General features: G+C 71.8%; 48 protein-coding genes and 1 tRNA gene (1 of these 49 only partly in view). 27 read left to right on the top strand and 22 right to left on the bottom strand.

From position 1 onward, the window contains the following. The 3 genes from EV382_RS20325 to EV382_RS20315 form a co-directional block, all read left to right on the top strand. Positions 1-2,107, top strand: the 3' portion of a protein-coding gene (locus EV382_RS20325; protein WP_130404198.1) for an SCO7613 C-terminal domain-containing membrane protein. Its footprint begins 1,322 nt before the window's first position; the window shows 2,107 of its 3,429 coding nt (coding positions 1,323-3,429); its start codon lies beyond the left edge, outside the window; it ends in the stop codon at positions 2,105-2,107. A 137-nt stretch (positions 2,108-2,244) separates the two neighbouring features. Beyond that, a complete protein-coding gene (locus EV382_RS20320) occupies positions 2,245-3,297 on the top strand; it encodes a fatty acid desaturase family protein (RefSeq protein ID WP_130404196.1) in 1,053 nt (350 codons plus the stop codon). A 224-nt stretch (positions 3,298-3,521) separates the two neighbouring features. Next, positions 3,522-4,676, top strand: coding sequence for an FHA domain-containing protein (locus EV382_RS20315; RefSeq protein ID WP_130404194.1), 1,155 nt, complete (start codon positions 3,522-3,524; stop codon positions 4,674-4,676). A 53-nt stretch (positions 4,677-4,729) separates the two neighbouring features. On the opposite strand, the gene rocD is transcribed toward EV382_RS20315, so the two are convergent. The 3 genes from rocD to EV382_RS20300 all read right to left on the bottom strand — a co-directional run bounded on the left by rocD (position 4,730) and on the right by EV382_RS20300 (position 8,323). Further along, a complete protein-coding gene (gene rocD / locus EV382_RS20310; RefSeq protein WP_208758641.1) occupies positions 4,730-5,944 on the bottom strand; it encodes an ornithine--oxo-acid transaminase in 1,215 nt (404 codons plus the stop codon). Continuing rightward, entirely contained in the window at positions 5,944-6,759 is an 816-nt protein-coding gene (gene ddaH / locus EV382_RS20305) for a dimethylargininase (protein WP_208758640.1), read from the bottom strand. Before ddaH ends, rocD begins: the two co-directional genes overlap by 1 nt. A 667-nt stretch (positions 6,760-7,426) precedes the next feature. Next, positions 7,427-8,323 carry a DMT family transporter gene (locus EV382_RS20300; RefSeq protein ID WP_244236769.1) on the bottom strand — a complete coding sequence of 299 codons (897 nt, stop codon included), beginning with the start codon at positions 8,321-8,323 and terminating at the stop codon, positions 7,427-7,429. 382 nt (positions 8,324-8,705) lie between these two features. Here EV382_RS20300 and EV382_RS20295 point away from each other — a divergent pair, with 382 nt between their 5' ends. Then, on the top strand, positions 8,706-9,515 hold the full coding sequence (locus tag EV382_RS20295) for an Fpg/Nei family DNA glycosylase (RefSeq protein ID WP_130404188.1): 810 nt from the start codon (positions 8,706-8,708) through the stop codon (positions 9,513-9,515). A gap of 37 nt (positions 9,516-9,552) precedes the next feature. Here the strand turns inward: EV382_RS20295 and EV382_RS20290 are convergent, their stop codons facing one another. Further along, positions 9,553-10,434, bottom strand: a complete 882-nt coding sequence (locus EV382_RS20290) for an aminoglycoside phosphotransferase family protein (RefSeq protein WP_130404186.1) — start codon at positions 10,432-10,434, stop codon at positions 9,553-9,555. 186 nt (positions 10,435-10,620) lie between these two features. On the opposite strand from EV382_RS20290, the gene EV382_RS20285 reads away from it, so the two are divergent. The 3 genes from EV382_RS20285 to EV382_RS20275 all read left to right on the top strand — a co-directional run bounded on the left by EV382_RS20285 (position 10,621) and on the right by EV382_RS20275 (position 13,495). Beyond that, entirely contained in the window at positions 10,621-11,046 is a 426-nt protein-coding gene (locus tag EV382_RS20285; protein ID WP_130404184.1) for a nucleoside deaminase, read from the top strand. A gap of 233 nt (positions 11,047-11,279) precedes the next feature. Then, on the top strand, positions 11,280-12,545 hold the full coding sequence (locus EV382_RS20280) for an AGE family epimerase/isomerase (protein ID WP_130404182.1): 1,266 nt from the start codon (positions 11,280-11,282) through the stop codon (positions 12,543-12,545). Beyond that, positions 12,542-13,495, top strand: coding sequence for a carbohydrate kinase family protein (locus tag EV382_RS20275; RefSeq protein WP_130404180.1), 954 nt, complete (start codon positions 12,542-12,544; stop codon positions 13,493-13,495). Before EV382_RS20280 ends, EV382_RS20275 begins: the two co-directional genes overlap by 4 nt. A 227-nt stretch (positions 13,496-13,722) precedes the next feature. Here EV382_RS20275 and EV382_RS20270 read toward each other — a convergent pair whose 3' ends face one another. The 3 genes from EV382_RS20270 to EV382_RS20260 are packed head-to-tail and all read right to left on the bottom strand — an operon-like array spanning position 13,723 to position 17,309. Continuing rightward, positions 13,723-14,736, bottom strand: coding sequence for a LacI family DNA-binding transcriptional regulator (locus tag EV382_RS20270; protein ID WP_425271913.1), 1,014 nt, complete (start codon positions 14,734-14,736; stop codon positions 13,723-13,725). A gap of 27 nt (positions 14,737-14,763) precedes the next feature. Further along, a complete protein-coding gene (locus tag EV382_RS20265; RefSeq protein WP_130404178.1) occupies positions 14,764-16,143 on the bottom strand; it encodes an FAD-dependent oxidoreductase in 1,380 nt (459 codons plus the stop codon). 23 nt (positions 16,144-16,166) lie between these two features. Further along, positions 16,167-17,309, bottom strand: a complete 1,143-nt coding sequence (locus tag EV382_RS20260; protein WP_425271912.1) for a carboxylate-amine ligase — start codon at positions 17,307-17,309, stop codon at positions 16,167-16,169. A gap of 153 nt (positions 17,310-17,462) precedes the next feature. Between EV382_RS20260 and EV382_RS20255 the strand changes: the two genes are divergently transcribed. Next, positions 17,463-17,756 carry a DUF6412 domain-containing protein gene (locus EV382_RS20255; RefSeq protein WP_244236768.1) on the top strand — a complete coding sequence of 98 codons (294 nt, stop codon included), beginning with the start codon at positions 17,463-17,465 and terminating at the stop codon, positions 17,754-17,756. 101 nt (positions 17,757-17,857) lie between these two features. Next, a complete protein-coding gene (locus EV382_RS20250) occupies positions 17,858-18,622 on the top strand; it encodes a YidC/Oxa1 family membrane protein insertase (protein WP_130404174.1) in 765 nt (254 codons plus the stop codon). Positions 18,623-18,635: 13 nt separating this feature from the next. On the opposite strand, the gene EV382_RS20245 is transcribed toward EV382_RS20250, so the two are convergent. After that, positions 18,636-19,307: a DedA family protein gene (locus EV382_RS20245; RefSeq protein ID WP_130404172.1), complete on the bottom strand. Its 672-nt coding sequence runs from the start codon at positions 19,305-19,307 to the stop codon at positions 18,636-18,638. A gap of 57 nt (positions 19,308-19,364) precedes the next feature. Beyond that, the gene (locus EV382_RS20240) at positions 19,365-19,979 is read right to left on the bottom strand and encodes a DUF1349 domain-containing protein (RefSeq protein ID WP_130404170.1); all 615 of its coding nucleotides are present in this window, start codon (positions 19,977-19,979) and stop codon (positions 19,365-19,367) included. Between the two features lie 57 nt (positions 19,980-20,036). Here EV382_RS20240 and EV382_RS20235 point away from each other — a divergent pair, with 57 nt between their 5' ends. Then, entirely contained in the window at positions 20,037-21,689 is a 1,653-nt protein-coding gene (locus EV382_RS20235) for an alpha-amylase family protein (RefSeq protein WP_130409029.1), read from the top strand. A gap of 78 nt (positions 21,690-21,767) precedes the next feature. Here EV382_RS20235 and EV382_RS20230 read toward each other — a convergent pair whose 3' ends face one another. Beyond that, positions 21,768-25,487 carry a S8 family serine peptidase gene (locus EV382_RS20230; RefSeq protein ID WP_130404168.1) on the bottom strand — a complete coding sequence of 1,240 codons (3,720 nt, stop codon included), beginning with the start codon at positions 25,485-25,487 and terminating at the stop codon, positions 21,768-21,770. A gap of 166 nt (positions 25,488-25,653) precedes the next feature. Here EV382_RS20230 and fabG point away from each other — a divergent pair, with 166 nt between their 5' ends. Beyond that, complete coding sequence (fabG, locus tag EV382_RS20225) at positions 25,654-26,412, top strand: 3-oxoacyl-ACP reductase FabG (protein ID WP_130404166.1); 759 nt, start codon at positions 25,654-25,656, stop codon at positions 26,410-26,412. A 98-nt stretch (positions 26,413-26,510) separates the two neighbouring features. Here the strand turns inward: fabG and EV382_RS20220 are convergent, their stop codons facing one another. Next, the gene (locus EV382_RS20220) at positions 26,511-26,927 is read right to left on the bottom strand and encodes a hypothetical protein (RefSeq protein WP_130404164.1); all 417 of its coding nucleotides are present in this window, start codon (positions 26,925-26,927) and stop codon (positions 26,511-26,513) included. Continuing rightward, on the bottom strand, positions 26,920-27,321 hold the full coding sequence (locus EV382_RS20215) for a hypothetical protein (protein WP_130404162.1): 402 nt from the start codon (positions 27,319-27,321) through the stop codon (positions 26,920-26,922). Before EV382_RS20215 ends, EV382_RS20220 begins: the two co-directional genes overlap by 8 nt. Positions 27,322-27,582: 261 nt before the next feature. Between EV382_RS20215 and EV382_RS20210 the strand changes: the two genes are divergently transcribed. Continuing rightward, positions 27,583-28,488 (top strand): Gfo/Idh/MocA family protein, encoded by a 906-nt coding sequence (locus EV382_RS20210; RefSeq protein WP_165435834.1) that lies wholly within the window; start codon positions 27,583-27,585, stop codon positions 28,486-28,488. Positions 28,489-28,639: 151 nt separating this feature from the next. Here EV382_RS20210 and EV382_RS20200 read toward each other — a convergent pair whose 3' ends face one another. Next, positions 28,640-28,831, bottom strand: coding sequence for a DUF2795 domain-containing protein (locus EV382_RS20200; RefSeq protein WP_130404160.1), 192 nt, complete (start codon positions 28,829-28,831; stop codon positions 28,640-28,642). A gap of 129 nt (positions 28,832-28,960) precedes the next feature. On the opposite strand from EV382_RS20200, the gene EV382_RS20195 reads away from it, so the two are divergent. Next, positions 28,961-30,217: an erythromycin esterase family protein gene (locus tag EV382_RS20195; RefSeq protein WP_130404158.1), complete on the top strand. Its 1,257-nt coding sequence runs from the start codon at positions 28,961-28,963 to the stop codon at positions 30,215-30,217. Between the two features lie 110 nt (positions 30,218-30,327). On the opposite strand, the gene EV382_RS20190 is transcribed toward EV382_RS20195, so the two are convergent. The 3 genes from EV382_RS20190 to EV382_RS20180 form a co-directional block, all read right to left on the bottom strand. Then, complete coding sequence (locus EV382_RS20190) at positions 30,328-32,544, bottom strand: MMPL family transporter (RefSeq protein WP_130404156.1); 2,217 nt, start codon at positions 32,542-32,544, stop codon at positions 30,328-30,330. Then, complete coding sequence (locus EV382_RS20185; RefSeq protein ID WP_130404154.1) at positions 32,544-33,131, bottom strand: TetR/AcrR family transcriptional regulator; 588 nt, start codon at positions 33,129-33,131, stop codon at positions 32,544-32,546. The genes EV382_RS20190 and EV382_RS20185 overlap by 1 nt, the downstream gene beginning before the upstream one ends. 102 nt (positions 33,132-33,233) lie before the next feature. Beyond that, a complete protein-coding gene (locus EV382_RS20180; RefSeq protein WP_244236767.1) occupies positions 33,234-33,668 on the bottom strand; it encodes a winged helix-turn-helix transcriptional regulator in 435 nt (144 codons plus the stop codon). Between the two features lie 135 nt (positions 33,669-33,803). On the opposite strand from EV382_RS20180, the gene EV382_RS20175 reads away from it, so the two are divergent. The 4 genes from EV382_RS20175 to EV382_RS20160 all read left to right on the top strand — a co-directional run bounded on the left by EV382_RS20175 (position 33,804) and on the right by EV382_RS20160 (position 38,109). Next, a complete protein-coding gene (locus EV382_RS20175; protein WP_130404152.1) occupies positions 33,804-34,763 on the top strand; it encodes a DNA polymerase domain-containing protein in 960 nt (319 codons plus the stop codon). Positions 34,764-34,832: 69 nt separating this feature from the next. Next, the gene (locus EV382_RS20170) at positions 34,833-35,282 is read left to right on the top strand and encodes a helix-turn-helix transcriptional regulator (protein WP_130404150.1); all 450 of its coding nucleotides are present in this window, start codon (positions 34,833-34,835) and stop codon (positions 35,280-35,282) included. A 5-nt stretch (positions 35,283-35,287) separates the two neighbouring features. Next, positions 35,288-35,698 (top strand): VOC family protein, encoded by a 411-nt coding sequence (locus EV382_RS20165; protein ID WP_130404148.1) that lies wholly within the window; start codon positions 35,288-35,290, stop codon positions 35,696-35,698. A 29-nt stretch (positions 35,699-35,727) separates the two neighbouring features. Further along, the gene (locus tag EV382_RS20160) at positions 35,728-38,109 is read left to right on the top strand and encodes an ATP-binding cassette domain-containing protein (RefSeq protein WP_130404146.1); all 2,382 of its coding nucleotides are present in this window, start codon (positions 35,728-35,730) and stop codon (positions 38,107-38,109) included. Between the two features lie 10 nt (positions 38,110-38,119). Here EV382_RS20160 and EV382_RS20155 read toward each other — a convergent pair whose 3' ends face one another. The 5 genes from EV382_RS20155 to EV382_RS20135 all read right to left on the bottom strand — a co-directional run bounded on the left by EV382_RS20155 (position 38,120) and on the right by EV382_RS20135 (position 41,462). Then, positions 38,120-38,575, bottom strand: coding sequence for a hypothetical protein (locus EV382_RS20155; RefSeq protein WP_130404144.1), 456 nt, complete (start codon positions 38,573-38,575; stop codon positions 38,120-38,122). A gap of 114 nt (positions 38,576-38,689) precedes the next feature. Then, positions 38,690-38,764 (bottom strand) — tRNA-Arg (locus tag EV382_RS20150). Between the two features lie 90 nt (positions 38,765-38,854). After that, complete coding sequence (locus EV382_RS20145; protein ID WP_130404142.1) at positions 38,855-39,547, bottom strand: winged helix-turn-helix domain-containing protein; 693 nt, start codon at positions 39,545-39,547, stop codon at positions 38,855-38,857. Positions 39,548-39,984: 437 nt separating this feature from the next. After that, positions 39,985-40,656 (bottom strand): DUF305 domain-containing protein, encoded by a 672-nt coding sequence (locus EV382_RS20140; RefSeq protein WP_130404140.1) that lies wholly within the window; start codon positions 40,654-40,656, stop codon positions 39,985-39,987. An 8-nt stretch (positions 40,657-40,664) separates the two neighbouring features. Further along, complete coding sequence (locus EV382_RS20135) at positions 40,665-41,462, bottom strand: DUF3105 domain-containing protein (RefSeq protein WP_130404138.1); 798 nt, start codon at positions 41,460-41,462, stop codon at positions 40,665-40,667. Between the two features lie 97 nt (positions 41,463-41,559). Here EV382_RS20135 and argS point away from each other — a divergent pair, with 97 nt between their 5' ends. From argS to rho, 9 genes are all read left to right on the top strand, one after another. Beyond that, positions 41,560-43,227, top strand: a complete 1,668-nt coding sequence (gene argS / locus EV382_RS20130; protein ID WP_130404136.1) for an arginine--tRNA ligase — start codon at positions 41,560-41,562, stop codon at positions 43,225-43,227. Between the two features lies 1 nt (position 43,228). Continuing rightward, the gene (gene lysA / locus EV382_RS20125; RefSeq protein WP_130404134.1) at positions 43,229-44,614 is read left to right on the top strand and encodes a diaminopimelate decarboxylase; all 1,386 of its coding nucleotides are present in this window, start codon (positions 43,229-43,231) and stop codon (positions 44,612-44,614) included. Positions 44,615-44,622: 8 nt separating this feature from the next. After that, the gene (locus EV382_RS20120) at positions 44,623-45,933 is read left to right on the top strand and encodes a homoserine dehydrogenase (protein WP_208758639.1); all 1,311 of its coding nucleotides are present in this window, start codon (positions 44,623-44,625) and stop codon (positions 45,931-45,933) included. Between the two features lie 139 nt (positions 45,934-46,072). Beyond that, positions 46,073-47,122: a threonine synthase gene (gene thrC / locus EV382_RS20115; RefSeq protein WP_130404130.1), complete on the top strand. Its 1,050-nt coding sequence runs from the start codon at positions 46,073-46,075 to the stop codon at positions 47,120-47,122. Positions 47,123-47,263: 141 nt separating this feature from the next. Further along, entirely contained in the window at positions 47,264-50,542 is a 3,279-nt protein-coding gene (locus EV382_RS20110) for an efflux RND transporter permease subunit (protein WP_130404128.1), read from the top strand. A gap of 175 nt (positions 50,543-50,717) precedes the next feature. After that, entirely contained in the window at positions 50,718-51,536 is an 819-nt protein-coding gene (locus EV382_RS20105; RefSeq protein ID WP_130404126.1) for a polysaccharide deacetylase family protein, read from the top strand. A gap of 11 nt (positions 51,537-51,547) precedes the next feature. Next, a complete protein-coding gene (locus EV382_RS20100) occupies positions 51,548-52,792 on the top strand; it encodes an MFS transporter (protein WP_130404124.1) in 1,245 nt (414 codons plus the stop codon). Positions 52,793-52,857: 65 nt separating this feature from the next. Continuing rightward, positions 52,858-53,802 carry a homoserine kinase gene (thrB, locus tag EV382_RS20095; RefSeq protein ID WP_130404122.1) on the top strand — a complete coding sequence of 315 codons (945 nt, stop codon included), beginning with the start codon at positions 52,858-52,860 and terminating at the stop codon, positions 53,800-53,802. A gap of 295 nt (positions 53,803-54,097) precedes the next feature. Next, the gene (rho, locus tag EV382_RS20090; protein WP_130404120.1) at positions 54,098-56,197 is read left to right on the top strand and encodes a transcription termination factor Rho; all 2,100 of its coding nucleotides are present in this window, start codon (positions 54,098-54,100) and stop codon (positions 56,195-56,197) included. Between the two features lie 76 nt (positions 56,198-56,273). Here the strand turns inward: rho and EV382_RS20085 are convergent, their stop codons facing one another. Continuing rightward, the gene (locus EV382_RS20085) at positions 56,274-57,170 is read right to left on the bottom strand and encodes a phosphatase domain-containing protein (RefSeq protein WP_130404118.1); all 897 of its coding nucleotides are present in this window, start codon (positions 57,168-57,170) and stop codon (positions 56,274-56,276) included. 275 nt (positions 57,171-57,445) lie between these two features. Between EV382_RS20085 and rpmE the strand changes: the two genes are divergently transcribed. Then, positions 57,446-57,670 (top strand): 50S ribosomal protein L31, encoded by a 225-nt coding sequence (rpmE, locus tag EV382_RS20080; RefSeq protein ID WP_130404116.1) that lies wholly within the window; start codon positions 57,446-57,448, stop codon positions 57,668-57,670. The last annotated feature ends 1 nt before the right edge of the window (position 57,671 follow it).

The following is a 57,671-nucleotide window of genomic DNA, read 5'->3' as shown; positions in this document are numbered from 1 at the left end:
CCGGTCGCTGCCCGCCTGGGACGGGGCCGGGATGGGGCCGGACCTGCGCTGGGGTTGGCAGTTGGCCCCCGCCGTGGCGCTGACGGTCGGCGCGATGGTGCTCCTGCTGCCCCGCACGGTGCGGGATGTGCTCGCCACGATTGGCGCGACGGTGGTGCTGTTCGCCGTGCCCGCCGGCTGGACAGCCTCCTGGCCGCAGGTGGTGGCCGTCGACCTGGTCGGCGGGGTCGCGCTGCTGCTCGCCGTGCTGGCCCGCCCGACGACTCCACCGGTGCCCCTGTTCACCCGTGTGCTCGGTGGTGCCGTCCTGCTCGGGCACGGGTTACTGGTCGCCCTGGCCGCCCCGACCGGTGCCCTGGTGGCGCTCGGCGCTCTCACGGTGGTCGGGCTGGCGCTGGCCGTACGACGGGGGGCCGGAGCGTACCGGGAGGTGGCCGGCGCCGGTCTGCTCGTCGCGCAGCTCGCGCTGCCCGGGGTCGCGGCGGTGGCGCTGTTCGCCACGGGCGCGCCGCCCTGGTGGCAGGCCCGGCTCGCGCTGGCCGCCGCCGGGCTGTCGCTGGGCGCGGCGCTCGCGGCGCGTCGCCACCGGGCCGAGCTGACCGGGTACGCGCTGACCGGTGCCGTCGTCGCGGTGGCCCTGCCCGGCCTCGTGCCGCTGGTCGGGGCGGGTGACGAGCCGCTTGCGCTGTACGCCGCGCTCGCCGCGCTGGGTGTCGCGTTCGTCGCCCTCGACGACCCGCCGACGGCCGACGAGCGCGTACCGGCCCGGTCGGCGCTGACGCTGGCGGCGGGCGCAACGCTGGCGGTGGTGGGCGTCCTGGCGGCCCTGCCGACGGTGCTGGACGCGCTCGTGTCGCCTTCCGGCGGCCGGGACCGGGTGTGGTCCGGGGTGCCCTCGGTCGTCGCCGACCCGACGGTGCTGCCGGTCGGGTTCGCGCTGGTCGTGCTGGCGGTGGCCGCCGCGCTGGCCGGTCGGCGGGTCGGCCTGCCGCTGCCGCCCGTGCTGCCGTTCGTCGCGGCGGCGCTGCCGGTGCTGCTCGTCGCGGTCGGCGCGCCGTGGCCGGTGCTGCCGGCCGCCGTCCTGCTCGTCGGCCTGGCCGCGCTGCTGTTCACCGCGCTGGCCGCGCCCCGCCCGGCGCTCGCACCGATCGCCGTACCGGTGGGCGTGGTGCTGGTGGCCTCCGGTGTGCTCGGTCTGCTGGCCACCCGGGCCGGGACGTTGGCGGCCGAGGGGGTGCTGCTGGTGGCGGCGGTCGCGGTCGCCGTCGGAGCGCGCCAGTTCGAGGTACGGGTCGTCGGCTGTCTCGCCGCCGTGGGCGCGGCGACCGCGCTGGCGGTGACCGCTCCGCTCGCCGGTGGGCTGCCGCTGCGGGCCGCCGCGTACCCACTGCTGGCGGTTGCCGCGTTGGTGCTGGCCGCCGCAGCGCTCACCCCGGCGCGGGTCCGGCTGGGCCGCGTCCTGGACGCCACCGCGCAGGCCGTCGCGCTGGTGGCTGCGGTGCTCACCGTCGAGGTGGCACGGCACCTCGCCACCGTCTGCGTGCTCTGGGGTGTCGCCGTCGCGCTGCGACTGCTGCGCCGGGGTGAACCGGCCGGTCGGCGGTGGACGTTCGCCGGGATCGCCGCCGGCAGCGAGTTGCTCGGGGCCTGGGTGCTGCTGGCCGCCGGTGGGGTGACGGTGCTGGAGGCGTACACCCTGCCGGCCGCGGCGCTCGCCGTCGGCGCGGGTCTGCTGGCGCTGCGCACCCGGCCGGGGCTGACCAGCTGGCCGGCCCTCGGCCCGGGGGTGGTCGCGGCGTTGCTGCCCAGCCTCATGTCGGTGCTGGCCGGGTCGGACCCGCAGCCGTGGCGGCGGCTGCTCCTCGGCGCGGCGGCGCTCGGCGTCGTCCTGGCCGGGGCGACCCGCCGATGGCAGGCGCCGGTGCTGCTCGGCGGTGGGGTGTTGACCCTGCTGGCGCTGCACGAGCTGGCCCGGGGGTGGGATCTGCTGCCCCGCTGGATCTATCTGGGGGTCGGCGGGTTGGTGCTGGTCGGGCTCGCCGCCACCTACGAGCGGCGGCGCCGTGACCTGGCTCGACTGCGCGCCGCCGTGGGCCGACTCGGCTGAACCGGAACCCGTAGGGGTAGGGCCTGCCCTACCCCCCATTCGGGGGCTGTCGGGGTTACTCAGCGCTACCGCGACCGGGAGACTTGACATTAAGCCCGAACCACCCCGGTACGGGCGCAAGCGGAACGGGAGCAGCGATGGCGCTCGGAGCGGTGGCGGAACCGCCGGTACGACGGCGAGGCAGTGACTACGCACAGTTGTCCCGACGGATCAGCCAGGCGGGCCTGCTGGAGCGGCGTCCCGGCTGGTATGTCACCCGCATCGTGTTCACCCTCGGTGCCTTCGTGGCCGGCTGGGTGGCCGTGTTCCTGCTCGGCGACTCGTGGTGGCAGCTTCCACTCGCGGCCCTGATGGCGGTGGCCACCACCCAGGTCGCGTTCCTCGGCCACGACGCCGGGCACCGCCAGATGTTCCGTCGGCGTGGCCCCAGCGAGGTGGTGGGGTTGTTCGCCGGCAACGTGGCGGTGGGGATCAGCTACGGCTGGTGGGTCGACAAGCACAACCGGCACCACGCCAACCCGAACCACGAGGACGAGGACCCGGACGTCGGCGCGGGCGCCCTGGTGTGGACGCGCGAGCAGGCGTTGGAGACCCGTGGGGTCGGTCGCTGGCTGGCGAAGCGGCAGGCGTACCTCTTCTTCCCGATGCTCCTGCTGGAAGGTCTGAACCTGCACGTGGCGAGCATCCGGGCGATCGTCGGTCGGGAGCCGAACGGCGGGTACAGCGTTCCGATGCGGCACCGGACGGTCGAGGCGGCGCTGCTCGTCGCGCACACCATCGGTTACGTGGCACTGCTGTTGGCGGTCATGTCGCCGGTCAAGGCGCTGCTCTTCGCCGTCGTGCACCAGGCGCTGTGGGGCCTCTACATGGGTTGCGCGTTCGCGCCGAACCACAAGGGCATGCCGATGCCGACCGCCGAGGACGAGTTGGACTTCCTGCGTAAGCAGGTGCTGACCTCCCGTAACGTGCGGGGCAGCCGATTGGTGGACACCGCACTCGGCGGTCTCAACTACCAGATCGAGCACCACCTCTTCCCGAACATGCCGCGCGCCAACCTGCGCCGGGCCCAGCCGATCGTCCGTGCCTACTGCGTCGAGCAGGGCATCCCGTACGCCGAGACCGGGCTGGTCGAGTCGTACCGGCAGGCACTCGGTCATCTGCACGAGGTGGGGCGGCCGCTGCGCGGCTGAACACACCAGGGGGAGGGCGGGGACGGTGCCGGACGGCACCGTCCCCGCCTGCGCGTATCGGGCCGATCGACACCCCGCTACCGCTGGTCCGTGCCGGCCGTCGTCCCCGGTAGGGTCGGGCGCATGGCAGACCTGCTCACCGCGGGAGCGGTGCGAGATGAGCTGGGCGGGCTGACGGGCTGGTCCCCGACCCGGCGAATTGGCGACATCGTCCGGAGTGCGGCATGAGATTCGAGATCAGCAAGGTGCTGGACGCCATCGAGGGTCGGGTCTGCACCGACCCGGGGCTGGCCCGAGCCGTGGTCGACCTGGCCGAGGTGATCCGCTACCAGGACATCGACGGTGGTCGGCCGGCCAGCCTGCTGCGCCTCGGCATGGTCATCGACGCGCTCTCCCGGGAGCTGGAGGAAGACAGCGTCCAGGTCTACGCGGTGGTGCACCGGGCGTTGCTCTCCGACGCCGACCTCACCTCGAACGAGCGGATGGTCGTCCGCCGCTGGGCCGACGACGGGCTCGTCGAGGTGCTCGACAACCCGGGTGACCGGATGTTGGAGGTCGCCGACCTGCTCGGGCTGCCGGTGCTCAGCCGGGTCCGCTTCGACGGGCTGCGCGGTCGGTTCCCGTGGCTGGTCGAGCAGCCCGGTCGGGTGGTCGCCCCGGTGCCCGGCGCCGGCGGGCCGGTGTTCATCGCACACGTCGGAGGCGGTCACTCGCCGGTGGCCGGCAAACGGTCACCGACCGGCGTCAAACTGCTGGCCCGCCACTGGCGCTGCCCGGAATCCGGCTGCGCCCTGTTCGGCGGCGGCGGTGGGGGTGGCGCGTTCGCCGACCTGGCCGGGGGTGCCGACCGCAGCCCCGCCGCGCAGCCGCCGCCCGCACTGCGCAACGGGGTGCCGACCTGCCCCCGGCACGGGGCACGGCTCGGTGACGCCGGCCCGCGTCCGCGTACGGAGGTGCTCGCGGTGCGCATCGGCGGTCTGGTCCGGCGGCGGTTCGTGCTCACCGACGAAAAGCCGGTGGTGGCTGGCCGGGCGCCGGAGCAGGACGGCGGGATCATGCTCGGGCAGTGGCTCAACGACGAGGCCCGACGTTGGATCAGCCGTGGTCACGTCCGCTTCGAGCTGCGCGTCGGCGAGGTCATCGTGACCGACGTCAGCACCAACGGCTCCGGCATCCGCCCGGCCGGTTCGATGACCGAGTCGGACCGGATCCCGCTGGCACCGCAGCAGTCCCGGGTGCTGGGCGAGAACGACATGGTGGAGTTGTACCCGGGGGTGCAGATCGGTCGGGCCGAGGAACTGCCCACCGGTGCCCCGTTCACCCCGACCTCGGTGATGGCCGAGGCCCCGACGATGGCCATGCGTCTGCCCCGGCCCTGACGCGGAAGGCGGGCGTCGGAACGCCGACGCCCGCCTTCCACCACATTCCTGGTTCAGCCGGCCAGCACCTCGGCCAGCTGGGTCACCGCCAGGTCGATCTCCTCCTCGGTGATCACCAGCGGCGGGGCGAGCCGGATGGTGGAACCGTGGGTGTCCTTGGCGAGCACACCCCGGGCGGCGAGCCGCTCACACGCCTCCCGACCGGTCATCAGCGCCGGGTCGATGTCCAGACCCGCCCACAGGCCACGGACGCGTACCCCGACGAGACCCTTGCCGACCAGCCCTTCCAGGCCGGCCCGCAGCCGCTCGCCCAGCTGGGCTGAACGGCGCTGGAACTCGCCGGTGGACAGCAGCCGGACCACCTCGATCGCCACCGCGCAGGCGAGCGGGTTACCGCCGAAGGTGGAGCCGTGCTGGCCGGGCTTGAGCACGCCGAGCACGTCGGCGTTCGCGGCCACCGCGGACACCGGCACGATGCCGCCGCCGAGCGCCTTGCCGAGCAGGTACATGTCGGGCACCACGCCCTCGTGGTCACAGGCGAAGGTCGCGCCGGTACGCCCCAGGCCCGACTGGATCTCGTCGGCGATGAACAGCACGTTGCGCTCGGTGCAGACCTGGCGTACGCCCGGCAGGTAGCCCTCCGGCGGCACCACCACACCCTGCTCACCCTGGATCGGCTCCAGCAGCACGGCCACGGTGTTCTCGTTGATCGCGGCGGTCAGCGCGTCCAGGTCGCCGTACGGCACGACCGTGAACCCCGGGGTGTACGGCCCGAAGTCGGCGCGGGCGTCCTCGTCGGTGGAGAAGCTCACGATGGTGGTGGTCCGACCGTGGAAGTTGCCCTCCGCGACCACGATGTTGGCCTGCCCGGCGGGCACACCCTTGACCTGGTAGCCCCACTTGCGGGCCACCTTGATCCCGGTCTCCACCGCCTCCGCGCCGGTGTTCATCGGCAGCACGAGGTCCTTGCCGCACAGCTCGGCCAACTCCCGACAGAAGTCGGCGAACTGGTCGTGGATGAACGCCCGGCTGGTCAGCGTGAGCCGGTCCAGTTGGGCGTGCGCGGCGGCGATCAGCTGCGGGTGCCGGTGACCGAAGTTCAGCGCGGAGTAGCCGGCCAGGCAGTCCAGGTAGCGGCGGCCGTCCACATCGGTGAGCCAGGCACCCTCGGCGGACGAGATCACCACCGGCAGCGGGTGGTAGTTGTGCGCGGTCCAGCGTTCGGCGTCCCGGACCGCTCCCGGCGTACGCAGCTTGTCATCCACGATCACTTGCTTGCCTTTCCCTGACGGAGTCGCAGCGTGCAGCACTTCGGTCCGCCGCCGGCCTTACGTAGCTCGGACAGGTCGACCCCGATGGTTTCGTAGCCCCGGTCGCGCAACGCGGCGGCCAGGTCGGTGGCCTGCGCGGGCAGCACCACGTGCCGCCCGTCGCTGACCGCGTTCAGTCCCAGCACCTCGGCGTCGGCCATGGTGGCGTGCACCGCGTCGGGGAAGAGCCGCCGCAGCACGGCCTGGCTGCCGGGGGAGAACGCCTCCGGCAGGTACGCCACGGTCCGCTCGTCGAGCACGGTCAACGCGGTGTCCAGGTGGTAGAAGCGCGGGTCGACCAACTGCATGGTGATCACCGGGTAGCCGAAGACCTCCTGCAACTGGGCGTGCGCGGCGTGCGCCGTACGGAAGCCGGTGCCGGCCAGCAGGTGGTCACCGGCCAACAGGACGTCGCCCTCGCCCTCGTTGACGTGCTTCGGGTCGTACATCTCGAAGCCGGCGGCCTCGAACCAGGCCCGGTACGCGGGCGCCTCGTCGGCGCGCTGCGGGTCACGGAACTGCACGGCCATCGCCTTGCCGTCGATCACCGTGCCGCCGTTGGCAGCGAAGACCATGTCGGGCAGACCGGGCACCGGAGTGATCTCCTCGACGGTGTGGCCCAGGTCGCGGTACGTCTGGCGCAGCTGCTCCCACTGCCGGATGGCCAGCGCGGCGTCGACCGGCGCGCTCGGGTCCATCCAGGGGTTGATGGCGTAGTCGACGGCGAAGTACGTCGGCCGGCACATCAACAGGCGCTGGCTGGTGGCGTCCATCGTCATTGTCCTGCTCCCAGGGGTCGGGCGCGCCCGGCCACCGTGGCCCACGGGCTGGCGCCGTGGCTCAACGTTATGCGGCGTCAGCGGCAGGATCCACCACTGAGAGTTGCGCAGACCGAAGATTCGTTGCGTCTGGACGGCTTTTGGCTACGAAACGTTGTGCTGCGGGTTGTGCGGGTCGGGCTTCGTGTTTCCGGCCACCTGCCGTGGGGCTTTCGCAGAGCCTTTGCTCTGCTGCCTAATACGCGCCACCCACCTGTCTGTGCGCCCGCGCACCCACCTGTCTGTGCGCCCGCGCACCCGCCTGTCTGTGCGCCCGCGCGCCCACCGCCGTGCCCGCCCGGACGCACGGGTGCCCGCCCGGACGCCCGGGCGCTGGGCGTGTGAGTGGCGCATGGGGGGGGGGGGGGGGGGGGGGGGGGGGGGGGGTGCAGAGCAAAGGGGGCAGGCACCGCGGTTGGGCCGTCGCTGTCCGCAGGGTTTCTGTTCGTTTGTGCCGGCGAGCCATCCCGAGGGGACTGGCGAAGCCCGAAAACACTTCAGGGGCGGCGAACCGCCGCCCCTGAAAGGGTGTCGCCCGGCCGGTGAACCACCGGACTGGTCGGGCTGCCGGCGAACCGCCGGCTGTTCGCCGGTGCATCACCGGCGAGCGGAACAGTGCCCGCTAGAAACGATCGACAAACTGTGAGTCAAGCCACTCGCGGAACCGCTGCACCCAGTCGCCGTCGGTGGTGGGCCAGTCGAACTGGCCGGTCATCGCGAGCACTCCGATCACGACCGCGGCCAGCCCGATGAGCACCCCGAAGAGCGCGTCGGTCTTGCCGGCGACGTGCCGACGGCGGGTGGCCATCAGGCCGAGCACCGCGAGCACCGCACCGAACGCGCCGAGCCCGATGCCGTACCCGGCCAGGGTCCCGGTCAGCACGAAGAGCGCACCGGCCACGGACACGATCAGGCCGAGCGTGGCGAGCAGGCTGGCCCGCGGCTTCGGGTCACGCGTCACCGGCGGCTCGGGCGCGGTCACGCCCGGGGTCCGGTCGACGGAGCGGCCCGTGCCGACCCGGTCGGTGGCGTCGGGCCGCCGGGTGGAAGTGCTGTCGAGGTCGGCGTCGCGCTCGGCGGTGCGCGCCGTGGTCGGGGCGACGGCGGGCCGGGCGTCGGTCTGGGCGGTGCGCGGCTCGGGCGCGACCGGGCGGGTCGTGCCGGTCACGGGCTCGGGTGCGACGGGGCGGGTGGTGCCGTTCGACGGCTCGGGCGCGACCGGGCGGGCGGTGCCGGTCCGCGGCTCGGCCTCCGCCGGTCGCTTGGTGGCGGCCCGCGCCACCGCCGCCCGCTCGTTGGCCCGCCGCTCGGCCTCGCTGGGCTGGCCGTCGGTCGCGCCGGCGCTGGCGTACGTCGTCTGGTCGCCATCGCGGTCGGTGACCACCGGGCGGCCGCCGTTGTCGCCGGTCGGGCCAGTCCCGGTGACCGGGGTGTCGCGGCCGTCCACGCGGCCGTCGAGGTTCTCGTCCCGCGGCGGTGCCGGCTCGGACCGGCGGGACAGCGAAGGAATCCTGACCACTACACACCTCCTGATGAATGCGTGGTGGCCGACGAAAAGGGTGGCACCCACGCGGTGTCGTCTCTTGAGTACCCACCTGGGTGTTTCCTGACACCAATCCTGGGTACGGCCGCCGAGAGTCGCCTTGGTGGGGCCTGCCCCGCCCTGTCATGCCGTGGGCTTGATCGACTCGGGTTCCTGCAAAACGCGGTGTCCCGCCCACGTGGACACCCCGGTTTCCTGAAACCCGAGTCGATCAACGCGCGGTGAGGGCCTGCGGCGTTCGGCGGGGCGAGGTCCGAGTCGATCAACGCGCGGTGAGGGCCTGCGGTGATCGGCGCGGCGGGACCCATGTTGGTCCGTGCGGGGCTTGGCGGGGGAGGGCTGGCTATCCTTGGCACCCGTGCCAGAGGGACACACGATCCATCGCCTGGCGGCCCGGCACGCCGAGCTGTTCGCCGGGGACAAGCTGCACGCCGCGAGCCCGCAGGGTCGTTTCGCCGAGGGGTCCGCCCGGCTGTCCGGGACCGTGCTGGAGGGCACCGAGGCGTACGGGAAGCACCTGCTGCACCACCACGCCGGCGAGCTGACGCTGCACGTTCACCTTGGGTTGTACGGCAAGTTCACCGACGGGGCGGGGGAGCCACCGGAGCCGGTCGGTCAGGTGCGGCTGCGGCTGGCCAGCGACCGGCACTGGCTCGACCTGCGCGGGCCAACGGCCTGTGAGCTGCTCACCCCGCCCGAGGTGGCTGCGCTGCGGGGTCGCCTCGGGCCGGATCCGTTGCGCGCTGACGCCGACCCGGAGCGGGCGTACGCCCGGATTTCGCGCAGTTCCACGCCCCTCGCCGCGTTGCTGCTGGACCAGTCGGTGGTGGCCGGCACGGGGTTGATCTTCGTGACTGAGGCGCTGTTCCGGGCCGGCCTGCCGCCGACCATGCCGGGTCGACAGGTGACCAGAGCCATCTGGGACGTGCTCTGGGCTGATCTCGTCGGGTTGATGCGACTCGCGGTCGAGCACGGGCGGATCGACACGGTCCGCGACGCGCACCTGCCGGAGGCGATGGGCCGACCGGCGCGGGTGGACCGGCACGGTGGCGAGGTGTACGTCTACCGTCGTCCGGGGGCACCCTGCCACGTCTGTGGCACCGAGGTCAGCCGGGGCGAGTTGGCCGGCCGCAACCTGTACTGGTGTCGTACCTGCCAGGGCGGTTGAGCCGGTCGTCGCCCCGGCGCCCACCGCGCCTTGTGCCTCAGTCGCCGTTGAGCAACCAGCGGACCACTTCGACCTTCTGCGGAAAGACAGTGCCGTCGGCGACGCTCCAGGCCAGCGTGTGTCCGATCGTCCAACCTCGGACCCGTTCCCGGTCCAGTCCCAGCTCGGTGCTGAGCCGGTCCAGCCGGTGTCGGACGGCGGCCGGTGAGTGGCCCAACTCGGCGCCGCGCACCATCGGCACGACGGAGAACTCGCGCTCCCCGGTCAGCGGCTTCGGGTCGATCGCCAGCCACGGCCCCCGATCGGCGGCGAGCGAATCGGCGGCGAGCACGTTGCCGGCGTGCAGGTCCTGGTTGACCAGCACCTGCTCGCCCTGACTCGACGCCAGCTCGCCGAGCAGGGTCAGTGCCGCGTCCAGCAACCGCCGCTCGTACGGCTGGTCGGCCCGTTGCCAGGCACGGGGCATCCGGTCGATCCAGCCGGCGGCCTCGTCGGCCAGCGGGGTGAACGGCGCGCCGGCCGGTCGCCAGAGCCGGGGGAGGAGCCCGATCATCGCGTCCAGTGCCTGCTCCGGTGGGAGTTCGTGCAGTGCGGTGCCGGGCTGGCAGCGTTCGAGCAGCAGGGCACGCCGCTCGGGGTCGTGGGCGAGCAGTCGGACCGCCCCGTCGCCGTCCCAGTGGGCCAACGCGTCGGCCTCGTGCCGGCTCTCCTCGTCGGGGTACTGGAGCTTCAACACCGCCGCCGTGCCGTCGGGCAGGTCGGCGGGGAGCGCCAGTGAGGCGTACGCGTACGGGAAGGGCGGGCCGAGCCGCAGCGACCACCGTTCGGCGCACTCCGTCAGCCAGGTGGGGAGCACGGCCAGCCAGGCCCGGCCGGCGGGTGTTCCGCGTACCCAGTCGAGCCCAACGGGTAGATCCATCTGGCCCTCCTGAGCCGTGCGGTCGTGCGCGTCGGTGGGTGAGGGGCGTTCCCACGCTGGTCCACAGTGGCTAGCGTGGACGGGTGCGGATGGGCGTGAACGTACCGAACGTCGCTTCGGGCGCCGAGCCCGACGTGCGGCGGTGACCCCGGACGTGGCCGAGCATCACAAGTCCCAGGAGGATCGATGACCCCGGACGACGAGAAGTTTCTCCGGCACGCCGTGGAGATCGCCAGGCGGGCCGGGGCCTCCGGTGAACGGCCGTTCGGGTCGTTGCTGGTCAATGCGGAGGGTGTCGTCCTGATCGAGGACCACAACACTGTGGTGTCCGACGCGGACATCACCGCCCATCCGGAGTTGAAGTTGGCCCGCTGGGCGGCGCGGGAGCTTTCTCTGGAGGTGGCCGCCGGCACCACGATGTTCACCAGCTGCCAGCCCTGCGCGATGTGCGCGACCGCGATCGACCGTTCCGGCCTGGGTCGGGTGGTGTACGCCCTGTCCACGGAGCAGTTCGAGCAGGTCAAGCCGGCCACCCCGGCGCTGCCTCCGGTTCGGTACGAGGGGCCGGCGTTGTTCGACGAGGCGCGCCAGCCGATCGACGACTACTACTGAGCGGAGCTGCGGCGCGATGGTGTGACGCAGACGGAATTGACAGTCGGCCGACTGTCGGAGCAGGGTTGGGTGGTGACAACGATGTCAACGGACAAAAAGGAAGGGATCGTACGATGGTCCACTTCCGGCCGCACCCCGTGCGCGGTGTCCTGTTGACGTTCTCCGGCGCGGACCCGGTCCGTCCGCCGATCCTGGCCGTATGTCCCATTCCTACCCGACGGTGACCAGCTGAGATGACCGACGTGCCCCGATCCGACGCCGAAACGACACCCGCTCCGCCGGGGTCACCAGACCTGCCCGATCTGGACGAGTTCCTCGTCGACCAGACCCGGACGCTGCTCGACACCGCCCGCCGCTCGGTCCGGTCCGAGGGCGGCTTCTGGTGGTTGACCGACGACCGCACCCCGGATCGTGGCGAACCGATCCACGCCTGGATCACCTGTCGGATGACCCACGTGGCCGCCCTCGCCCATCGCAACGGCGACCCGGACGCCGCCGCCCTGGTCGACCACGGGATCGCCGCGCTCAGCACGCTGCTGCGCGACGACCGCTACGGCGGCTGGTTCAGCGCGGTGGACCAGCAGGGGGTGCCCGTCAACGATCGCAAGGCCGGCTACGACCACGCGTTCGTCCTGCTCGCCGCCTCCAGCGCCGCGCGCGCCGGACGTCCCGGCGCGGAGCAGCTGCTCGCCGACGTGCTGGCGGTCGTCCGGGACCGATTCTGGGACGACGACGCCGGCGCGGTCCGCGAATCGTGGAACCGGGACTGGACCGTCACCGAGGACTACCGGGGCGCCAACAGCAGCATGCACATGGTCGAGGCGTTCCTCGCCGCTGCCGCCGCCACCGGCGACGCGAGCTGGGCCGACCGGGCCCTGCGGATCGCCACCCACCTCGTGCACGGTGAGGCGGCCCGGCACGACTGGCGGCTGCCCGAGCACTTCACCACCGACTGGACGCCGCTGCCCGACTACAACCGGGACCAGCCCGCCGACCCGTTCCGGCCGTACGGCTCGACCATCGGGCACTGGCTGGAGTGGGCCCGGCTGCTGCTGGAGTTGGAGGCGGTGCTGCCGCAGCCACCCCGTTGGCTGCTCGCCGACGCCCGTGCCCTGTTCGCCGCCGCCGTGCGTCGTGGCTGGGCGGTCGACGGCGCGGACGGCTTCGTCTACACCATCGACTGGGACGACCGGCCGGTGGTGCGCTCCCGGATGCACTGGGTTCTCGCCGAGGCCATCGGAGCGGCGATCACCCTGCACCGCCGCACCGGCGACGCGGTCTACCGCGACTGGTACCAGGTCTTCTGGGCGTACGCCCGCCGTAACCTCATCGATCAGACCGGATGGCGGCACGAGTTGGACGTACAGAACCTGCCCGCCGACACGGTCTGGCACGGCCGGCCGGACGTCTACCACGCGTACCAGGCGGTACTGCTGTCCCGCGCGGCCGACGGGCTCGGTGGCCCCGGCCCGCGCGCACCGGCGGAGGTGACCGCGTGATCGTCGTCGCGGGTGAAGCGCTGATCGATCTGGTCGTCACCGCCGAGGGGCAGCGGGCCGTGCCCGGCGGCTCCCCGGCCAACGTGGCGGTCACCCTGGCCCGGCTCGATCAGCCGGTACGGCTGCTGGCCCGGCTCGCCAGCGACGAATACGGTCGGCAACTCGTCGCGCATCTGAGCGCCAACGGTGTGGACCTGGACTGGGCGGTTCGCGCCGCGGAGCCCACCTCGGTGGCGGTGGCCACCCTGAACGCCGCCGGGCAGGCCAGCTACGAGTTCCGGTTGGCCGGTGCGGCCGACTGGCAGTGGACGCCGCAGGAGCTGCCCGAACTGGCCGGGTCGCCGGCGATCGCGCTGCACACCGGATCGCTCGCGCTCGCGTTGGCCCCCGGCGCAGAGGCGCTGGAGGGCCTGCTCGCCCGGGAACGTCAGCGGGACGGACTGACCGTCTCCATCGACCTCAACCTGCGGCCGAGCATCGTCACCGACCGGGCGGCGGAGCAGGCGCGGGTACGCCGGCAGATTCGCCTCGCGCACCTGGTCAAGGCCAGCGACGAGGACCTGGCCTGGCTCTACCCGGAGCGTTCGGTGGCCGAGGTGATGACCGGATGGCGTGCGGCCGGCGTGTCGTGTGCCGTGGTGACCCGCGGCGGGGAGGGCGCCTGGCTGCTCGCCCCGGACGGCTCGCTGCACGAGGAGCCGGCGGTCCGCACCACCGTGGTCGACACGGTCGGTGCCGGCGACTCGTTCACCGGCGGTCTGCTGGCGGCGCTGGCCGACCTCGACGCGCTCGGTGACCGGCCAGCCGACCGGCTCGCCGCGGTGACCGGGTCGCAGTGGGGTGTGGTGCTCCGGCAGGCGGCCACGGTGGCCGCGTTGACCTGCGCCCGCCGAGGCGCCAACCCCCCGACCCGCACCGAGGTCGAAGCCCTGCTGACCACCGCGACCTGAACCCACACCGGCACGGGTCGATCATGGACTTGTGCTCCGTCGCGGGTCGATCATGGACTTGTGGTGGGCGGTTAACCCCTCTTTGCGGCATACGCGAGGCACCACAAGTCCATGATCGACGCGTGCGGGCGCGGGCGGGCGTGCGCGGGCGTGCGGGCGCGGGCGTGCGCGGGCGTGCGCGGGCGTGCGTGGGGCTCGCGCGGGCGCGGGCGGGCGTGCCGGGCGCGTCAGGTCAGGCCGCGTTCGACGAGCCTGGTGGGGAGGATCGTTGTGGACGGCGGGGTGTCGTCGCCGGCGACGCGTTGGAACAGTCGCTCGGTGGCCACCCTCGCCAACTCCCGGGTGTCGTACGCGACGACGGTCAGCGGTCGGGGCATCAGGTGGGACAGTTCGAAGTCGTCGAAGCCGACCAGCGCGGCGTCGCTGCCCCGCCGGTGCAGCTCCTGGAGGGCGCCGACGGTGAGCCGGTTGTTGGCGCAGAAGAACGCGGTGGGCGGCTCCGGAAGGTCGAGCAGCGCGGCGACCGCCCGCCCGGCCTCCTCGGGGGCGATGAGCCGCTCACGGACCAGCGACCCGTCCGGCTCGACCCCGGCGGCGTCCAGTGCCGCCCGCGCTCCGGCCAGCCGCTCCCGCATGGTGGGCACGCTCGGCGCGCCGAGCAGCAGCCCCACCCGTCGGTGCCCCTGGTCGAGCAGCGCGCTCACCGCGGCATGGCTGCCGCCCCGGTTGTCCAGCAGCACGGCGTCGGCTTGCAGCCCCTGCGGCGGCCGGTCCAGGAACACCACCGGCATGCCCAGCTCGACCTCACGACGGAGGAACGAGTGGTCGAGGCCGGCCGGCACCACCAGCAGGCCGTCGACCCGGCGCTGGGTGAAATCCTGGAGCAGGGCGCGTTCCCGCTCCGGGTCCTCCTCGGACGACGCGGTGATCAGCATGGTGCCGTGGGCGGCGGCGATCTCGGCGGCGACGCTGGCGATGGTCGCGTAGAACGGGTTGGCGATCTCCTCGATCAGCAGCCCGACGGTGGCGTTGAGCTGCCGGGAGCGCAGGTTCCGGGCGATGTCGTTGCGCCGGAAGCCCAGCTCGGCGATTGCGGCCAGCACCCGGCCGACCAACTCCTGCCCCACCGGCTCGTCGTTGACGACCCGGGAGACCGTCTTCAAACTGACGTCGGCCCGTCGGGCCACGTCGACCATCGTGGGACGCCGACGCGCGGTCGGCCGGGTCGGGGTCTGGGTCACGGGGTGGTCCTCCACGGCGGGCGCGGGTCAATGGTTGAGCGCGGCGAGCGCGTCGACCGCTTTTCGGGCGGCGATCAGCACCGGATCCCACACCGGCGCGTATGGCGGAGCGTAACCCAGGTCCAGCTGTGTCATATCGTCCACCGTCATGCCGTTCCACAACGCGACGGCCAGTGTGTCGATCCGTTTGGCCGCCTCGGACCAACCGACGATCTGTGCGCCGAGCAACCGGCCGCTGGGACGCTCGGCGATCAGCTTGACCGTCATCGGCCGGGAGCCGGGGTAGTAGCCGGCCCGGTTGGTCGACTCGGCGATCACCGAGACGAACTCGAACCCGGCGGCGGCGGCCTCCCGCTCGCGCAGGCCGGTCCGGCCCACCTCCAGGTCGCAGACCTTGGTCACGGCCGTGCCGATCACGCCCGTGAAGGTGGCGTACCCGCCGCCGATGTTGGTCCCGGCGACCCGCCCATGTTTGTTGGCGTGCGTGCCGAGCGGCACGTGCACCGGCAACCCGCTGACCCGGTGCAGGGACTCCACGCAGTCGCCGGCCGCCCAGACTCCGGGGAGCCCGGGCACCCGCATCCGGCGGTCGACCCGGATCGCCCCGGTCGGCCCGAGGGGCAGCCCGGCCGCCTTGGCGAGCGCGGTGTTGGGGCGTACGCCGAGGCCCAGGACCACGACGTCGGTCGGGATCGGCCCCTCGGCGGTGACCACGGCGGAGACCCGGCCGTCGCGCTGTTCCAGGCCACTGACGGGCAGGCTGGTGCGGATGGTGATGCCGAGGCTGCGCATGGCTTCGGTGACCAACTCGGCCATGTCGGGGTCGACGGTCGCCATGGGCTGCTCGCCCGCCTCCACCAGGGTCACCGAGAGGCCGCGTTGGATCAGGGCCTCGGCCATCTCGACGCCGATGTACCCACCGCCGACCACCACGGCCCGGCGCGGCTGTGGCTCGGCGTCCAGCCAGTCGCGGAGCGCGGCACCGTCGTCGAGGGTCTGCACGCCGAACACGCCGTCCACGTCGGTGACGGCCCACGGCGGCTTCACCGGCACCGCGCCGGTGGCGTACACCAGGTCGTCGAAGCGTTCGCGGACCTCGCCGCCGCCGTTCAGGTCCTGGGCGACGACCTCGCGGCGTTCCAGGTCGATTGTCGTGACCTCGTGACGCAGACGTACGTCCATGGCGTACTCCGTGCGGAACGTCTCCGGGGTGCGGGCGATCAACGTCTCGGGACCGGGCACCAGGCCGCTGATCCAGTAGGGGATGCCGCACGCCGCGTAGGAGGTGAAGTGGCCCCGCTCGAAGACCACGATCTCCAGGTCGCCACGGTCGCGGCGGCGTCGGGCCTGGGACGCCGCCGACATGCCGGCGGCGTCCCCGCCGATGACGATCAGCCGTTGCGCCACGGGTTCATCCTGTCACGCACTGATCAGCCGCGGGTCTGTCGCGCGACGTCCCGCACCACGTCGGTGAGTCGGCCGGTGCGCTCGAACACCGCCCGCTGCCGTGCCGCGCCGCTGCCGTGCCGACGCAGACCACCCAGCAGGTCGGTCACCTCGGCCCAGTCGCCGTGCTGCTCCAACGCCGGCCGCATCCGTTCCACGAACCGGTCCAACAACTCCCAGGCCGGGCGCAGCTCACCGGTGGTGACGTCCACGGCCTCGCCTTCGAGGCCGTCATGGGCGGCCCGCCAGTGCGCGCCGACCAGCAGGTGGTGGTCGGTGCGCAACGCCGGCCGGTCGGCCTCGACGTCCGCCATGGCGGTGGCCACCAGCGCCCGGACCAGCGCGGCGACCAGCACCGCGTCGTCGACCGACGGGCAGACGTCGCCGATCCGCAGCTCCACCGTCGGGTACTTCGCCGACAGGCGGGCGTACCAATAGAGCATCCCCTCGTCGAGCATCACCCCACTGGAGATCAACTGGCGGATCAGCCGCTGGTAGTGCTCGTGCGACTCCAAAAACGGCGTCGGGGCCACCGACGGCCAGCGCTCCCACTCCACCGAGCGCCAACTGGCGTAGCCGGTGTCCGCACCGCCGGCGAAGGGCGAGTTGGTGGTGACCGCGTGCAGCATCGGCAGCCACGGCCGTACGTGGTTGAGCACCTGCACGCCGGTGTCCGGGTCAGGCACCCCCACGTGTACGTGCATACCGTTGTTGCCGGGGCCGGGAACGAGCAGCCGGAACCGTTCGATCATCCGGTCGAAGCGGGGCTTGTCCACCACCGGTGGCACCGGGCCGTCGACCGGGCCGGTGCCGATGGCGAGCAGGCGTACGCCGGCCCGCTCGGCGGCGTCGGAGAGCGCCCGACGCAGGACGCCGAGGGAGTGCCGGATCGACGAGAGCTCCAGGCCTGGCGGGCTGCCGATCTCGATCTGACTGGTCTGGAACTCCCGCTCCACCTGCCCGCGGAGCTCGGCCGGCACCTGCTCCATGACCAGGTCCACGGCCGGAACCGCGGCCCCGGTGTGCGGGTCGACGAGCAGGAACTCCTCCTCGACACCCACGGTGAGCAACCCGGTCGCCGCAGCCATGTCGCTGGGCGCCTCCGCCACCTGACCGGTCATCGACATCACCCGTCCGTTCCTACCGTTCGCGGGCCGTCCGCGTCGGTCCACCGTTGGTTACCCAACGTGGCGATGTCGGGAAACGTGGCGGCGGCCGGTCGGGCGCGGGCGGACCCGGATTCGGCCGGGTGGGGTGACAGCGGGTCCTATGCTGGGCCCGTGCCGGTGCTGCTGGGTTATCTCGGGGTCGCGTGGATGTCCGCGTTCGCCCAGCTCACCCTGCTCGCCGGTCGCCCGGCCGATCTGCTCGCGGGTGCCGCGTTGACCGCGCTGGTGTTGCTCGCGGTGGTGCTCGCGGCCCGGGTGCACGGCTGGGCGGGCACGTTTGGTGCCGGGCCACGGTGGGCCGGCCTGCGGGCCCGCTCCCGAAGTCGCCGAATGCCCCGCCAGATCGACCCGGACGCCGCCGGTCGGCCTCGTCCCCGGGCTCCGGGGCACCCCTCGGTCGCGTAGCGCCTCGCCGCCGCGCGGCCGATCCCGTCGTCACCGGCCCCCCTGCTGAGCGGATGCCGCCCGGGGGAGGGCCCCACCGGAGTCGGACCGAGGGGTTCCCCATGCTTGCCTTCGCACCACTGCACGACGCTGTCGGCGCTGCCGGCAGTGCACTGTCCTGGCTCACCGAACTGCTCGAACCACTGGCCGGTGGGGCGGCCACCGCCGCCGCCATCGTGCTGTTCACCATCGCCGTCCGTCTGCTGATCTCGCCGCTGACCGTCGCGCAGGTCCGCGGGGAGCGGCGTCGCGCGGCGCTCGCCCCACAGGTGCGCGACCTTCAGCGGCGGTACGCCGACGACCCGGCGACGCTTCAGCGCGAGGTGTTCACGCTGTACCGGGAGGCCGGCGCGAACCCGATCGCCGGTTGCCTGCCGTTGCTCCTCCAAGCGCCGTTCCTGCTGGTGCTGTACCGGTTGTTCAGCACACGCGAGGGCGGCACCGGGCTGCTGGACGAGCGGTTGGCCGGCGTACCGCTGGGTCACCATCTCGGCGACGGGCTGGCGGGTGCGGCCGGACCGCTCTTCGGCGTACTGCTGGTGGTGTTGCTGATCGCCTGGTGGTCGTCGCGGCGGGCCCGCCGTGCGTCGGCGGCGGTGGGCACGGTGGCCGGTACGCCCACCGAGGGGCCGGGAGCGGCCACGCTCGGGCGGCTGCTACCCCTGCTGCCCTTCACCACCGTGCTGGTGGCGCTGGTGCTGCCGCTCGCCGCGGTGATCTACCTGGTGACCACGAGCGGGTGGTCCGCCATCGAGCAGGCGGTGCTTCGCCGCCCGTCGGCGGTTCCGTCGGGCTCGCTGGACAGCCGTCCTGGGCGCCGGCGGTAGGCGCCACCGCGGATCAGCGGCCGGCGGTCACCGACCGCCGGTCGTCGCGGTCCCGACGCTTGCGGACCTTACGGATCACCCAACTGACCACCATGACGACGAAGATCGCGCCGATCGCGTAGTTGAACCAGTCGCTGTAGCGCGCGACGTCCTGCCAACGGCTCCCGAGCGCGTAACCGGCACCCACGATGAGACCGTTCCACACGCCGCTGCCGATGGTGGTGAGCAGGATGAACTCGCCCAGCGGCATCCGGTTGGCCCCGGCCGGTACGGAGACCAGGCTGCGGACCACCGGCACCACCCGGCCGATCAGCACCGCCCACCGACCGTGCCGCTCGAACCACCTGTCGGCCTTCTCCAGGTCGTCGCTGTCCACCAAGGGGATGTGGTCCAACCAGCGCTTGAGCCGGTCCTCGCCGAGCGCCGCGCCGAGCCAGTAGAGCACCAACGCGCCGACCAGCGAACCGACCGTCGCGGCGAGCACCACGAGGAGGACGTTGAACTCGCCCTCGTGCGCCAGGAAACCGGCGAGCGCCAGCACGATCTCGCTGGGGATCGGAGGAACGATGCTCTCCAACGCCACCAGCAGCGCCACTCCGACCGGACCCATCACCTCGATCACCGAGGCCACCCAACCGGTCAACCCGGTGAACTCGGACGGGTCGCCAGCCTGGGCGTACGCCATTGTCGTCCTTCCGCGTCGGTGCTCGGGATCGTACGGTCATACCCACCGGAGCGGTCGTTACACCTCCGGATGCAGCGCGGTGTCCGCCGGGCCCTGCCGCCAGCCGGTGAACACCACAGTCAGGCCAGCGCGGGATGGCGCGCAGCAGAACGGCCCGGCCAGCACCTCGGCCGTCGGGTCCAGCGGGGCGAGCCGGACCAGACGCCACGGCTCGTCGTCGACCCGGGCGCGGACGGCCAGCGCGTCGCCGGCCCGGCTGACCCGGACGGTCACCTCCCGGCCCGCCCACTCCGGCACCGGCCCGACCGACCAGTCGGAGAACTCCCGGGTCACCACCGCGCCGAGCTGCACCTCGCCGTCGCTGACCTCGACACCGGCCTTGGTCCAGGTGCGTTCGTCGACGCGGACGAACGCACCGGCCTGGTCGAACTGCGCCGAGAAGTCGAGCCGGAAGCTCACCTCCATGGCGGTGCCGGTCGGCAGCGGTGCCAGCAGGGCCGGGCCGTTGTCGTGGACGAAGCCGTAGCTGGTCCGCCGCCAGAAGTCGCTCTCCGCCGCCGGCTCGACGACCAGCTCACCGGCCGGGCCCTCCTCGACGCGTACCGGTGGGTGCAGCCAACTGCCCCGGGACCAGTCCAACGGCTCACTCGGCGGTACCAGGTCGTTTCCCATGACAGGCACGATAACCAAGGGTTTGCCGCGATGATCGAACGGAGATGTTCCTCCGGCATGGGTGACCGTTGGTATTCCGAAGCCGTCGTCTACTGCCTCGACATCGACACGTACGCCGACTCGGACGGCGACGGGGTCGGTGACATCCGTGGGTTGATCGGGAGACTGGACTACCTGGCCCGGCTCGGTGTGACCTGTCTGTGGTTGCACCCGATCCACCCGTCGCCCAACCGCGACGACGGCTACGACGTCACCGACTTCTACAACGTGGACCCGCGCTTCGGCACCCTGGGCGACTTCGCCGAGCTGCTGCACCAGGCGCAGAACCGGGGCATCCGCGTGATCATCGACCTGGTGGTCAACCACACCTCCGACGAGCACCCGTGGTTCCAGTCCGCCCGTTCCGCGCCGGACTCGCCGTACCGCGACTGGTTCGTCTGGTCCGACACCGAGCCGGACGACCGGCATCAGGGCATGGTCTTCCCCGGCGAGCAGAAGGAGACGTGGAGCTACGACCGCACCGCCAAGGCGTGGTTTTACCACCGGTTCTACAAGTTCCAGCCGGACCTCAACTTCGCCAACCCGCAGGTCCGGGCCGAGGTCAAGAAGATCATGTCGTTCTGGCTCCAGCTCGGTGTCTCCGGTTTCCGGATGGACGCCGTGCCGTTCATCATCGAGCTGACCGAGCCGGGCAACCCGAACTCCCCGAAGGACTTCGAGTTCCTCACCGAGCTGCGCCAGCACGTCCAGTGGCGGCGTGGCGACGCCGTCCTGCTGGCCGAGGCGAACGTCGAACCGGACGAGCTGGCGACGTTCTTCGGTGACGCCAGCGGTTCCGGCAACCGGATCCACATGCTCTTCGACTTCATGCTCAACGGGCGACTCATGCTCGCCCTGGCCCGCGAGGACCCCGAGCCGCTGATCGACGCCTTGCACGACACCCCGAAGCTGCCGGTCGGCGGGCAGTGGGCCACCTTCCTGCGCAACCACGACGAGATCGACCTGTCCCGGCTGACCACCGAACAGCGCAACCAGGTGTACGCGCAGTTCGGCCCGGACGAGAACATGCGCATCTACGACCGGGGCATCCGTCGCCGGCTCGCCCCGATGCTCGGCAACGACCGGCGGCGCATCGAGCTGGCGTACGCCCTGCAGTTCTCGATGCGCGGCACGCCGGTGCTGCGCTACGGCGAGGAGATCGGGATGGGCGAGGACCTGTCACTGCCCGGACGGGAGTCGATCCGTACCCCGATGCAGTGGTCGTACCAGCCGAATGCCGGCTTCTCCACGGCGGAGGAGGAGAAGCTGGTCCGCCCGGTGATCGACAAGGGTGAGTTCGGCTACCAGAACGTCAACGTCACCGCCCAGCGGGGCGACGTCAAGTCGCTGCTCGCCTGGTTCGAGCGCATGATCCGTACGCTGCGGGAGGCGCCGGAGATCGGGTCCGGGTCGACGACCCACATTGACGTGGCGATGCCGCCCGGCGTGCTCGCGCACCGCGCCGACGGGCCGACGGGGACGATGGTCTTCGTGCACAACCTGGGCACCGACGACGTCGAGGTGGACCTCAGCAGCCTTGAGCCCGAGGCCGACCTGCCGATCGACGTGCTCGCCGACCGTGGCTACGGCGAGTTGGGCAAGCTCGGCGCGGTGAAGGTCTCCGGCCACGGATACCGCTGGATCCGCCTCTGCCGGGGCCGGGGCTTCTGACGCGCGGCGGTTTCCCGATCACGCGTGACGTCCGGCCGGTCGGCGCCGGCCGGACGTCACGCGGTCAGGGCCGGACGATCAGCGCACGCCGAACGCGCGCAGCACGGTCTGGTTGATCGAGTTGCCTGAGCTGTCCGCGGCGCTGGCGCGCAGCGACACGAACGTGGCGCCCTTCGGCGCGCTCAGCTTCGTCGACCACGAACCGTCCTTCGCTCGGTCCAGGGACTGCTTCTGCCAGTGCGCCCCGTCGTCGTACGAGATCTCCAGGGTGACCGACCCGACGGTGCCGCACCCGGTGACGCCGGGCAGGTGGTTGGCGGACACGGTCAGATCGGTGTGGGCCTTCGCGGTGCCGGCGGTGTCGGTGTCGACCGCGTAGTCGAGCTGGAGCAGCGGGAGCACCGCCGACTCCACCCCGGCAGCCGGCGCCTTGGAGCGGAACGTCCACTCGGTGGTGGTGCTGGTGGAGTACGGACCGCCGGTCGGGTCCTGGGTGGTTCCCACCACCAACCGGTACGGCAGGTCGCCCGCCTTCGGCGCGGTGCCGCTGATCCAGGTGCTGCTGCTCTCGGCGAGCAGCGTCCGGCCCTGGTAGAGCTGGTTGGTCTGCCCGGCGCCGTTCATGGCCATGCCGACGTGGTCGGCCCCGCCCCAACCCGGCACGTCGAACTTGAGGGAGTCGCCGGAGCGGGTGGGCAGCGTGAAGTTGTTGTTCAGGTGCGGCCGTTCGATCGGCTCGAAGAACCGCTCCTCGTTCTTGCTGCCGGCGCGGTAGCTGGTCCGGGGATCGATCTGGTAGGTGCCGCCGTCGATGTACGCCTCCTGACCCCAGGTGTACAGGTCGTTGATGGAGACCCAGTCGGTGCGGACCGGAGCGAGCGGCCGGTTGCTGCTCTCGCCGATGCCCCAGTTGTTGTACGACGGCCAGTCGTAGCGGAACTCGCCACCGCGGGTCTGCCGGTCGGGGAAGGTGAAATTGACGTCGATCCGGGCCAGCGTCTTCTTGGTCTCGGCCCGGCTCATGTTGCTCGGGATCTTGTTGTGGTAACCCTGAACGAGGTCGTACACGTAGTCGGCGATGGGCTGCGAGGCAACCTCGACCTTCGTCGACTCGCGCTGGATCTGCTGGATCAGCGCCTCGCCCTCGTCCATGCTGAGCAGCGCCACCTCGATCGGGGTCGGGGTGACGAAGTCGATCGAGTAGTCGCGCACCTCACGCCACGGCCAGTCGTTGACCACCAGCATCAGCTTCGCCCCGGCGGCGGTCGCCGCGGCGGCCTGCTCGGCGTCACCGACATCCAGGTTGTGCCGGACCACTACCGCCTTGCCCCGGGCGTCCAGCTTGGCGTAGTCGCTCGGCGCGCCGTTGCCGGCGTAGACCACCGGCAGCGTCGAGCTGCCCTCCGGCAGTTGGGTGGTGCCCTGCTGGCGGACCACGTCGTCGAAGTTCACCTTCTTGGTGCCGACGCTCAGCACCGGCTGCTCCTTACGCCACCGGGCGCCGAGGTAGAAGTCGCCGTGCCGCACGTCCTTGCTGGTGGGCTGCGCCCAGAAGCTGTCGTAGAAGACGCCGCCGGCGATGAACGAGCGCCAGCGGCCCTCGCCCTGCGACCGGAAGTAGTCCAGCCGGGTGAAGGTGTCGGCGGTCTGCTCCGGCACCGTCGACTCGACCCGGCGGGCCGCCTTACCGTCCAGCCGAACCGTGGTGTCCTGACGCAGGTCGATGTCGGGGTCGCCGAGCAGCGCCAGGCCGAGCGAGTTCGGCCCGTGGCTGCCGGTGACGTTCAGGAAGCTCATCGCCGAGTAGACGCCCTCGGGCAGGTTGAGCAGCAGCGTGCCGTCCGGGTTGGTCGAGAGGAAGTCGGCCTCGTAGCTGCCCGGCTGGCCCAGCTCGATCGTCCCGGGGGCCGGCTTGCCGTCCCGGTCGGTCAGCTCAAGCCGAAGCTTGTGGTGCGGGGTGAAGGTGCCCACGGAGATCGCGGTACGGGCCAGCACGGCCCGGTCCGCCCCGGTGGCGACGACCTGGCCGGTGTACCGGCTGCCGGCGCTGGACCGGGAGGTGTCAGTGGTCAGGGTGACCGTGGCGGTGCCGCTCGCGGGCACGCTCACCTGCGCGGCGGAGAGGCTGAACAGCCCGGCCGGTGCGTTCGGGGCGTCCACCGACAGGCTCAGCGTGATCGGCTGCCCGGTGGTGTTGGTGTACGTCACCGGGTGCGTGACGCGACCCGGGTTCGCGGTCTCGTAGTGCGCGGTGGTGGAGACGGTGCCGGTGGCGACGATCGGCGCGCGGACGGCGGCGGCGACGTCGAGCCGGCCGTTGCCGGCCTGGAAGGCGTCGAACGCCGGCGTGGCCTTGGTCGTGCTGACCAGCGCGTCCTTCAGTTGCTGGCCGGTCCAGTCCGGGTGCTTCGCGGCGAGCAGGGCGGCGGCACCGGCGACGTGCGGCGCGGCCATCGAGGTGCCGTCCATGCCCTTGTACCAACCCTCGCCGGGTGAGTACTGCGAGCGGGCGGCGAGCACACCGACGCCGGGCGCGGTCAGATCGGGTTTGATCGCCTCGTCGCTGATCCGCGGGCCGCGGTTGGAGAAGTAGGCGAGGGTGTCGTCGCTGTCGACCGCGCCGACAGTCAGGCCGGCGTCCGCCGCGCCGGGGGCGCTCACGCCGGGGCCGCCGTTGCCGGCGGTGGTGATGAAGAGGGCGCCGGTCTCCGCGCTGAGCCGGTTGACCGCCTGGCTCAGCGGGTCGGTGCCGTCGCTGGGCTGGCTGGAGCCCAGGCTCATGTTGATGACGGTGGCGGCGGCCTCCCGGGCCGCCCACTCCATGCCGGCGAGAATCCAGGATTCCTGCCCGTTGCCGTTGTCGCTGAGCACCTTGCCGATGGCGAGTTGGGCACCGGGGGCGACACCCTTCTCCAGGCCGTCCGAGGCGGCGCCGGTGCCGGCCACGGTGGACGCGACGTGGGTGCCGTGCCCCGCCCGGTCGGTGATCTCCTCGCCGGGCACGAACACGGCGGACGCGCCGATCTGGCCGACCAGGTCCGGGTGGGTCGGGTCGACGCCGGTGTCCAGGACGGCGACTCGTACGCCGGTGCCGGTGTCGCCGTTGGCCCAGACGGCGGGGGCACCGATCTGGGCGGTGGTGTCGGCCAGGTCGGCGTGCACCTTTCCGTCCAACCAGATCTTGGCGATCCCGCCGGAGAAGCGTCCCGCACCGCCGGTCGCGGTGGCCGCCTTCGCGGTGGGGGCGGTGATCGCGGCCCAGAACTCGTCGGCCTGGTCGCGGTCCTCGCTCAGCGCGGCACTGCCGATGCTGCTGAGGGTGCGGGTGCGGGTCGCACCGGCGGGGGTGCCGCCGGCCCGCAGGCCGGCCGTGTCGGCGTACGACACGATCAGCGGCAGACGGTCCATCCGGGCGTCGTCGTACCCGTCGGCGATCAGCTGGGTGACGTTGAACAGTCGCTTGTCCAGCGTCTTCGCGGTCACGTAGGGCAGCACCGACTGGGGGTAGACGTAGAGGTCGTCGCCGGCCTCCATCACCCGTACCGGTGTCGGGGCGCCGTCGGGACGTCGTACGTCGACGGTGCTGCCGTTGGCGCTCTGTCGGGTGGTGACCGTGTCGCCGGTGATCAGGGTGACCGAGTGGGTGCCGGGTGGGGTGGGCAGGTCGGTCACGGGGGCGGTGCCGGGGTCGGCCGGCGTCGCGGAGGTGGCGGCCAGGGCGGGTGTTCCGCCGGTCGCCGCGAGGGCCGCAGCGGCCGCGGCGGCGAGCCAGGCCCTGCGGGTACGCGAAAACTTCAAGTGGATGTCGTTCCTTGCCTCGTCGTGTCGGTGCTGACGGGGTGACAGCGATCGGCACGGTACGCGCGGAAGATCATTATTTCTGTAAAGTGAAAGTCATCGCTGCGTTACTGTCGGTGAGCGGGTTAGGCTCCTTCGATCGACCCCAAGTTACCCGGAGGTAATCATGTCGGAGGAGCCCCGCGTCGCCATCGTCACCGGAGCCGCACGCGGTATCGGTGCGGCCACCGCCCGGCGGCTGGCCGCCGACGGAATGGCCGTCGCCGTGGTCGACATCGAGGAGACGGCCACCAAGGAGACGGTGGACGCCATCGCCGCCGCCGGCGGCCGGGCGCTCGGAGTGGGCGCCGACGTCTCCGACCGGGATCAGGTCGAGGCGGCGGTGGCCCGGATCGCCGCCGAACTGGGCGCGCCCACCGTGCTCGTCAACAACGCCGGGGTGCTCCGCGACAACCTGCTGTTCAAGATGACCAACGCCGACTGGGACACGGTGATGGGCGTGCACCTGCGCGGCGCGTTCCTGTTCAGCCAGGCCGCACAGAAGCACATGGTGGACCGCAAGTGGGGGCGGATCGTCAACCTCTCCAGCACCTCCGCGCTGGGCAACCGGGGGCAGGCGAACTACGCCGCCGCCAAGGCCGGTCTGCAGGGCTTCACCAAGACGCTCGCCATCGAGCTGGGGCCGTTCGGGGTGACCGTGAACGCGGTCGCTCCCGGCTTCATCGTCACCGACATGACCGCCGCCACCGCCGCCCGGATGAAGGTCGACTTCGACGACTTCCAGAAGCACGCCGCCGCCGAGATCCCGGTGCGTCGCCCCGGTCGGCCGGAGGACGTCGCGCACACCATCTCGTTCCTCGCGAGCGAGGGCGCCGGCTTCGTCTCCGGTCAGGTCATCTACGTCGCGGGTGGCCCCCGGGACTGACGCGTACCCCCGACGGGGGCGCTCCGGCAGGTGAGCCGGCGCCCTCGTCGCCGGGCCATTGCCGGGCCTGTGCCAGGTGAACGAGGTGCGGGTCGGGGTCAGGCGGGTGCGCGGCGGGTGCGCCAGAGCCAGATCAGGCCGAGCACCGGCAGCACCAGCGGGATGTAGCCGTACCCGCTGCCGAACCCCGACCAGACCGTCTCGTCCGGGAACAGCTCCTTGTCGACCACGCTCAGGACGCCGACCGCGACGACCCCGACCAGCTCCACGGAGCAGCAGGCCAGCGCGATCCGTCGCCCGGCGTGCCCGGCCCGGGCCAACCCCACCGCCGCCACGATGTAGATGAGCGCGGCCACCCCGGAGAGCAGGTACGCCACCGGCGCCTCGTCGAGCTTGGTGGCGATCTGCAGGCCCGCCCGACTGGTCGCCGCGATGGCGAAGAGCAGGTAGACCGCGATCAGCAGTCGACCCGGGCCGGAGTTCGTCCGCCGCGGGGCCGGCCCGGTCTCAACCACCGAGCACCTCCCAGGTCTGCTGCAACCGGACCACCACCACCGGGGTCACCAGGCACACCGCGCACACGATCGCCGAGCCCCAGCGGGTCGGTTCCATCCGGGCCAGCACCCAGGCCAGCGGCGGCAGGCACACCAACGTCACCAGGTAGCCGAAGAAGGCACCGGGCTCGCCGGGTCGATCCCCGCCGCCGACCGCGACGAGCGCCAGCACGCACAACACCAGCAATGCCACTTCGAGTACGGCCAGACCGACGAACTGCACCCGGTCCGGCGGCCGGTGGCGTACCGCCGCCACCAGCGCCCACACCGCGACGAGCAGCGACAGCACGATCGGCACGGTCGCGACGAACCCATCCACCGGCGAGTCGACGCCCACGCTGGTCACCGGCGCCATCCGGTCGTTGCCTCGGTCACCGCCACAGCCTACTAACCGTCGTAGTAAGCAGGCGCCGCCGCCTCGCCGCCCTCCCGGCGCGGGAGGCCCGCCCCACCTCCGGGGCAGCGCGACGCGCATCGACCAGACCGCGCCCGACCCGGCGGCACGGGGCGTGAGCTGCCCCGGTTGGTCGACCCGCCGCCGGTGCCCGGGGTGAGGCGACTAGCGTGGATCACGGCCGTGGCGTTGCCGCGGGGTGGGGAAACAGCGGAGGTACACGTGCTGCGGTTCGGTTTGTTCGGCACCGGTCACTGGGCGATCGAGACGCACGGGAAGGCGCTGCACGCACATCCCGACGCGGAGCTGGTGGGGGTGTGGGGTCGTAACCCGGAGCGGGCCTCCGCGCTGGCCGAGCGGTACGGGGTGCCCGCCTACGCCGACGTCGACGCGCTGATCGAGCAGTGCGAGGCGATCGCCGTCGCCCTGCCGCCGGACATCCAGGCCGACATCGCGGTCCGGGCGGCCCGCGCCGGCCGGCACCTGCTGCTGGACAAGCCGCTGGCGCTCAGTGTGGCCGACGCCGACCGTGTGGTGGCCGCCGCCGAGGAGTCCGGGGTCGCCTCGGTCGTCTTCTTCACCCAGCGGTTCCAGCCGAACGTGACCGCGTTCCTCGCCGCCACCGCCGCCGCCGGGGGCTGGCAGCACGGCCGGACCACCGCGTTCGCCTCGATCTTCCAGGAGGGCAGCCCGTACGGCGGCTCGCTGTGGCGTCGGGAGCACGGAGCGCTCTGGGACATCGCCCCGCACGCCCTCTCGATCCTCCTGCCCGTGCTGGGCCGGGTGACGCAGGTGGCGGCGATGGACGGGCCGAGCGGGATGGTGCACCTGCTGCTCACCCACGAGGGCGGTGCCACCAGCAGCGCCTCGCTCTCCCTGGACGCCCCGACCGAGTCGATGGCCCGGGAGTTCGTCTTCTACGGCGAGAACGGCATCGAGAACGTCCCGTCCGGCGAGAACGACCCCGCCACCGCGTTCGGCGTCGCCATCGACCAGCTCGTCGAGCAGGTGCAGGCCGGCACCCGGGACCACCGCTGCGACGTCCGCTTCGGCCGTGAGGTCGTCGCCATCCTCGCCGCCGCCGAAACCGCCCGAGCCGAGTCCCGCACCGTCACCATCCCGGCCTGACCCTCACCCCCACCGCGCCCGGTGATCATGAAGTTAGCGGCGCGACACGCCGTGGCAGAGGACAATAACCTCATGATCACCAGGGCTGGGCTGGGCTGGGTGGGGTGGGGTGGGGTGGGTTGGGTTGGGCTGGGTGGGGTGGGGTGGTTGGTTAGGTGGGGGTGGGTAGGGCGGCGCTCAGCTCGTCGGGGGAGTTGAACTGCTCCGGGGGTAGCGCCTGCAACATCTGCAACATCTCTGTGCTGGCCCCGTTCTCCTGCCCCCAGCGGACCAGATCCTCCCGTGAGACCGGGTAGTCGAGCCCGGCCAGGTACTCCTGCAACTGCACCCCGGTGACGGTCATGTCGGCCGGCTACCCGCTCGCGGTGGGTCGTACACCGGTCTGGTCGGCACCTCCGACGGCCCGGCGGCCGGCGTGTCGGCCCACGCCGCGCCGACGGTTTGCCGCAGCGGCCGCCGGGTAGCCGCTGGCATGCTGGTTCAGCGGCTCGGCGCGCCGAGCGACTTCGACCCGTTGCTGGAGCGCGTTCGCGACGCCCGGGTGGTGATGATCGGTGAGTCCACCCACGGCAGTTACGACTACTACCGGTTGCGGGAGCAGCTCACCCGCCGGTTGATCGCGGAGTGCGGCTTCTCGTTCGTCGCCGTCGAGGGTGACTGGCCCGACTGCGATCGGGTGCACCGTTCGGTGACGGCAGCGCCCGGCGGCGCGCTCGAACCGCAGCTCGCGCTCGATCAGTTCGAGCGGTGGCCGACCTGGATGTGGGCGAACGCCGAGGTGGCACGGTTCACCAGCTGGCTGCGGGCCTGGAACGTGGAGCGGCCGGAGGGGCAGCGGGCCGGGTTCCACGGGCTCGACGTGTACAGCCTCTGGGAGTCGATGCAGGCGATCTTCGACTACCTGGGGGAGGAGGACCCGAAGTCGCTGGAGGCGGCGCAGGACGCGTACCGGTGTTTCGAGCCGTACGGCAAGAGGGTCGAGGAGTACGGCGCGGCCAGCCGGTTCGTCTCCGCGCGCTGCGAGGAGGAGGTCGTCCGGTTGCTCGCCCGGACCCGCGAGCACGCCCTCTCCGACGGCCCGGACCGTTTCTCGGCCTGGCAGAACGCCGAGGTGGTGGCGGGCGCGGAGCGCTACTACCGGGCGATGGTGGCCGGCGGGCCGGACTCGTGGAACATCCGCGACACCCACATGCAGGACACCCTGGACCGGCTGCTGGACCGGTACGGCCCGGACGCCCGGGGCATCGTCTGGGCGCACAACACGCACGTGGGGGACGCCCGGGCCACGGACATGTCCGCCGACGGGATGATCAACATCGGTCAGTTGGCCCGAGAACGGCACGGCGAGGACGCGGTGGCCCTGATCGGCTTCGGCAATTACCGGGGCACGGTGATCGCCGCGCCCCGGTGGGGTTCGCCGCCCGAGGCGATGGTGGTGCCGCCGGCCCGGGAGGGCTCGATCGAGCGGCGGCTGCACGAGCTGATGCCGGATCGGGCGGTGCTGATCTTCGGCGGCGACGACCAGCCGGGCTGGGTCACCGACACCGCGGACCACCGGGCGATCGGGGTCGTCTACGACCCGTCGTTCGAGTCCTGGGGCAATTACGTGCCCACCCGCCTCGGCGACCGCTACGACGCCTTCATCTGGTGCGACGACACCACAGCTCTGCACCCGCTACCGGTGCCGGCGGCCCCCGGTGAGATGGAGACCTACCCGGCGGGGGTGTGAACCGGGCGCCCCGATCGCGTCGATCATGGAGTTGTGGTGCCGGACAAATGCCTCTGATCGGGGCATGACGGGCACCACAACTCCATGATCGACCGGGGTGGGGGTGGGGGCTAGACGTGCGTCGGGGTGCGGTCTTCGAGGTGGGTGCGGAGGCCTTCGCCTTCGATGTCCACGTTTGGCAGGGCGCGGTCGAGCCAGCGGGGCAGCCACCAGGCGCGGTCGCCGAGGAGCGACATCACCGCCGGGACGATGGTCATCCGGACCACGAACGCGTCGATGGCGACGCCAATGGCGAGCGCGAAGCCCATCGACTTGATCACCGGATCCTCCAGGAAGACGAAGCCCCCGAAGACCGAGATCATGATCAGCGCGGCGGCCGTGACCACCCGTGCGCCGTGCCCCATGCCGCTGATGGTGGCCTGTCGGGCGGTCTCACCGTGCACGAAGTCCTCCCGCATCCGGGAGACCAGGAACACCTCGTAGTCCATGGCGAGCCCGAACAGGATGCCGATCAGCAGGATCGGCAGGAAGCTGATCAGCGGGCCGGGGGTGTCCAGGCCGACGAGGTCGGCGAGGTGCCCCTGCTGGAAGACGGCGACCGTGATGCCGAACGTGGCGGCGACGGTGAGCAGGAAGCCCAGCGCCGCCTTGATCGGCACCAGCAGCGAGCGGAACACCAGCATCAGCAGCAGCACCGAGAGCCCGACCACCAGCAGCAGGTAGATCGGTAGCGCGTCGGACAGCTTCTCGGAGACGTCGATGCCGATTGCGGTGACGCCGGTGAGCAGCACGTCCGCGTCGGGGATCCCGCGTACCGAGGCACGGATGTCGTGGACCAGGGTCTCGGTGGCCTCGTCGGTCGGGCCGGTCTTCGGCACCACGCCCAGCAGCGCGGTCCGGCCGTCCGGGCTGAGCTGGGGTGGGGCCACCGCGAGGACGTTCTCGGTGCGCTGGAGCAGGGCGGTCACCTGCGGCACGGCGGCCGAGGTGGCCTGCGGCGTGTCGCCGGCGACCACCACCGCGAGGCGGCCGGTGAAGCCCGCGCCGAAGCCCTCGACGGTCAGGTCGTTCGCCACCCGGGCGGGGGAGCCGACGGCGGCCGTCGCGGCGCCGGGCAGAGCCAGGCGCATGTCCGGCGTGGGCAGCGCGAGCAGCCCCAGGCCGAGCAGGCCCACCAGGATGACCGGTACGCGGAACCGGGTGACCAGTCGCGCCCAGCGGAAGCCGAACCGGTTGCGGTCCTCGGGTGTGGTCGTCTCCACCGTCGGCCGGTCGGTGACGTCCGTGTCGTCCTCGGCGGCCTCGGTGGGGACGGTGCGCAGCCGGCGGGGGAGCACCCGGCGACCGGCGAAGCCGAGCAGCGCCGGCTGGAGGGTGATGGCGACGAGGACGGCGACGGTGACCGTGCCGGCGGCGGCGAGACCCATCACGGTGAGGAACGGAATGTCCACCACGGCGAGCCCGGCCAGGGCGATGACCACGGTGGCGCCGGCGAAGACCACGGCCGACCCGGCGGTGCCTACGGCGCGGCCGACCGCCTCCTCCGGGGACAGGCCGTCGAGCAGGTTCTGCCGGTGCCGGGAGGTGATGAAGAGTGAGTAGTCGATGCCGACCGCGAGACCGAGCATCAGCGCCAGGATCGGTGCGGTGCTGGTGAGCTGGACGGCGCCGCTCAGCGCGAACAGCCCGGCCATGCCAGCGCCCACGCCGATCAGCGCGTTGAGCATGGTCATGCCGGCGGCGACCAGTGACCCGAACGTGATGATCAGAACGATGGCGGCGACCAGGACGCCGAGCGCCTCGGTGGAACCGATCTCCGGTTCGCCGCCGAGCACCTCACCGCCGGGGGCGACCTGCCAACCCTGCGCCCTGGCCGCCGCGCCGACCTGCTCGTACGCGGTGCGCTGCGCGTCGGTCACCTCGTCCCCGCCGGTGGCGAACTGGACCTGGACCAGCGCGTACCGGCCGTTGGGCGAGACCGCGCCGACCTGGAACGGGTTGACCGCGCCGACCACGCCGGGCAGTGCCGAGGCCTGCTGGACGAGTTCCTGGACCACGGCCTGACCCTGCGGGGTGCCCAGTTGCCCGTCGGCGGGCGCCTTGACCGTGATGGTGCCGGTGGCGCCGCTGGCTGCGGGGAACTGGTCGGCCAGCAGGTCGAGCGCGCGCTGGCTCTCGGTGCCGGGCATGGTGAAGTTGCTCGCCGTCGGGCCGCGCAGGGTCGCCGCGGCCAGGCCGGCGACGACGAGTACGACGAGCCAGAGCGCGACGACGAGCCGTCGCCGGCGCAACGCGCCCCGGCCGAGCCGGTAGAGCAGGGTGGCCATCAGGAGTCCTTGTCCTCGGTCGTGGGTGGATGGGGCAGGGGAGTGTCGACGGGCTCGACGGCCCGCCGGGCGAGGGTGAGCAGGGCGGGGCGCAGTTCGTCGTCGGGGATGTCGACGAACTCGGCGCACGCCTCGGAGATGCCGGCGAGCAGCACCAGGGCGGCGATCCGGGCGCCCGGCCGGTCGGAGTGCCCGGCCAACGCGCCCCGCAGCCGGTCGGAGATCTGCTGGATGTGCGCGAAGGCTGGCTGGGACAGCAGTTCCGGGAACTCGCCGCGCAGCACCGCGATCTCCTGCCGGAACCGGACCGCGAGGTCGACGAAGCCCTGTGCGGCGACCTCCTGGGCGGCCGCTCCGGTCAGGCCGTTGAGCTGGTCGTCGAGGCCGCGGAGCACGTCGATGGCGGGGGCCATCAGTTCGGCGAGCAGGGCTTCCTTGTTGGCGAAGTGGTAGAGCACGGTGGCCTTGGAGCAGCCGACCTCGCGGGCGATGTCCTGTAACGAGGTGCCCCGGTATCCGGTCACCGTGAACCGCCGCGCCGCCGCGGCGAGGATCTCGCCGTGCGTGTCGGGTGTCGCTCTGACCATGGCCGGTCCACCTCCCGCGAACCAGCATGCCTGACCGATCGGTCAGACCCTGACCGATCGGTCAGACTGAAGCGGTGGCGTTCACCACACCCGGGGTGGGTTTTATCCGGCGTGCTGGGCGTCGTACCTGGTCCGCGCCTCGGCGATCGCCCGGCGGTGCCGCTCGGCCCAGCTGGTCAGCGCGACCAGTGACTCGTAGAGCTCCAGCGCCATCGGGGTGGCGGTGTACTCGACCTTGGGCGGCACGGTCGGGTAGACCGTGCGGTGCAGCAGCCCGTCGCGCTCCAGTTGGCGCAGCGTCAGCGTGAGCATCCGGCGGCTGATGCCCTCGATGTGCCGCTCCAGCTCGGTGAAGCGCACCGGCCCGTTCGAGGCGGCCACCAGGATGCCGATGCTCCACTTGCCGCCGACCCGGTCGAGCACCTCGCGGACGGTGCAGGCCCGCGCCTGACCCGGGGTGAACGGCACGTCGTCGGCCGCGCAGGTGGACTCGGCCTCGACCTGCGCGGACACATCGCTGTTCCGCTGGGACATCACTGTGCCTCCTTCCGCTCCGGTTCATGGTCACAGACGATGACCTAGGTAACAAATCGTGCATTAAGGAGGGGTCTCGTGGAGCGTGTCGCGCCGCGTCCGGTTGACCGACGGCAGCGGGGCCGGGAGGGTGGTCGGGTGAGTGAGGCTGACGAGACCCGGGACGGCGTGGCCCTGACCAACCTGGACCAGCCGCTGTCCGACCGCGACGACGCGACCAAACGCGACCTGGTGGACTACCTCGACGCGGTCAGTGAGCGGATCCTCCCGCACCTGCGGGGCCGCCCGCTGTCGGTGATCAGGGTCCGTCCCGGCCAGCCGCCGTTCATGCAGAAGAACCCGCCCCGGTACACCCCGGACTGGGTCCGCCGGGCGCCGGTCTGGGCGGAGGCGTCACACCGGGAGATCTCGTACGCCCTCTGCGACGACCGCCGCACCCTGCTCTGGTTCGCCAACCAGCGGGCGGTGGAGTACCACCCGACGCTGGCCACCGTGGCGGATCTGCACCGGCCCACCCACCTGGTCCTCGACCTGGACCCGCCGAACGGCGACGGGTTCCGCGCGGCGGTCGACGCGGCCCTGCTGGTCCGTCAGGCGCTCGCCGACGCCGGCCTGGCCGGCGCCGTCAAGACCAGCGGCGCCAAGGGGGTGCACGTCTTCGTTCCGGTGACCGACGCGCCCACGGCCGAGGAGTTGGCCGCCGCCACCCGGGCGCTCGCCGTCCGCGCCGAGCGGCTCGACCCGGCGCTGGCCACCACGGCGTACATCAAGGAGGACCGGGGTGGCCGGGTCTTCGTGGACGCCACCCGGGCCGGCGGGGCGACGGTGGCCGCCGCGTACAGCCCCCGGCTGCGCCCCGGGATGCCGGTCTCCTTCCCGGTCGACTGGGCCGACCTGACCGAGGTGACCCCCGCCGACTTCACCATCCGCACCGCACCGTCGCTGCTCGCCGACGACGACCCGTGGGCCGCGCTGATGCCGGCCCCGCAGTCGCTCCCCGCCGACCTGGTCGCCGAGGGGCGGACCATCCCGGTGGCCCGGGTGCAGGCCATGCACGAGGGCAAGCGCCGCGCCCGCGCCCGCCGCGAGACCGGCTGACCGGCTCGTCGGCCCGCCCGGGTGCGGCGAGCGGTCGATGTGTCGGCGGGCTGTGGCACGATCGTCCAGGTGAGCAGCAAATCCGACGCGACCCAGCGATTCAGCGACCTCGCGCGGCTGCGCCGGGTCCGCGACCGGATCGACCGGGAGTACGCGTCTCCGCTGGACGTCGAGGCGCTCGCCCGTGGCGCGCACATGTCGGCCGGGCACCTCAGCCGCGAGTTCCGGCTCGCCTACGGCGAATCTCCGTACAGCTACCTCATGACCCGGCGGATCGAGCGGGCGATGGCCCTGCTGCGCTGTGGCGACATGAGCGTCACCGACGTCTGTTTCGCGGTCGGCTGCTCGTCGTTGGGCACCTTCAGCACCCGTTTCACCGAGCTGGTCGGCGTGCCGCCCAGCGTCTACCGCCGGCAGGCGGCGCAGGCGACGGCGGGGATGCCGTCGTGCGTGGCGAAGCAGGTGACCAGACCGGTCAGGAATCGAGAAGCGCAGGTCACCCAGCCGCACCTAGCGTGACTCGCATGAATATCACCATTCACTCGAGCTTCCTTCCGCACACCGATCCGGAGGCCTCCCTGGTCTTCTACCGCGACCTCCTCGGCTTCGAGGTTCGCCTCGACGTCGGCTACGAGGGGATGCGGTGGATCACGCTCGGGCCGGTCGGCCAGCCCAGCACGTCCATCGTCCTGCACCCGCCGACCGCCAACCCGGGCATCACCGACGACGAACGGCAGACCATCCTTGAGCTGATAGCCAAGGGCAGCTACTTCGGCGTCAACCTGGCCACCGACGACCTCGACGCCACCTTCGCCAAGCTGGAGGCGAGCGACGCCGAGGTCGTCCAGGAACCGACCGAGCATCCGTACGGCGTGCGCGACTGTGCCTTCCGCGATCCCGCCGGCAATATGGTCCGCATCCAGCAAGCGCGCTGAGTCCCGACCGCCCGACAGATGGAGACACGATGAGCACGGCCAGCCAGCCGTCCGCGCCGCACGTCGCCGACAGCCACGACCTGATCCGAGTGCAGGGCGCGCGGGTCAACAACCTCAAGGACGTCAGCGTTGACATCCCGAAGCGGCGGCTGACCGTGTTCACCGGTGTCTCCGGCTCCGGCAAGAGCTCGCTGGTGTTCGGCACCATCGCGGCCGAGTCGCAGCGGTTGATCAACGAGACCTACAGCGCCTTCGTGCAGGGCTTCATGCCGACGCTGGCGCGGCCCGAGGTCGACCTGCTGGATGGCCTGACCACGGCGATCATCGTCGACCAGGAGCGGATGGGCGCCAACTCCCGCTCCACCGTCGGCACCGCCACCGACGCCAACGCGATGCTGCGCATCCTGTTCAGCCGGCTCGGGCAGCCACACATCGGCCCGCCCAACGCGTACTCCTTCAACGTTCCGTCGGTGAAGGCGACCGGTGCGATCACCGTCGAGCGTGGCGCCGGCAAGACGAAGACCGAGAAGGCCACCTTCAACCGTCTCGGCGGCATGTGCCCGCGCTGCGAGGGCATGGGCGCGGTGACCGACATCGACCTGTCGGCGCTCTACGACGACACCCTCTCGCTCAACGAGGGCGCGATCACGATCCCGGGTTACAGCATGGAGGGCTGGTACGGCCGAATCTTCCGTGGCTGTGGCTACTTCGACCCGGACAAGCCGATCGCCAAGTTCAACAAGCGGGAGCTGCACGACCTGCTCCACCGGGAGCCAACCAAGATCAAGGTCGACGGGATCAACCTGACGTACGCGGGTCTGATCCCGTCGATCCAGAAGTCCTTCCTCGCCAAGGACATCGACGCGTTGCAGCCGCACATCCGGGCCTTCGTGGAGCGGGCGGTGACCTTCACGACCTGCCCCGAATGCGCCGGCACGCGGCTCAGCGCGGAGGCCCGGTCGTCGAAGATCAAGGGGTTGAACATCGCCGACGCGTGCGCGATGCAGATCAGCGACCTGGCCGCCTGGGTGCGCGGCATCGAAGAGCCGTCGGTGGCGCCGTTGCTGGCCGGCCTGCAACACCTCCTCGACTCGTTCGAGGAGATCGGGCTGGGGTACCTGTCGCTCGACCGGCCGGCGGGCACCCTCTCCGGCGGCGAGGCGCAGCGCACCAAGATGATCCGCCACCTCGGCTCCTCGCTCACCGACGTCACCTACGTCTTCGACGAGCCGACGATCGGGCTGCACCCGCACGACATCCAACGCATGAACGAGCTGCTGCTCCAACTGCGCGACAAGGGCAACACCGTACTGGTCGTTGAGCACAAGCCGGAGGCGATCGTCATCGCCGACCACGTCGTCGACCTCGGGCCCGGCGCCGGCACCGACGGCGGTACGGTCTGCTACGAGGGCACCGTGGCGGGCCTGCGGGCCAGCGGCACCATCACCGGCCGGCACTTCGACGACCGGGCGGCGCTCAAGGAGACGGTACGAACGCCCACCCGCAAACTGGAGATCCGGGGCGCCACCGCCAACAACCTCCAGGACGTGAACGTCGACGTACCCCTCGGTGTGCTCGTCGTGGTGACCGGCGTCGCCGGCTCCGGCAAGAGTTCGCTCGTCCACGGCTCGATCCCGGCCGGCGCGGGTGTGGTGTCGATCGACCAGGGCGCGATCCGCGGCTCACGGCGCAGCAACCCGGCCACGTACACCGGGTTGCTCGACCCGATCCGCAAGGCGTTCGCGAAGGCCAACGGCGTGAAGCCGGCGCTGTTCAGCGCCAACTCCGAGGGTGCCTGCCCCAGCTGCAACGGCGCTGGCGTCATCTACACCGACCTGGGAATGATGGCGGGCGTCGCGGCCGGATGCGAGGACTGCGAAGGTAAGCGGTTCCAGGCGTCGGTGCTGGAATACCGCTTCGGCGGTCGGGACATCAGCGAGGTGCTCGCGATGTCGGTGACCGAGGCCGAGAAGTTCTTCGGTGCCGGCGAGGCCCGTACGCCGGCAGCCCACGCCATCCTCGACCGGCTCGCCGACGTCGGGCTCGGCTACCTGAGCCTCGGTCAGCCGCTCACGACCCTGTCCGGCGGCGAGCGGCAGCGGCTGAAGCTGGCGACGCACATGGGCGAGAAGGGCGGCGTCTACGTTCTCGACGAGCCGACCACCGGCCTGCACCTGGCCGACGTCGAGCAACTGCTCGGCCTGCTCGACCGCCTGGTCGACGCCGGCAAGTCAGTGATCGTCATCGAGCATCACCAGGCGGTCATGGCGCACGCGGACTGGATCATCGACATCGGTCCCGGTGCCGGCCACGACGGCGGTCGGATCGTCTTCGAGGGCACCCCCGCTGACCTTGTCGCCGCCCGCTCCACCCTCACCGGCGAGCACCTGGCCGCGTACGTCGCCGGCTGACGGTCCCCGGTCACCCGACCGGTCGGGAGCGCCCCGCCGTCGTCCTCGTGAGCACTGCGCAGCCGGCGGTGATCAGCCCGAGGGCGGCGGCGGCCTGGTTGACGTACCCGGGCACCGACGAGGTGACGTACGTGCCGCCGCCGCTGAGGTGGCACTCGAAGCGGAGCGGCAGGAAGTCGACGCCGTACCCGTCGACCATGCTCGCCAGTTGCGACCCGCCCTCCCGGCAGGGTCCGGCGGGGGCGGAGCCGGCCCCGCCGTCCTCCGCCCGCATCACCGCGTACCCGAGGTGGAGCAGGCCCCAGGCGTACATGGCGACGGCGCCGGCACCGGCGAGGAGCGCCACCGCCCGCAGCCAACCCGGCGGTCCGCTCCTCCGCGCCGCCGTCCGGACGCCACGGACGGCGAGGACGGTCGCGAGCGCGGCCGCACCCAGCGCGGCGAGGAGCAGCAGGAGAAAGAGCATGGCGACATTCTTGATCAACCGCGTTCGCCGGCTGCGGGTGGGCTGCGTACCCGGCACACGATCAAGGCTCCCGACCGATTTTCTGGTCAGGAGCCTTTGTGTGGTGGCCAAGCCTGGTGCCCCCGGCAGGATTCGAACCTGCGCCCCCGCCTCCGGAGGGCGGTGCTCTATCCCCTGAGCTACGGGGGCTCAGCGACTGGAGAAGACTAGCAAACCTCCCCTGCGTACGCCGAATCGGTATCGGGTGAGCCGATCGTGTCGGACCGGCCCACCCGGTGCTCAGGCGGCTAGCGCCCGCCCGCAGCTGGGCAGCGGGTGCAGGACGATCCGCCGAGGGAGCCGCCGCGGCCACTCGTTGCGCGGCCAGGAGCCGTCGACGATCAGGTGGACGGTGCGCTGCTCCTCGCCGCTGAGCCGCAGCACGAAGTCGCGGGGGAGCGGCGGGTCCACCGTCGGCGTGGTGATCATGAAGCGCACCCGCCCGCGCGACGAGACAGCGGAGATCACGTCGGCGGCCGGCATCGTGCCGCGCAGCCGGACCCGCCCGATCCAGTAGACCTCCGCGAGGTGTTCCTGGGCGGCCCGGGTGATCGCCGGGTACTCGCTGCGGACCCAACGCTCGACCGCGCTCACGCAGAGCCCACAGGCCCGCTCGCGCGGTTCCCGCGGACCCAACCCCCAGGCCCGCAGGTACGCCCCGACCGCTCCAGCGTCCAACGGCAGGTCGAAACGCCGCTGGATGAGCGTCGTGAGGCTCTGCCGCGTCCACAGCTCCTCGTCCAGGCCGAACTCGTCGGGGTGTACGCCCCGCAGCGTGTCGATCAACTCGAGTTCCTGTTCGCGGCTGAGCATTCCCGGCTCGCCCTGCCGCTGTCCGCGACGGACGGCTGCCACCGCCCCGTCACCACCGATGGTGTGGCGTCGGCACCAGCTGGTGACCGAACGCCGTGCGTCTCTGAGTGCAACCCCCACGTCTTGGGCAACGAGCCCGAATCGCAACTGGTCACGATATGTGCGGAGAAAACTCTCTAAGCAACGTAATCGCCTGTGTCGTGCAAAACGGTCACAGGGGACGAAATGGGGCGTTAGTCCTCAAAGTGGCAGGCCGCCTCGCCTTGATCGACTCGGGTTTCTGCAAGTCGGGGTGTCCCGACCACGCGGACAGCCCGATTTCCTGCAAACCGAGTCGATCACCGCCGACGGCCGACGGCTGAGGGCTGACGGCCGACGGCCGACGGCTGAGGGCTGAGGGCCGACGGCTGAGGGCTGAGGGCTGAGGGTCGGGGTGGGCCGGGCCGGGGCCAGGGCGGGGCGGGCTGCGGGACGGGGTGCGTCTCGGCGATATGACGCGGCCCGCGTCCCCGCCACAGGTTGGCGGGGACGCGGGCCGGGTGCGCCCGTCCGGTGGGTCAGCTCTTGGCTGCCTGCTCCTGAAGCTGCCGGAGGTTGTTCAGCTCGGTCTGCTGGGTGGCCTTCATGGTCTTCGCCACGCGCAGGACCTCGGCGTTGTCGGTGGCCCCGAGCGCCGCGTCGATCATGTGGATGCCGCCCAGGTGGTGGTCGTACATCAGAGCCAGGAACTGCCGGTCGACCTCGATGCCCTGGGCGTCGCGCAGGGCGGTCATCTGTTGTGGCGTGGCCATGCCTGGCATGAGGCCGTCCTTGACGGAAGCCCCGTCGGACATCCAGGACATCGGTGGCTTCGACCCGGTCGGGCTGAGATCCCATTCGCGCAGCCAGGTCTGCATGGCGCCGATCTCGCCCTGCTGCCCGGTGGCGATGTCGACGGCGATCTGCCGCACCTCGGGGAGGGTCGCCGACCGGTACGCGATCAGGCTCATCTCCACGGCCTGCGCGTGGTGGGTCGTCATGTCCCGGGCGAAGCCCGCCTCGACCGAGGCGTCACCGGGGCGGGTGAGCCGCGGGGTGAGCAGACCGCCCGCGTAGCCGAGGAGGAGCCCCACCACCAGCATGATGGCGAGCGCCAGCACGCCGTAGCGCGACGCCGGGGCCCGGCCGCCCTCGTCGGGGGCGGCCGGGATCTCGTCGTACTCGCTGTCGGTGGTTGCCGGAGCGGTCATTGCGGTCCTTACTGGGTGGGCTGCTGCTGGAGCTCACGCGGCGTGGTGCCGGTGGCGGTGATGCCGGTGTTGCAGAGCGCCGTGGGGCCCTCGACGGAGGCGTTCACCCGCAGGTCCTTGATGAACTCGTCGATCCGCGAGTCGTCGGCGTTGTCGACCTTGAGCTGGTAGCCCCAGGCCTGGAGCGAGATCGGCTTGTCCAGGCCCTCGTACGGGCTCATGAAGGTCTTCTCGACGCCGCGCACCTTGCCGGCGAGCTTGTCGACCTGGTCCTTGGGCAGGTCGGGGCGGTAGGTGATCCACACCGCGCCGTGCTCCAGGCTGTGCACCGCGTGCTCGTTGGCGATCGGGGCGTCGTACACGTCGCCCATGCAGTTCTGCCAGGCGGCGTTGTGCACCCCACCCACCGGCGGGGAGTAGTTCCAGGTCAGCGGGCCCGACTTGTGCGACTCGTACTTCAGGCTGTCCGGGTCGGACTTGCGGATGTTGACGATGCCCTCGATGGCGTCGGCGCGCTTGTCCCACGGCTTGGAGCCCTGGAACGACGCCCAGGCGCCGTACCCGATGATGCCGGCGGCGAGGACGCCCACCGCGACGAAGAGCGCGATCGGACCCCAGGCGCGGCCCTGGCTCACCTTGACCGGGGCGACTGGCTTGCGCGGGCCCTTGCCACCGGTGCGGGGGGAGCCCGTCGACTTGCCGGAACCGGCCTTGGCGCCGGCCGCCGGCCGGCCCGCGGCCGGCTTCTTGCCGGTGCTGACCACGGTCGGGCGGCGCTCAGGGCCACCCGGGGTGCTGATGCTCATCGTGCCTCGTCAAGTCGGTCGGTCAGGGGAGTGGCGGGCCGGATGACGCGCAGGGGAGCCGCCGAGTGCCCGAGTCTACCCCCGATAACATGGTTGGGTGACTCCTGCAGAACTAGCCTCGGTCGTCCTTGCCGCCGCCCACGCCGTCTTCGAGCAGCGTGGGTTTGACCGCGCCGCGTTGCCGGCGAGCACGGTGGTGGAGCGACCGCGCAACCCCGAGCACGGCGACTACGCCTCGACGCTCGCGCTGCAGTTGAGCAAGAAGGTGGGCGTTCCGCCCCGGGAGCTGGCGACGGCCCTGGCCGACGAGTTGAGCCGGGCAGCGGGTGTGAAATCGGTGGAAATCGCCGGGCCGGGCTTCCTGAACATCCGGCTCGACGCGGCCGCCGCCGGTCAGCTCGCGCGGGTGATCGTCGAGGCCGGCACGGAGTACGGCCGCAGTGACCGGCTCGCCGGCGAGAAGATCAACCTGGAGTTCGTCTCGGCCAACCCGACCGGGCCGGTGCACATCGGCGGGGTTCGCTGGGCGGCGGTGGGTGACGCGCTGAGCCGGCTGCTGCGGGCCACCGGCGCCGACGTCGGCACGGAGTACTACTTCAACGACGCGGGTTCGCAGATCGACCGGTTCGCCCGGTCGCTGCTCGCCGCCGCGAAGGGTGAGCCGGCGCCGGAGGACGGTTACGGCGGGGCGTACATCGCCGAGATCGCCACCGAGGTGCAGGCCCGCCGGCCGGAGGTGCGCTCGCTCGACGACGACGCCGCCCAGGAGGTCTTCCGGGTCGAGGGCGTCGCGTTGATGTTCGACGAGATCCGCTCCTCGCTGCGCGACTTCGGGGTGGAGTTCGACACCTACTTCAACGAGAAGGACCTGCACGACCGCGGCGAGCTGGACCTGGCGTTGAACCGGCTGCGTGAGCAGGGGCACCTCTACGAGTCCGACGGCGCCACCTGGCTGCGCACCACCGACTTCGGCGACGACAAGGACCGGGTGCTGCGCAAGTCCAACGGCGAGTGGACGTACTTCGCCGCGGACTGCGCCTACTACCTGGACAAGCGTGAGCGCGGCTTCGAGCGGGTCGTGATCATGCTGGGCGCCGACCACCACGGCTACATCGGCCGGATGAAGGCGATGGCCGCCTGCTTCGGCGACGACCCGGACCGCAACCTGGAGATCCTCATCGGGCAGCTGGTGAACCTGCTGCGCGACGGCGCCCCGATGCGGATGAGCAAGCGGGCCGGCACCGTGATCACCCTGGAGGACCTGGTCGAGGCGATCGGGGTGGACGCCTCCCGGTACGCGTTGGCCCGCTACTCCAGCGACTCCCCGATCGACATCGACATCGAGCTGTGGACCCGGGCGACCCGCGACAACCCGGTCTACTACGTGCAGTACGTCGCGGCCCGGACGGCGGGCGTGGCCCGCAACGCCGCCGAGGTGGGGCTGGTTCCGGGCGACGCCGAGGCGTTCCGCCCCGAGCTGCTCGACCACGAGAAGGAGAACGAGCTGCTCAAGGCGCTCGCCGAGTTCCCGGCGGTGGTCGCCACCGCCGCCGAGCTGCGCGAGCCGCACCGGGTGGCCCGCTACCTGGAGGAGAGCGTCGCGGCCTCATACCACCGGTTCTACGACAACTGCCGGGTGCTGCCGCTGGGCGACGAGAAGGTCACCGACCTGCACCGCGCGCGGCTCTGGCTCAACAACGCCACCCGCACGGTGATCGCCAACGGCCTTTTCCTGCTCGGCGTCTCCGCACCCGAGAGGATGTGACATGCGGGCTCATGAGGCTGGTGCGCTGCACGCGGACATCAGCAACCAGGGGCCGGCCTGGCTGCGTACCCCGGCCGACGTCAACGCCCTCGTGCCGGCGCTGTGGCCGCGGTCGGTGACGCGCGGGGCCGACGGCGCGGTCGCCGTCGCGGGCCTGAGCGTCCGCGACATCGCGGCCGAGTTCGGCACCCCCGTGTACGTCCTCGACGAGGCCGACCTGCGGTCGCGCTGCCGCGACTTCCGGGCGGCCTTCCCGACCGAGGACGTCTACTACGCGGGCAAGGCGTTCCTCTGCCGAGCGGTGGTTCGGATGATCGCCGAGGAGGGGCTGTACCTGGACGTCTGCACCGGCGGCGAGTTGGCCACCGCGCTGTCGGCCGGGATGCCGCCGGAGCGGATCGGCTTCCACGGCAACAACAAGTCGGTCGCTGAGCTGGGTCGGGCGTTGGACGCCGGGGTGGGTCGGATCATCGTCGACTCGTTCACCGAGATCGACCGGCTCACCGCGCTGGCCCGTGAGCGCGGGGTCCGGCCGCGGGTGCTGGTCCGGGTCACGGTGGGCGTCGAGGCGCACACCCATGAGTTCATCGCCACCGCCCACGAGGACCAGAAGTTCGGCTTCTCGCTGGCCGGCGGCGCGGCGGCGAACGCCGCGTTCAAGATCCTCGACGAGGGTGTGCTGGAGCTGCGCGGTCTGCACTCGCACATCGGCTCGCAGATCTTCGACGCCAGCGGCTTCGAGGTGTCGGCCCGTCGGGTGCTCGCCCTACAGGCGCAGATCCGCGACGCGCGCGGGGTGGAGCTGCCCGAGCTGGACCTTGGTGGTGGCTTCGGTATCGCGTACACCACCCAGGACGACCCGGCGACACCGCAGGATCTGGCCAAGCGGCTCCGCAAGATCGTCGATTCGGAGTGCGCGGCGGAGAACCTGGCCGTGCCGCACCTGTCGATCGAGCCGGGCCGGGCCATCGTCGGACCGGCCGTGTTCACCCTCTACGAGGTGGGCACGGTCAAGGACCTCGACGGCATCCGGACGTACGTCAGCGTCGACGGCGGGATGAGCGACAACATCCGCACCGCCCTGTACGACGCGTCCTACTCGGCCACGCTGGCCTCGCGGGCCTCCGACGCGCAGCCGTTGCTCGCCCGCGTGGTGGGAAAGCACTGTGAGTCCGGGGACATCGTGGTGAAGGATGAATTCCTGCCCGCCGACGTGCAGCCCGGAGATCTTGTCGCAGTGCCCGGCACCGGTGCGTACTGCCGAAGCATGGCCAGCAACTACAACCATGTGCCCCGGCCACCGGTGGTCGCGGTGCGTGACGGCCAGGCGCGTCTGATCGTCCGGCGGGAAACCGAAGAGGACCTGCTCGCTTTGGATGTGGGATGACGTCACCTGTGCGCTTGGCTCTGCTCGGCTGCGGCACGGTCGGCCAGGAGGTGGTCCGGCTGCTGCACGAGCAGGCGGCCGACCTGGCCGCACGGATCGGCGCTCCGCTGGAGATCGCCGGCATCGCCGTCCGTCGGCTCGGCCGCGAGCGGGGTGACCTGCCGGTCGCCGACGACCTGTTCACCACCGACGCGCTCGGCCTGATCAAGCGCGACGACGTGGACGTGGTCGTCGAGGTGGTCGGTGGCATCGAGCCGGCCCGCAGTTGGCTGGTCGAGGCGTTGCGCGCCGGCAAGAGCGTGGTCACCGCCAACAAGGCGCTGCTCGCCGAGGACGGCGTGGCCCTGCACGAGGCGGCGGCCGAGGGCGGCGGCGACCTCTACTACGAGGCGTCCGTGGCCGGGGCCATCCCGCTGCTGCGCCCACTGCGGGAGTCGCTGCACGGCGATCGGATCAACCGGGTCACCGGCATCGTCAACGGCACCACCAACTTCATCCTCTCCGCGATGGACGCGACCGGCGCCGGCTTCGCCGAGGCCCTGGAAGAGGCCACCGCCCTGGGGTACGCGGAGGCCGACCCGACCGCCGACGTGGAGGGCTTCGACGCGGCGGCGAAGGCGGCGATCCTCGCCTCGCTGGCGTTCCACACCCGGGTCGGCGCCGCCGACGTGCACCGCGAGGGCATCACCGAGGTGACCGCCGCGGACATGGCCAGCGCCCAGGCGATGGGCTGCACGATCAAACTGCTCTGCATCGCGGCCCGGGGCGTCGACCAGACCGGCCGGGAGACGGTCAGCGTCCGGGTGCACCCGGCGATGATCCCGCGCAGCCACCCGCTGGCCAGCGTCGGCGACGCGTTCAACGCGGTCTTCGTGGAGGCGGACGCAGCCGGGCAGCTGATGTTCTACGGCCGGGGCGCCGGGGGCGCGCCCACCGCCAGCGCGGTGCTCGGCGACGTGGTCGCGGTGTCCCGCAACCGGCTCGCCGGGGTGCGGGCGGCCAGCGAGAGCGCGTACGCGGACCTCGCGGTCCGGCCGATGGGCGAGGCGCTGACCCGCTACCACGTGAGCCTCGACGTGGCCGACCGTCCAGGTGTGCTGGCGTCGGTGGCGGGCGTGTTCGCCCGGCACGACGTGTCGATCGCGACGGTGCGGCAGGGCTCGGCGGCCGGGCCGGCGGGCCGCGACGGCGACGCCGAGTTGGTCATCGTCACGCATGTGGCACCGGATGCCGCGCTCGCCGCGACCGTCGGCGAGCTGCGCGGGCTGGAGATTGTCCGGTCGGTGACGAGTGTGCTGCGGGTCGAGGGCGACGCCTGACTCGTTACATCATCGACGGGGCGGCTCGCCCGTCCCGCCAGATGGGTAAGCCGGGGTGTGCCATTGATCGGTCCGGCAGGCTGGTCCAAGGTGGCCCTGATGCGTGGCTGGGCGCGGCGGTAGAGGCGAGGAGAGCGACATGTGGCGGGGTCTGATCGAGGCGTACCGGGATCGGCTGCCGGTCACCGCGGCCACGCCGGTCGTCACGCTGCACGAGGGGAACACCCCGCTGTTGCCGGCGCCCGTGCTCTCCGCCCGGCTCGGCTGCGACGTGCACCTCAAGGTGGAGGGCGCCAACCCGACCGGCTCCTTCAAGGACCGGGGGATGACCCTCGCGGTGTCCAAGGCGGTCGAGGCCGGCAACAAGGCGATCATCTGCGCCTCCACCGGCAACACCAGCGCCTCCGCCGCGGCGTACGCCGCTCGGGCCGGGTTGACCTGCGCCGTGCTGGTGCCGCAGGGCAAGATCGCGTTGGGCAAGCTGGCCCAGGCGCTGGTGCACGGAGCGAAGCTGCTCCAGGTGAGTGGCAACTTCGACGACTGCCTCGCGACGGCCGCCAAGCTCGCCCAGGACTACCCGGTCGCGTTGGTCAACTCGGTCAACATCGACCGACTGCACGGCCAGAAGACCGCCGCGTTCGAGATCGTCGAGGCGCTCGGTGACGCGCCCGACATCCACTGCCTGCCGGTCGGCAACGCCGGCAACATCTCCGCGTACTGGATGGGCTATGCGGAGGAGATGATCGCTGGCACCACCACCCGGACGCCGAAGATGTACGGCTTCCAGGCCGCCGGGGCCGCCCCGATCGTGACCGGCCAGGTGGTGCCGGAGCCGTCGACGATCGCCACCGCGATCCGGATCGGCAACCCGGCGAGCTGGACCAAGGCGTTGGACGCCCGGGACGCCTCCGGTGGCCTGATCACGGCGGTGACCGACCGGGAGATCCTCTCCGCGTACCGCCTGCTCGCCCGCGAGGTGGGGGTCTTCGTCGAGTTGGGCAGCGCGGCCAGCGTGGCCGGCCTGCTCCAGCAGGCCGCGGCGGGCGCGGTGCCGCCCGGTTCCACGGTGGTCTGCACGGTGACCGGTCACGGGTTGAAGGACCCGGAGTGGGCGATCTCCACCGCGCCGGCGCCGTTGACCATCGCGAACGACGTGCTGGCCGCGGCCCGCGCCCTCGACCTGGCCTGACCGCGCCGCCGTCCGGGTGGTGACCGACGGCGGGTGAGCGGAGCGCGGAACGGCCCGGGGGCGGCGAGGGCTGGGGTATGCGAGTCCGGCACACTTTCGGGTATCCCCACCCGCCTTCTCGTTCAGGAGTGAGCCAGGCCGATGTCGCTGCTCGCTAGATTCAGCCTCGCCAATCGAGGGCTGATTGCCCTCATCGCGGTGGTGACCACGGTGTTCGGAGCGTTCGCCGTGCCGTCGCTGAAGCAGCAACTGCTGCCGTCGCTCGAGTTCCCGGCCGCGTTCATCGTGGCCCCCTACCCCGGCGCCGGGCCCGAGATCGTCGAGTCGCAGGTGACCGAGCCGATCGAGAACGCCCTCCAGGGCATCCCCGGGTTGGACAAGGTCACCTCCACGTCCCGTGAGGGGGCGGCGACCGTCCAGGTGACGTACGAGTTCGGCACCGACCTCGACGACGTGGTCAACAAGATGCAGACCGCGCTGAGCCGGATCGACGCCCAACTGCCGGAGAACGTCGACCCGCAGGTCATCGCGGGCAGCACCGACGACCTTCCGGCGGTGGTGCTGGCCGCGGCCGGGGCGACGGACGAGCGGGCGCTCGCCGAGAAGCTGCGCTCCACGGTCGTGCCGGAGCTGGAGGGCATCGAAGGGGTACGCACCGTCGAGGTGACCGGCACCCGCGACGACGTGGTGGTGGTCACCCCGAACCTGGCGAAGCTGGCCGCCGCGAAGATCCAACCGACGGCGATCGGCGCGGCGCTGAAGACCAACGGCGTGGCGGTTCCGGCCGGCGCGGTGACCGACGGCGCGCTGGCCCTCCCGGTGCAGGTCGGCACGCCGATCGCCACCCTGGAGGACCTGCGCGGCATCGTGGTCGCCCCGGGCGCGGCACCCGTCCGCCTCGGTGACGTGGCGACGGTCGAGCAGCAGCTCGCCCCGGCCACGGCGATCACCCGGACCAACGGCAAGGACAGCCTCGGTATCGCGATCACCGCCGCTCCGGACGGCAACGCCGTGCAGATCTCGCACGAGATCCGCGACCGGCTCGACGACCTGAAGGACGCCTCCGGCGCGGAGCTGACCGTGGTCTTCGACCAGGCGCCGTTCGTCGAGAAGTCGATCGAGTCGTTGACCACTGAGGGCCTGCTGGGCCTGGTGATGGCGGTCATCGTCATCCTGGTCTTCCTGCTGTCGGTGCGCTCGACGGTGGTCACCGCGGTCTCCATCCCGCTCTCCGTGCTGGTGGCGCTGATCGCCCTGTGGATCGGTGACTACTCGCTCAACCTGCTCACCCTCGGCGCGTTGACCATCGCGGTCGGTCGGGTGGTGGACGACTCGATCGTGGTGTTGGAGAACATCAAACGACACCTGGAGTACGGCGAGCAGAAGCGGCACGCCATCGTCACCGGCGTCCGCGAGGTGGCCGGTGCGGTGACCGCGTCCACCCTCACCACGGTGGCGGTGTTCGCGCCGATCGCGCTGGTCGGCGGCTTCGTGGGTCAGCTCTTCGCGCCGTTCGCGATCACCGTGACGGTGGCGCTGCTCGCGTCGCTGCTGGTGTCGCTGACCGTGATCCCGGTCCTCGCGTACTGGTTCCTCAAGCCGCCCGGCGGCACCCCGGACGACGAGGCGGTGCGCCGCGCCGCGGAGGAGAAGGAGCTGCGCAGCCCGTTGCAGCGGGCGTACCTGCCGGTGATCGGGTTCGCCACCGGCAAGCGGTCGACCCGCTGGATCACCGTCGGGCTCGGCCTGCTGCTGCTCTTCGGCACCTTCGGCCTGGCGCAGAAGTTGGAGACCAACTTCCTGGACGACTCCGGCCAGGACACCCTCAACATGAGCCAGGAGCTGCCGGCCGGCAGTGGTCTGGCGGCCACCGACGCGGCGGCCAAGCAGGTGGAGTCGGTGCTGTCCCGCACCGAGGGCGTCGAGACGTACCAGGTGACCGCGGGCGGTGGGGACAACCCGTGGGCGGGCGGTGGCGGCAACAACGTCGCCAACTGGTCGCTGGCGCTCGGCGGTGACACCGACGCCAAGCAGATGCGTGAGGTGCTGCGCAAGGAGTTCGACAAGCTCGGCGCCGGCGTGGGTGAGGTCAGCTTCGGCGGCGGGCAGGAGGCGTCCACCAGCCAGCTGGAGGTGATCGTCCAGGCCAGCGACCCGGAGGTGCTGACCCGGGCGGCCGAGGAGGCGCGGGCCGCGATGGCCGGCGTTCCGGACGTCGAGGACGTCTCCACCAGCCTGGCGGCGCGGGTGCCGCGCGTCGACGTGACTGTCGACCGGGTCGCCGCCGGTCGGGCCGGGCTCACCGAGGCCGCCGTGGGACAGTTGGTGTCGCAGGCGTTCCGGGGAGCGCCGCTGGGTCAGGTGGCGCTCGACGGGCAGCAGCAGAACGTGGTGCTGCGGTTGGGTACGCAGCCGCCGATGACCGTGGAGGAGCTGCGGGCGCTGCCGGTGGGTCCGGTCAAGCTGGACGACATCGCGGACGTCACCCAGGGTGAGGGTCCGCAGCAGGTCACCCGGATCGACGGCGAGCGCAGCGTGTCGGTGACCGGCGCGGCGACCGGCTCGAACCTGGGCGCGACCAGCCAGGAGTTGCAGAAGCGGCTGGACGCCATCGACGTGCCGGGTGCGAGCTTCACCATTGGTGGTGTCAGCGCGGACCAGGCGGATGCCTTCGCGGACCTGGGCCTGGCGGTGCTGGCCGCGATCGCGATCGTCTTCCTGATCATGGTGGCCACGTTCCGCAGCCTCACCCAGGCGCTGATCCTGCTGATTTCGATCCCGTTCGCGGCGACCGGTGCGATCGGCCTGCTGTTGGTCACCGGCACGCCGCTCGGTGTGCCGGCGCTGATCGGTGTGCTGATGCTGGTCGGCATCGTGGTGACCAACGCGATCGTGTTGCTCGACCTGATCAACCAGTACCGGGCGCAGGGCATGGGGGTCCACGAGGCGGTGGTCGAGGGTGGCCGGCGTCGGCTGCGCCCCATCCTGATGACGGCGGTGGCGACCATCTTCGCCCTGCTGCCGATGGCGTTCGGGTTGACCGGTGAGGGCGGCTTCATCTCCCAGCCGCTGGCGGTGGTCGTGATCGGTGGTCTGCTCAGCTCGACGCTGCTCACGCTGATCCTGGTGCCGACGCTGTACAGCATGGTGGAGCACACCAAGGAGTCGCTGCGCGACCGGCGCGCACAGCGGCGCTCCGGGGGGTCGACGGTGACCACGGTGGAGCCGGACGAGGCGCCAGCCCCGAACCAGGTCGCGGTGCCGAGTGGCGCGCCCGCCCCGGCTGCGGCCGCCGGCGCGAAGCCGGCGGGGCGTCCCGCGCCGTCGGCCGCGTTGGTGGAGGGTACGGACCAGTTCGAGGTGCTGCGGCTGCCCCGTAGCCGTACCTCACCGCTGCCTCCGACGGACCCGACCGAGTAGGTGGAGCCGACCGAGTAGGTCGACGCGCGGTTCGGAACGCCCCCGGCAGATCTCTGCCGGGGGCGTTCCAGGTTCATCCGGCCGAAACACTCCGACCCGACCGCCCTGCACTTTGGGTAACCTCTTGCATACTCCTCGTAGACGGGTGGGGGTGTGGGTGGAGCGGGGCGGGCGGATGGCCGACGGTGTGCGCGGGTGGGGGCGACGCGACCTGCTGTGCCGTGGCCTGCTGGTGGCGGGCGGTGTGGTCATCGGCGCGGGGACATCCGAGGCGTGGTCGATCACCCATCGCCGGCTGCCGATCGCCGGCGGCCCCGCCAGCGCCACCCTCGGTAACGGCCAGCAGGATGTCGGCTCCGGCGCGCTCGACGTCGTCTGGTCGGGTCGGACCAGCCAGCGACTGGTGGCCCTCACCTTCGACGACGGCCCCGCACCACAGTGGACACCGATGGTGCTGGACACCCTGGCCCAGCACCGGGTCCCGGCCACCTTCTTCATGGTCGGAGCCCAGGTCCGCCGGCACGCCGACGTCGTCCGCGACCGGCTCGCCGGGCACGAGGTGGGCAACCACAGCTGGGAACACCGGGACCTGGCCGAGTTGGACGCCGCCGAGGCGTACGACGACCTGCGCCGCAGCCACGACGCGATCGCCGAGCTCACCGGCACGCCGCCGGCGCTCCTGCGCCCGCCGTACGGCCACCTGGGCGGGGCGGTGCTGCACGCGGCGGCCCGACTCGACTATCGGCTGGTGCTCTGGTCGTTGCAGATGGTGGAGCGCGAGTTCCCCGGCGATCCGGCCGGTCACGCCCAGCGGATCGTGGCCGACGTCCAACCGGGAACGATCGTGCTCGGTCACGATGTGGGGGCGCACCGGCGGCTGGTCGCACTGCGCGGTCTGACCGACATGATCAAGGGGCTACGGTCGCGCGGTTACACCTTCGTCACGGTCTCCGCGCTGCTGGGAGCGGGTGTGGCTCCGACACCGACCAGGTAGGGTCGCGCTCCGTGGCGTCCACCCTCTCGGTTCTGACCGGCAATCGGAGCTTTCGCAATCTCTTCCTCGCCGAGTTGGTGGTCTTCGGCGCCGACTGGTTCGTCATGGTGCCGCTGCTGGTGCTGCTGCCGCACCTGACCGGCAGCGGCGTCTGGGGTGCGCTGGTGTTGGCGGTGGACACCGGCATCGTGGCGTTGCTGCTGCCGTACACCGGCACGATCGCCGACCGCTTCGACCGCCGGAAGATCATGATCGCGGCGAACGTGGCCGCGCTCGCGGGCGTGCTGCTGCTGCTCGGCGTACGGAGTGCCGGAACGGCGTGGCTGGCCCTGGTCTCGATCGGCGTGGTGGCGGTCGCCAAGGCGTTCTACTCGCCGGCCGCCCAGGCCGCGCTGCCCAACGTGCTGGAGCCGCACGAACTCGCCGCTGGCAACGCCGTCGCCGGCTCGGCCTGGGGCACCATGACCGTGGTCGGCGCCTCGCTCGGCGGAGTGCTCAGCACCGCCGCCGGCCCGTACGCCTGCTTCTGGCTGGCGGCGGTGGGCCTGGCGGGGGCCGCGGGCATCGCCACGCGGATCCGCCGGCCGTTGCAGGCACCCCGCGACGCTGACCAACCGGCCCAGCGGACCTGGTCGGCGGTCCGCGAGGCGCTCGGCTACATCGGCCACCGCCCCCGGGTGCTCGCGCTCGTCACGGTGAAGTCGGCGGTGGGTCTGGGCAACGGCGTGCTGACCGTGTTCCCGCTGCTGGCCGGGGTTTACGGTGTCGGCCCGCTCGGCGCCGGCCTGCTCTTCGCGGTGCGTGGCGCGGGGGCGTTGGTGGGGCCGATCCTCATGCGCCGGGTGTTGACCAACCGGGCCTGGCTGCTGCCCGGGCTCGCGTTGTCCATGTCGCTGTACGGCCTGTCCTACCTGGGCACCTCGGTGGTGCGATGGTTTCCGCTGGTGCTGCTGCTGGTCTTCGTGGCGCACTTCGCCGGTGGCAGCAACTGGGTGATGTCGAACTTCGCCTTGCAGGGCGAGGTCCCGGATCGGTTGCGGGGTCGGGTCTTCGCCACCGACATGATGCTGGCGACGCTGGCGATCTCGGTGAGCCAACTGGCGGTGGCCCTGGTGGTGGACGCGGTCGACGAACGGGTGGTGCTCGCCGGTTGCGGTCTGATCACCATCGTGTACGCGGTCGGCTGGCGGATCGCCACCCGCCGGCTCTCGCTCACCGATCCAGCCGCCGAGCCGGTCCCGGACCCGGCCGGCTGACGTCGGCGGTCCCAGGCAGCGGGCGCGTCGCCGGGTTGGTCGGTGTCGAGCCCTAGCATGAGCGCGTGCCGACGAATTTCACCGCCGGGCCGGTCCGGGTCCGGACTCCCGCGACCAGCGCCAACCTGGGCCCGGGCTTCGATGCGTTGGGTCTCGCCCTCGGGCTCTATGACGACGTGGCCGCCGAGGTCGCGTCGAGCGGTGTCCGGGTGACGGTGACCGGGCAGGGCGCCGGTGAGTTGCCCGACGACGACCGACACCTGGTCGTGCGAGCCATGCGCGCCACGTTCGACGTGCTGGGCGCCCATCCCGACGGGCTGAGCGTGGAGTGCGTCAACCGGATCCCCCAGGCGCGGGGGCTGGGCTCCTCGTCCGCCGCGATCGTCGCCGGGGTGCTGTTGGCCCGCGCCCTCGTCGTCGATGGGGAGCGCCGCCTCGACGACGCCGGCGCGCTCCGGTTGGCCGCCGAGATCGAGGGCCACCCCGACAACGTGGCGCCGTGCCTGCTCGGCGGCTTCACGGTGGCCTGGTCCGAGCCGGGCGGCGCCCGGGCGGTGTCCCTGCCGGTCGCCGACGAGGTGCGGCCCACCGTTTTCGTCCCGGCGGAACGCGGATTGACCGCGACCGCGCGGGCGGCTCTGCCGGCCACCGTCCCGCATGGCGACGCCGCGTTGACCGCGGGACGGGCGGCGCTGCTGGTGCACGCGCTCACCACGGCCCCGACCTTGTTGCTGCCGGCAACCGTTGACCGGCTCCACCAGGATTACCGAGCAGCCGGCATGCCGGAGACATTTTCCCTGGTCAGCGCGTTGCGCGCGGCCGGTGTGGCAGCTGTGGTCAGTGGGGCGGGGCCGACTGTGCTGGCGCTCAGCGAGCCGCCAGCGGGCTTCCCAGTGGGAACAGACTGGGAGATCTGGCAGTTGCCGATAGACGTCAGCGGCGCACGGGTCGCACGGGGTAGACTTGGACACGCCGAGCGGGACCCTGTTGCCGCAGGTCGGAAGAGTTGATTACGCTCTAGACCTAGCACAGCCGCGAAGCACGCGATCTCCTGCGGGGCGGCGCACCCCCGAAGCTCTCGGCGGTCAGCCCGTCTACCCCTGCCAAGGCCCACGCCGCACCGCAGTTTCCACAGGTCGCCGCAGACGGCGAGACCTGCTCACCGACGTTGGTGAGTCGGGATACCGACCGGCTGCTGTGTCACAGACTCCCGCGACGCGTCCTTGCGAGGCGGGTGCACCGAGGCCGCCCGGCCACCTGAGTTCCGACTCCGGGCAGCCCCGGCCTATCGAGGGAAGGAATCCATTGAGCGACACCACCGACGTGACGTCGGATGTTTCCAACGTCGCTGGCGATGCCACCGCCGCCGCTCCCGCCCGTCGTCGGCGTAGCGGCACCGGTCTGTCGGCGATGCTGCTGCCAGAGCTGCAGAGCCTGGCTGCGTCGCTCGGCATCTCCGGCACGGCTCGCATGCGCAAGGGCGAGCTGATCGCCGCGATTTCCGAGCGGCAGGGCGGCAACGCCGCCGGGACCCCTCGACCACGGGCCGAGGTCGCGGCCGCGGCCGCCCCGACCCGTGAGGGGGTGCGCGCCGAGGTGCGGGAGACCGCCGACCGGCCGGCGGCCGAAGGGCGCGGTGCCGAGCAGGCGCCAGCCGAGCCGGCCGCCGAGACCGAGGGCCGTACCCGGACCCGGCGCAGCCGCTCCGCAACGGCGGAGGCCCGTGCCACCGAGGCGCGCCCCGCTGAGGCGCGTGCAACCGAGACGCGCACCGACGAGGCGGAAGCCGGCGAGCGGGCCGACCGTGGCGAGACCCGCCGCGACCGGGCCGAGCGTCCGGAGCGTGCCGAGCGTGGCGACCGCGCCGAGCGTGGCGAGCGGGCCGAGCGTGGTGACCGCGCCGAGCGGGGCGAGCGGGCCGAGCGCGGTGACCGGGCCGAGCGCGGTGACCGCGCCGAGCGGGGCGAGCGGGCCGAGCGCGGTGACCGGGCTGAGCGGGGCGAGCGGGCTGAGCGTGCCGAGCGCGGTGAGCGTGCCGAGCGCGGTGAGCGTGCCGAGCGTTCGGACCGGGGTGACCGCAACGACCGTAATGATCGTGGTCAGCGGGCCGAACGGACCGAGCGGGACAGCGACGACGACGACGGCGAGGGTGGCGGCCGGCGCGGCCGGCGCAGCCGCTTCCGGGACCGTCGTCGCGGGCGCGGCGAGCGCGGCGAGACCGGCGCCGACACCGGCGGTCGCGAACCGCAGGTCAGTGAGGACGACGTGCTCGTCCCGGTGGCCGGCATCATCGACGTGCTCGACAACTACGCCTTCGTGCGGACGACCGGCTACCTGGCCGGCCCGAACGACGTGTACGTCTCGATGTCCCAGATCAAGAAGTACGGCCTGCGCCGCGGTGACGCGATCACCGGTGCGGTGCGGGCGGCCCGTGAGGGCGGCAACAGCGGTGACCAGCGGCGCGACAAGTACAACCCGCTGATGCGGCTGGACACGATCAACGGGATGGAGCCGGAGGAGGCGCGGCGTCGTCCGGAGTTCTACAAGCTCACTCCGCTCTACCCGCAGGAGCGCCTGCGCCTGGAGACCGAGCCGCACATCCTGACCACCCGGGTCATCGACCTGGTCATGCCGATCGGCAAGGGTCAGCGGGCACTCATCCAGTCTCCGCCGAAGGCGGGTAAGACGATGGTGTTGCAGGCGATCGCGAACGCGATCACCCGCAACAACCCGGAGTGCCACCTGATGGTGGTGCTGGTGGACGAGCGGCCTGAAGAGGTCACCGACATGCAGCGGTCGATCAAGGGCGAGGTCATCGCGGCCACGTTCGACCGTCCGCCGCAGGACCACACCACGGTGGCGGAGCTGGCCATCGAGCGGGCCAAGCGCCTGGTCGAGCTTGGACACGACGTCGTCGTGCTGCTCGACTCGGTGACCCGGCTCGGCCGGTCGTACAACCTGGCGGCACCGGCCAGCGGCCGGATCATGTCGGGTGGTATCGACTCCACCGCGCTCTACCCGCCGAAGCGTTTCCTCGGCGCGGCCCGCAACATCGAGAACGGCGGGTCGCTGACCATTATCGCCACGGCGCTGGTGGAGACCGGGTCCATGGCGGACACGGTCATCTTCGAGGAGTTCAAGGGCACCGGCAACGCCGAGTTGAAGTTGGACCGGAAGATCGCCGACAAGCGGACCTTCCCGGCCATCGACATCAACCCGTCCGGTACGCGCAAGGAAGAGGTCCTGCTCGCACCGGAGGAGCTGGCCATCATCCACAAGCTCCGGAAGGTGCTGCACTCGCTGGACTCGCAGGCCGCGATGGATCTCCTGCTGGACCGGCTCAAGCAGTCCCGCACGAACATCGAGTTCCTGATGCAGATCGCGAAGTCGACGCCGGGGGAGTAACCATTCCCGGGTAACGACGAAGGGGCACGGCCATCGCGGCCGTGCCCCTTCGCCATGTCCAGTGGCCCCGGAGCCCTCAGAAGTCGCCGTCGGCCACCTGGAAGACGGTGAGGCCGAGGGCACGCCACATCTGGACCACCTGGACGCGGTCGTCGAAGACACCGGCCACCCGGTAACGGTCCCGGATCTCCCGGTCGTAGATCTCCCGCTTGACGATCGAGTCCTTCCGGGAGTCGCCGACGGCGCGCAGGTGCAGGCCCAGGTAGGGCACTCGGACATGCCGGGCCAGCCACGCCTCGGTGGCCGCGCGGGCGGAGGCGTCCCGCCCCGAGCAGAAGACCACCCCGTACCCGGCGGCGTGCATCGCCCGGACCGCCGCGATCACCGCCGTGTTCGGCTGGTCCTGGCCCACCCGGGTCATGTCGTATGGGCTGCGGGAGACGGCCAGCGCGACGGTGCCGTCGATGTCCACCAGAACGATCTCCGGTGGCTCGGTCGACGGCGGGTGCACCACGGCGGAGCGTCCGGTGCGGGCCGCTGGCACCGGCAACGGCAGGGTCCGCCCCTCGAGGTACCGCTCGTGCAGCCGGCGGATCGCGTCCGCGCCGACCTGGTCGTCGACCGGGCGGGTGGCGTCGCGGCGCAGGCACTCGTCCAGCGGCACGTCGGTGAAGTCGTGCACCTCGAAATCCGCGCCGTGGCGGGCGGCCAGGTCGGCCCAGCCCCGCAGGGTCCGCGCCCGCAGGTTGGTGTCGTCCACGCAGACGTCCGCGCGGGCCCGCAGCAGCGCCTCGACCTGAGCCTGCTGTACGGCGGTCACCTGCGCCTCGGCCCACTGGGTGAACAGCCGCTCGCCGTGCAACATCCGGCGCAGGTCGTCCCGGTTCACCCGCGAGACGGACGGCTGGAGCGTACGGGCGAACGTTGTCTTTCCCGAGGCGGGTAGTCCCCGGGTGGCGATCAGGCGGGTCATCGACGGGCCTCCGGCTCGGCGGGCGTACCCCGGGCGGGGTACCTGGCGGCGGTCCGCCGGTTGCGCGAATGCCCTGTCGGGCGGTGGGAATGCGGACGGGTAGGCACGTGTTGACGATGCCGGACGAGGTGTGCGGCCCGATTACCGGGTCGGTTCAGGCCCATGGCACACTGGTCAATCGGCCACCGGTTCCGGTTCACGCCCGAGCCCGTCGCGTACGGCGCGACGAGCGATGACGGCGACCCGGCGACCACCAACGAGAGGACCGAGGCGAGATGAAGGCAAACATCCACCCGGAGTACGTGACCACCGAGGTCACCTGCTCCTGTGGCAACACGTTCACGACCCGCAGCACCGCCAAGGGCGGGGCGATCCACGCCGAGACCTGCAGCGCCTGCCACCCGTTCTACACCGGTAAGCAGCGCGTTCTCGACACCGCCGGCCGGGTCGCGAAGTTCCAGCAGAAGTACGCCAAGGTTCAGGCCAAGAAGGCCAAGTAAC

The sequence above is a fragment of the Micromonospora violae genome, assembly GCF_004217135.1.
Taxonomy (GTDB): domain Bacteria; phylum Actinomycetota; class Actinomycetes; order Mycobacteriales; family Micromonosporaceae; genus Micromonospora; species Micromonospora violae.
The sequence above is the reverse complement of the archived record's forward strand: the minus strand, read 5'-3'. Positions and strand labels throughout refer to the sequence as shown.

What these genes read in the sequence shown, in the direction of transcription:
- EV382_RS20165 (WP_130404148.1), top strand. Translation starts at nt 35,288, where the DNA reads ATGAATATCACCATTCACTCGAGCTTCCTTCCGCACACCGATCCGGAG.
- EV382_RS20245 (WP_130404172.1), bottom strand. Translation starts at nt 19,307, where the DNA reads ATGGCGTACGCCCAGGCTGGCGACCCGTCCGAGTTCACCGGGTTGACC.
- EV382_RS20290 (WP_130404186.1), bottom strand. Translation starts at nt 10,434, where the DNA reads ATGGATCTACCCGTTGGGCTCGACTGGGTACGCGGAACACCCGCCGGC.
- EV382_RS20085 (WP_130404118.1), bottom strand. Translation starts at nt 57,170, where the DNA reads ATGACCCGCCTGATCGCCACCCGGGGACTACCCGCCTCGGGAAAGACA.
- fabG (WP_130404166.1), top strand. Translation starts at nt 25,654, where the DNA reads ATGTCGGAGGAGCCCCGCGTCGCCATCGTCACCGGAGCCGCACGCGGT.
- EV382_RS20110 (WP_130404128.1), top strand. Translation starts at nt 47,264, where the DNA reads ATGTCGCTGCTCGCTAGATTCAGCCTCGCCAATCGAGGGCTGATTGCC.
- EV382_RS20195 (WP_130404158.1), top strand. Translation starts at nt 28,961, where the DNA reads ATGCTGGTTCAGCGGCTCGGCGCGCCGAGCGACTTCGACCCGTTGCTG.
- EV382_RS20240 (WP_130404170.1), bottom strand. Translation starts at nt 19,979, where the DNA reads ATGGGAAACGACCTGGTACCGCCGAGTGAGCCGTTGGACTGGTCCCGG.
- EV382_RS20135 (WP_130404138.1), bottom strand. Translation starts at nt 41,462, where the DNA reads ATGAGCATCAGCACCCCGGGTGGCCCTGAGCGCCGCCCGACCGTGGTC.
- EV382_RS20190 (WP_130404156.1), bottom strand. Translation starts at nt 32,544, where the DNA reads ATGGCCACCCTGCTCTACCGGCTCGGCCGGGGCGCGTTGCGCCGGCGA.
- EV382_RS20140 (WP_130404140.1), bottom strand. Translation starts at nt 40,656, where the DNA reads ATGACCGCTCCGGCAACCACCGACAGCGAGTACGACGAGATCCCGGCC.
- EV382_RS20285 (WP_130404184.1), top strand. Translation starts at nt 10,621, where the DNA reads ATGACCCCGGACGACGAGAAGTTTCTCCGGCACGCCGTGGAGATCGCC.
- thrC (WP_130404130.1), top strand. Translation starts at nt 46,073, where the DNA reads ATGTGGCGGGGTCTGATCGAGGCGTACCGGGATCGGCTGCCGGTCACC.
- EV382_RS20160 (WP_130404146.1), top strand. Translation starts at nt 35,728, where the DNA reads ATGAGCACGGCCAGCCAGCCGTCCGCGCCGCACGTCGCCGACAGCCAC.
- EV382_RS20235 (WP_130409029.1), top strand. Translation starts at nt 20,037, where the DNA reads ATGGGTGACCGTTGGTATTCCGAAGCCGTCGTCTACTGCCTCGACATC.
- EV382_RS20315 (WP_130404194.1), top strand. Translation starts at nt 3,522, where the DNA reads ATGAGATTCGAGATCAGCAAGGTGCTGGACGCCATCGAGGGTCGGGTC.
- EV382_RS20185 (WP_130404154.1), bottom strand. Translation starts at nt 33,131, where the DNA reads ATGGTCAGAGCGACACCCGACACGCACGGCGAGATCCTCGCCGCGGCG.
- EV382_RS20215 (WP_130404162.1), bottom strand. Translation starts at nt 27,321, where the DNA reads ATGGCGCCGGTGACCAGCGTGGGCGTCGACTCGCCGGTGGATGGGTTC.
- rpmE (WP_130404116.1), top strand. Translation starts at nt 57,446, where the DNA reads ATGAAGGCAAACATCCACCCGGAGTACGTGACCACCGAGGTCACCTGC.
- EV382_RS20155 (WP_130404144.1), bottom strand. Translation starts at nt 38,575, where the DNA reads ATGCTCTTTCTCCTGCTGCTCCTCGCCGCGCTGGGTGCGGCCGCGCTC.
- ddaH (WP_208758640.1), bottom strand. Translation starts at nt 6,759, where the DNA reads ATGGACGCCACCAGCCAGCGCCTGTTGATGTGCCGGCCGACGTACTTC.
- EV382_RS20200 (WP_130404160.1), bottom strand. Translation starts at nt 28,831, where the DNA reads ATGACCGTCACCGGGGTGCAGTTGCAGGAGTACCTGGCCGGGCTCGAC.
- EV382_RS20260 (WP_425271912.1), bottom strand. Translation starts at nt 17,309, where the DNA reads ATGTCGATGACCGGTCAGGTGGCGGAGGCGCCCAGCGACATGGCTGCG.
- EV382_RS20320 (WP_130404196.1), top strand. Translation starts at nt 2,245, where the DNA reads ATGGCGCTCGGAGCGGTGGCGGAACCGCCGGTACGACGGCGAGGCAGT.
- EV382_RS20250 (WP_130404174.1), top strand. Translation starts at nt 17,858, where the DNA reads ATGCTTGCCTTCGCACCACTGCACGACGCTGTCGGCGCTGCCGGCAGT.
- EV382_RS20105 (WP_130404126.1), top strand. Translation starts at nt 50,718, where the DNA reads ATGGCCGACGGTGTGCGCGGGTGGGGGCGACGCGACCTGCTGTGCCGT.
- lysA (WP_130404134.1), top strand. Translation starts at nt 43,229, where the DNA reads ATGCGGGCTCATGAGGCTGGTGCGCTGCACGCGGACATCAGCAACCAG.
- EV382_RS20280 (WP_130404182.1), top strand. Translation starts at nt 11,280, where the DNA reads ATGACCGACGTGCCCCGATCCGACGCCGAAACGACACCCGCTCCGCCG.